Source organism: Streptomyces caniscabiei (assembly GCF_014930365.1).
In the GTDB taxonomy this organism is placed as follows: domain Bacteria; phylum Actinomycetota; class Actinomycetes; order Streptomycetales; family Streptomycetaceae; genus Streptomyces; species Streptomyces caniscabiei.
The window spans coordinates 1-45,935 of the sequence record NZ_JABXWI010000036.1 but is presented as its reverse complement, the minus strand read 5'-3'; the positions used below and the strand labels follow the sequence as shown (position 1 = coordinate 45,935).

Genomic DNA, 45,935 nt, shown 5'->3' with positions numbered 1-45,935 from the left:
GGCGCCCTGCTCACCGCCATCCCCACGCTGATCGTGTACTTCGCACTCCAGCGGCAGTTCGTCAGCGGCCTGACCCTCGGCGCCAACAAGGGCTGACCGCATGCCTCCCCGTCGTTCCCCACATCCCGGAGTCTCACCAGTGACCACCGAACGCAGTCTCCGCCTGCCCGGCATCGCCTACGGCGGCGACTACAACCCCGAACAGTGGCCCGAGGAGGTGTGGGCCGAGGACATGGCCCTGATGCGCGAGGCCGGGGTGAACATGGTCAGCGTCGGGATCTTCTCCTGGGCGCTGCTGGAGCCGTCCGAGGGTGTCCACGACTTCTCCCGCATGGACAAGATCCTCGATCTGCTCCACGAGAACGGCATCGCCGCCGACCTCGCCACCCCGACGGCCTGCCCGCCCGCCTGGTTCTTCCGGGCCCATCCCGAGGCTCTGCCGGTGGACAAGGACGGCCGCACGCTCTCGTACGGCAGCCGCCAGACCTTCTGCCCCTCCAGCCCCGCCTACCGCACCGCGGCGCTGCGCATCGCGGGCGCCCTGGCCGAGCGGTACGCCGACCACCCTGCCGTCGCCACGTGGCACGTCCACAACGAGTACGGCTGCCACAACGCCGCCTGCTACTGCGACACCAGCGCCGCGGCCTTCCGCACCTGGCTGAAGGCGAAGTACGGCAACGACCTGAACGCGCTCAACCACGCCTGGGGCACCACCTTCTGGAGCCAGTGGTACTACGACTGGGAGGAGGTCATCCCGCCCCGCGCCACAGGCGCCGACCCCAACCCCACCCACCAGCTCGACTGGCGCCGCTTCTGCTCCGACGAACTGCTGTCACTGTTCACCGCAGAACGCGACGTGCTCCGCACCGCCGCCCCGGACACCCCCGCCACCACCAACTTCATGGTGATGCACAACTTCGACAAACTGGACTACTGGCGCTGGGGCCCCGAGCTGGACATCGTCTCCAACGACCACTACCTCCTCTCCACCGACCCGGAGTCGGAGGTCGACATCGCGCTCTGCGGCGACCTGGTCCGCTCACTGGCCGGCGGGCGGCCCTGGCTGCTGATGGAACACTCCACCGGAGCCATCAACTGGCAGCCCGTCAACCGGGCCAAGGGGCCCGGCGAGATGCGCCGCAACGCGCTCGCCCACGTCGCCCACGGCGCCGACGGCATCGCCTACTTCCAGTGGCGCGCCGCGAAGGCGGGTGCCGAGCAGTGGCACTCCGCGATGCTCCCCCACGCGGGCACCGGCAGCCAGATCTGGCAGGACGTCGTCCGACTCGGCGCGGACCTCGCGGCGTTGGCCGAAGTCCGCGGCAGCACAAGCCCCGCACAGGTCGCCATCATCTGGGACTGGGACGCCCGCTGGGCCATGGAACTGCCGTGCCAGCCCAGCGGCGAACTGCGCTTCCAGGACCTGGTGAGGGACTGGTACACACCCCTGTGGAAGGCCGGGGTGGCGGTCGATTTCGTGCGTCCCGACAGCCCGGACCTCGACCGCTACCAGCTCGTCCTCGCGCCCAGCCTGTATCTGGTCGACGACGAGGGAGCGGCCAACCTGGCGGCGTTCGTCGAGCACGGCGGCACCCTGGCCGTGGGCTTCCACAGCGGCGCGGTGGACGAGAACTGCCATGTCCGGCTGGGCGGTTACCCCGGCGCCTTCCGGGAGATCCTCGGCGTGCACGGTGACGAGCTGTTTCCGCTGCTGCCCGGACAGACGGTCGGCCTGGCCGGCCGGATCCCGCAGGACGCGACCGCCGACCTGTGGACCGAACGCCTCCGGCTCGCCGGAGCGGAGGCCGTCGCCACATACGCGGACGGTCCGCTCGTCGGCGTGCCGGCCGTCACCCGCCACGCGCACGGCAGGGGCACCGCCTGGTACGTGGCCACCCACCCCGATTCCGCCACCCTGGCCGCCGTACTGGAGCGCATCCGCCAGGACGCGGGCGTGCGCCCGGAGTGTGAGGTCCCGACCGGTGTCGAGGTGGTGAGGCGACGAGGCGCCGACGCGGACTACCTCTTCCTGATCGACCACGCCGGACACGGCGCCGAGGTCCCCGCCGAGGGCGTCGAACTCCTCACCGGCAAACCGGTCACCGGATCGGTCACCGTCCCCGAGGGAGGCGTCGCGGTCGTCCGCGAGCCGAGGGCGGAGCTGCGGGAGCCGGTGACCGCGTAGCGATCAGCGTGCGGCCGGCCGGGCGAGGCCGGACATCAGTGAGATCCGGCCTCGCCCGGTCCGCGTGGCCCCGGGCATGTCCCCACACCGCACGTCGTGCCAACAGAACGTCCTGCTTCACCTCAACGGAAGTGAGTACTGAACATGACAGGTCTGCCCAGCCGCCGACAGGTGCTCGGCGGGGCGGCTGCGGGGGCGCTGGCCTCGCTGGCCGGGATCCCGCTGGCCGGTTCCGCGTCCGCCGCCGTGACGTACACGGCGCCGGATCCGCGTGTGTGGATCCAGCTCAACACCGGTTGGCGGTTCATCAGATCGGACGCGACAGGCGCGCAAGCACCCGGGTTCGATGACTCAAGCTGGACGTCCGTCACCACGCCCCACACCTGGAACGCCGTCGACGGTGCCGACGGCGGCAACAACTACTACCGCGGGGTGGGCTGGTACCGCCGCCACTACACCGTGCCGTCCACCCTGGCCGGCAAGAGGCTGTACCTGCAGTTCGCCGGGGTCAACCAGGTCGCCGACGTCTGGGTCAACGGCACATACCTCGGACAGCACAAGGGCGGGTACTCCCGCTTCAGGTTCGACGCCACCGGCGTGCTCGTACCGGGCGGGGACAACGTGATCGCGGTCAAGGTGACCAACGCCCGCGACACGAACATCGCCCCGGTGGGAGCGGACTACACCTTCCAGGGCGGCATCTACCGCAACGTGAGCCTGTGGGCCGTCGAGGACCTCCACGTCCGGATGACGGACTACGCGGGTCCCGGTGTCTATCTGCGGCAGAGCGATGTGACGGCGGCGTCGGCCACGGTGACCGTGACGACGAAGATGTGGAACGACGGCAACACCACCAGGTCGGTGGTCGTGCGCACCGTCATCGCCGACAAGAGCGGGACCGTCGTCGCGGAGACGAGCAGCACCGCGCAGACCGTCCCCGCGGCCACCGGCAGGGAGTTCCAGCAGACCCTCCGCATCGACAACCCGCACCTGTGGAACGGTGTGGCGGATCCCTACCTTCACAACGCCAGTGTCGAGATCCATGACGTCACCGGGGGCGGGGACAGGATCACGGACGTGGTGACCGAACGCCTGGGCCTGCGCTCCCTCGCCGTCGACGCCGACACCGGGTTCCGCCTCAACGGCAGCCACCTCCACCTGCACGGCGTCAACCTGCACCAGGACCGCGCGGTGAAGGGCTGGGCCATCTCCGACGCCGACCACACCCAGGACTTCGACCTCATCGGCGAGATCGGCGCCAACGCCGTCCGCATGGCGCACTACCAGCACGACCAGAAGGACTACAACCTCGCCGACGAACGCGGCATGGTCGTGTGGGCCGAGATCCCCCTGGTCGACATCGTCACCGACTCGACCGCCTTCACCACCAGCACCCAGAACCAACTGCGGGAACTGATCCGGCAGAACTACAACCACCCCTCGATCGCCTTCTGGGGCATCGGCAACGAACAACTCGACTACAACGGCACCGCCACCAACAGGCTGCTCGCGTCCCTGGCCGACATCGTCGAAGCCGAGGACCCCGACCGGCTCTCCACCTACGCCGTACGCGGCGAGGACCCCGACAACGCCCAGGCGGGGCTGCACACACAGACAACCGGCTTCAACAAGTACTACGGCTGGTACTACGGCTCCAAGGACAACGACCTCGGAGCGTGGGCCGACAACCTGCACGCGAACGCCCCCTCCCGCAGGATCGCCATGTCCGAGTACGGCGTCGGCGCCAGCACCACCCAGCACGCCCTCAACCCGCCCAAGCCGGCTCCGGGCGGATCCTGGCACCCCGAGGAGTACCAGTCGCTGTTCCACGAAGCGGCCTGGAAGCAACTCGCGAGCCGCCCGTACATCTGGGGCACGTTCGTCTGGGCCATGTTCGACTTCCCCTCCGACGGCCGCAACGAAGGAGGCCAGCCCGGCATCAACGACAAGGGCCTGGTCACCCGCGACCGGCAGACCCGCAAGGACGCCTTCCACTGGTACAAGGCAAACTGGGCCGACACTCCCACCCTTTACATCACCAGCCGCCGCTGGACCCAGCGCACCGACGCCGCCACCGAACTCAAGGTCTACTCCAACGCGAGCCAGGTCACCGCCACCCTCAACGGAACCTCCCTGGGAACCCTGACCAGCAACGACCACATCTTCAAGTGGCCCAACATCACCCTGAGGCCCGGCCAGAACACCGTGACGGTCACCGCGACCATCAACGGCACCACCTACACCGACACCGTCAGCTGGACCCTCGGCTGAGAACCCGGTCCCGCCGTAGGCGACGAAGCTCCGGTGGGCAGGGTGACCTGTCAGGTCGTTCTCCCCGACCGGAGCTTCGACGCGCCGCCAAGTCCGCCACCGTGTGCCACGCCTGGGTGGCCAACGCCGTCAGCAGCGTGCGACTGCCGAGATGACGGCAGTGCGAGCCGTGGCCCGTTCGACGGGAACACTCGGCTTCGTGCGGAGGTGCAATTCGTCCGGCCCCGGAACGGCGTCGCGCACGTCCCGCGTCACGATGAACGAGCACCGCCGGGCCCAGGGTCAGGCAGTGCCCGGTCCCGGGAGGTGTTCGGCGAGATGTATGGCACGCAGCCGCGCGAACTCGTCGTGCGTGCAGCGTCCGTAGGCGGGGTGGGGGGCGTGTTCTCCCACGGCGCCGGTGAACAGGGCCACCGCGTCGGCGAAGCCGGCCACGGCCTCGGCCGTCGGCAGGCGCGGGTCCAGCGACGGCGCTCGGTCGATCTCCGCACCGAGCGGATGCTTCATCGTTCCGCGGCGCAGGAACACCGACGCCATGAAGGAACAGGACGGGGCGCCCGTCGGCGGGTCCGGCTGCGATCGCGTCGAAGGTGCCTGAAGCCGTCCGGATCTCAAGGTGTTCTGTCACGTGCGTCCTTTTCGTGAAGATGGGCGCCCCGTCGGGGCGTTGGGCCCACGAACAGTCCGCTGCCGAGCGGCGGCGAAAGAGCGACCGGCGGGACGAGTCGACGGGTGGAGATCGGCGACGGCTGCGGCGACCCAGGGTGACGGCCCGTCGATCGCACGGTGCCCTCGTGCTGCGGGTGCCCACCTCCGGGGCCGGCTCATCGGTTCTGTCGCCGCCGGCACCTCATCGCTCGTCGGCGGGTGCGTCCGTGAGGCCGATGATCCAGGCGCACCACTGCATATCGGCGCGTCGTTCCGGCAGGTCCAGCACCGTGGAGACCGTCAGGACGAGACCGGTGGCCAGGAAGGAACGCACCTGCATCGGGTCGGCGCCCGTCAGACGGGTGATCGTCTGCTGGAGGTCGAGCTGCCGCACCCGTACCGACTCCTGGACCACCGGGTCGCCTGCCGCGGCGTACGCCTGCAACAGGACGAGGCCGACGCTCGGTCGGCTCTGCAGGAGGTGGCGGTAGGCATCGCCGAGCGCGCTCAGGGTCGGTTCGGCGCTCTCGAACGTGGCCTCGATCCTGTCGTAGGCCGCGTGCGTGACCTGAAGGAACAAATCACGCTTGGAGCCGAACATCTGCACGATGCGAGGGTGCGAGATCCCGACACGGGCGGCGATCGCCTCGATGCCCGCCCCGGACAGTCCCTTCAGGGCGAACTCCGCGTCGGCCGCTTCCATGATTTCGGCCCGCCGCACCGCCGCAGGCTTACGCGTGCGACCCGGCTCGGTCACTGCCTGGCTTCCGCGCGCTTGAGCTGGCTCAGCACGAAGCGGTGGTCGTACAGGCACCGGTAGGCGTGAATCAGTCCGTCATCTCCCAGCTCCAGACGGTCGTCACCGTGGAACTCGACGCGCTGGTCCGTGCCGGCCAAGGTCCCCGAGAAGCGCCACGCCACCAGCACGGCCCGCCGTGTCGCCTCCCCGTACAACCCCACGCGGGTGAACGAGTAGTCGGGAAAGGCGTGTGCCATCTGCGCCACGAAGTCGCGGATGCTGTCAGGGCCGTGCGCCGTCTCGCCGAGCGCCGGCTCGTCGTACACCAGGTCTGCGGCGCACAACGCGGCCGCGGCATCGCCGTCGTGCTCGTTCCAAGCCCTCTCCCACCGATCGCAGAACGCCTCAAGGGCCTTGATGTCTGATGCGGCCACTTCGGCCACGGTCGTAACCATGCTTCTAACTTACAGGTAAGTAAGAAGCAGGCCAAGGGCCGACCGGAAGTGCCGGCTCCCGAGGCATCTTCCGCGGAGACGAACGCGGCGAAGGGTCGGTGCCGTCCGGAGCCGTCGAGGGCGTCAGTGGCGCCGCTGGCGCGTTCAGAAGCTGCCGAGCAGCCCGCCGACCCCGTCGAGGGTGAGGTCCGGGGTCCGTTCCGGCAGTAGTGCGGTGGAGTGGTTCGCCGGGTGGATGCCGCCGAGCACCTCGGAGGTACGGAGTCACCGACCGGACCTCGAAGTGGTCCCGCATCAACAGCCCGGCTGACTTCCTGACGCTGCGCGAGGCGCTCGCCGCCGGTACTTCCCTGTCCCCGGAAGCCGCCGGCGACCTCGGGACACCGCTCAAGCGGCACTGCGCCGCCGCGGCCGCGAAGTGCCCCCGCCGGGTGAGCGCCGGAACCACATGCCGGAGCAAACCCCCGGATCAGGTGGAACCCGTACACCACTTCCCTGGACGCAACCCACCGGCCCCACGCCCTACAGCATGCCTACGCATCTCTGCCGATAGCCGCGGGGGAGTCCGTTAAGGTCGTGTCGGAGCGGTTGGGGCACACCAACGCTGCGATGACCCTGAACGTCTACAGCCATCTTTTCCCTGAGCCGCAGGACCGGACCGGGGTGGCGGTGGGGGGCGTTCGGTGTCGTGTCGGGGGAATGTGCCCCGGATGTGCCCTCTCAGCCAGAGGACTGAGGGAACGCGCAGGTCAGCGATGCCTTGGGGGCACAGTGCGATTGAGAGTGGAGTTCACGACCGAGCCCTTCGATCTCGACGAGGCCCCGGCGCACGCGCTCGTGGCGCGGGAGGTCGTCGAGGCGGCCGAGCTGGACGCGGTCGACGTCGGCCCGTTCGGCAACACGGCGGAAGGGGGAGCCGACGCCGTGCTCACGGCCGTGGACGCCCTGCTGCGCCGGACCCTGGAGTCCGGCGCCACTCGGATCTCGCTCCAGGTCAATGTGATCGGGGAGGGCGGCGAGTGACCGGCACCGACCCCGGCGACGGCGACGAGCGCTTCGTCGCGGCCGTCAAGCCGCTGGTCGACGCCATGGGGGGTCTCATGCTGCCGCCCGGCGAGGCCGGGCCCGACGATGTCGTCCTGTCCTGGGAGGGTGCCGACGTCGTCGCCGTGCGGCTGCCGCAGCTCGCCGAGTCGCTGGACCACATCCTGGCCGCGATGGAGCGCCAGAAGGGCAGGCCGCTCGCCGACCTGGACCGCCGGGCCAAGCAGGAGGTCGTACGGACCCTGGAGGCGCGCGGCGCCTTCTCCGTGCGTCACGGGGTGGAGACCGTCGCCACCGCCCTCGGCGTCAGCCGCTTCACCGTCTACAACTACCTCAACCGCGACAAAGAGGCCTGAGGGGCGGCTCCGTCCCGCCGGGTGGGCGTGGTCGCGGCGCTCCTCGCCGTAACCGCGATTTTTCAACAAACTGTTGACGCGATGTCGTCGCGGGGCGTTAGCTTGCCGTAGCCAGTCCAGCACCACGGCGACGGAGGCTCCCGTGACTTCGCGTTCTTCGACACCGGGCCTCGCCCGTTTCAACGCCCTGGAGGAGCACGCGGCCACCGCCGCGCTCCACGAGGCGTGCGCCTCGGCGGAATGGGGGCGCAGACTGCTCGCCGGCCGCCCCTACGCCGCCGTCGAGGACCTCTTCGCCGCCAGTGACGCCGCCATGGCCGAGCTGAGCGAGAAGGATCTGGCGGAGGCGATGGCCGGGCACCCCCCGATCGGCCGCCCCAAGCAGGGTGACCCCACCTCGGCCCGTGAGCAGCGCGGCATGGCCGGCGCCTCCGACGCGCTCAAGACCGAGATGCTCGAACTGAACCTGGCCTACCAGGCGAAGTTCGGTCATGTGTTCCTGATCTGCGCCACCGGCCGGACCGGCGAGCAGATGCGCGACGCGGTCCGGGACCGGATCGGCAACGCGCCGGAGCGGGAACGCGAGATCGTCCGCACCGAACTGGGCAAGATCAACCGCATCCGCCTGGCCCGGCTCGTCGACGTCGAAGAGGAAACCCGCTCATGAGCACCAGCACGACCGCCTCGGTGTCCACGCACATCCTGGACACCTCCGTCGGCCGCCCCGCCGCGGGCGTCGCCGTCCGCGTCGCCGCCCGCGGCGGCCGGGAGGCCGAGTGGCAGGCGCTCGGCGGCTCGGCGACCGACGCCGACGGCCGCTGCAAGGACCTCCCGGACCTGCCGGAGGGCACCACCCACGTACGCCTCGACTTCGAGGTCGAGCCGTACCTCGCACAGACCGCCGCACAGCCCGTGCGGAAGCAAGCCGATGCGCAGCAGGACGCCCCCGCGAACCGGGACAGCGGTGCCGTGTTCTTCCCCGAGGTCGTGATCACCTTCACGGTGACGCCCGGCGAGCACTACCACGTACCGCTGCTGCTCAACCCGTTCGGCTACTCCGTTTATCGAGGGAGCTAGCTATGCCCATCCTTGGACCGAACCAGTACGGCAAGGCCGAGAACCGCGTCGTACGCATCACGCGGGACGGCGCCACCCACCACATCAAGGACCTCAATGTCTCGGTGTCGCTGAGCGGCGACATGGACGAGGTCCACCTCTCGGGCTCGAACGCGAACGTCCTGCCGACGGACACCACCAAGAACACGGTGTACGCCTTCGCCAAGGAGCACGGCATCGACTCCGCCGAGCAGTTCGGCATCCACCTCGCCCGGCACTTCGTGACCTCCCAACCGGCCATCCACCGGGCCCGTATCCGCATCGAGCAGTACGCCTGGGAACGCATCGAGCACGGCGGCGAGGGCGCGCACTCCTTCGTCCGCCAGGGCCAGGAGACCCGGCTGGCGCAGATCACCTACGACGGCTCGTCCTGGGAGGTCGTCTCCGGTCTCAAGGACCTCACGGTCATGAACTCGACCGACTCCGAGTTCTGGGGCTACGTCAAGGACAAGTACACGACCCTGCCCGAGGCGCACGACCGCATCCTCGCCACCGAGGTCTCCGGCCGCTGGCGCTTCAACTGGACCGACGACGAGCAGCCGGCCCCCGACTGGGAGGCGTCCTACGCGCAGGTGAAGAAGCACCTGCTCCAGGCCTTCGCCGAGACGTACTCGCTCTCGCTCCAGCAGACCCTGTACCAGATGGGCGCGCGGATCATCGACCACCGCGACGAGATCGACGAGGTCCGCTTCTCCCTCCCGAACAAGCACCACTTCCTGGTGGATCTGGCCCCGTTCGGACTGAAGAACGACACCGCCGACGGAGCTGTGTACTTCGCCGCCGACCGGCCCTACGGCCTGATCGAGGCCACCGTCCTGCGGGACGGATGCGAGGCGAGGATCCCGGCGGACCTCACCAACCTCTGAGAGATCCCGAGCGACTTCCGAAGGACGAACGAACCATGGCAGCAACCCAGCGCCTCGTCATCGAGAACGCGGCGATCGCGACGGTGGACGCGCGGGACACCGAGTACGCGTCCGGCCATGTGGTCGTGGCGGACAACGTCATCGAATCGGTCGGCGAGGGCCGCGCCCCCGAGGGCCTGACGGACGTCGTACGCCGTATCGACGCCACCGGCCACCTGGTCACACCCGGTCTGGTCAACACCCACCACCACTTCTACCAGTGGATCACCCGGGGCCTGGCCACCGACCACAACCTCTTCGACTGGCTCGTCGCGCTCTACCCGACCTGGGCGCGCATCGACGAGCGCATGACGTACGCGGCGGCCCAGGGCTCGCTCGGCATGATGGCCCGCGGCGGCGTGACCACGGCCATGGACCACCACTACGTCTTCCCGAAGGGCTCCGGCGACTTGTCGGGCTCGATCATCCGGGCGGCACGCGAGACGGGCGTCCGCTTCACGCTCGCCCGTGGCTCCATGGACCGCAGCGAGAAGGACGGCGGCCTCCCGCCCGACTTCGCGGTCGAGACACTGGAGGGCGCGCTCGCCGCCACCGAGGAGACCGTGCGACTCCACCACGACGCCTCCTTCGGCGCGATGACCCAGGTCGCCGTCGCACCCTGCTCGCCGTTCTCGGTCTCCACCGAACTGCTGCGCGAGGGAGCCGAGTTGGCCCGCCGCCTCGGGGTGCGGCTGCACACCCACGGCTCGGAGACGGTGGAGGAGGAGAAGTTCTGCCACGAGCTGTTCGGCATGGGCCCGACCGACTACTTCGAGTCCACGGGCTGGCTCGGCGAGGACGTGTGGATGGCCCACTGCGTCCACATGAACGACTCCGACATCGACGCGTTCGCCCGTACGAGGACGGGGGTCGCCCACTGCCCCTCCTCCAACGCCCGGCTGGCGGCAGGCATCGCCCGTGTCCCGGACATGCTGGCGGCCGGCGTCCCCGTCGGCCTCGGTGTCGACGGCACCGCGTCCAACGAGTCCGGCGAACTGCACACCGAGCTCCGCAACGCGCTCCTCGTCAACCGCCTCGGCGCCCACCGCGAAGCCGCCCTCACCGCCCGCCAGGCGCTCCGGCTCGGCACGTTCGGCGGCGCCCAGGTCCTGGGCCGGGCGCGGGAGATCGGCTCCCTGGAGCCCGGGAAGCTCGCCGACCTCGTCCTGTGGAAGCTCGACACCCTCGCGCACGCGTCGATCGCCGACCCGGTGGCCGCGCTCGTGCTCGGTGCGGCGGCCCCGGTGACGGCGTCGTTCGTCAACGGCCGGCAGATCGTGGAGAACGGGCGCCTGCTCCATGTCGACGAGGACGAGATCGCCCGCTCGACGAGGGAGGAGGCGCGGCGGCTGGCGCGGATCGCCGCCGAGGCCTGACCCGCTGAACTCTGGTCGAGGGGGACGGCCCTCGGCCAGAGCCGTGGACCTCGGCGAGGTCCACGGCAGCCGTCTCCGGGGTGCGCACCCGTGCGCGCCCCGGAGACGGCCCAGGTCGGCGGGGCCCGTCAGGAGAGTGCCGCGAGCCGGTCCCGGACCCGCGTCGCCACCGTGTACGTGTCCCCGGTCGGCTCGGTCGCGAGCGTCCCCGGGTTCCGCGCCCAGCGGTCCTCCAGGGCGAACCAGTCGATCTTCACCGGAGCCCGGCCGGCGGCCAGCGCCGCCCTCAGCTCCTCGAAGTACGTCGACCAGCGCAGCCGGTACAGACCGCCGACCAGCCCCGCCCACTCCCGGTTGGCGTAGTCCCGCAGTCCCGCGTCCGCGCCCTCGCGCGTCCCCCACACGGTCAGCAGCGACAGGTTGTCGTACGCCAGCTGGTCGCGCTCGGCCGCGTCCGCGCCCCAGGAGCGGGCCTGGGCGACCCAACGGCCCAGCAGATGACGGGAGTCGGTGGCCACCAGCTCGTCCAGCAGATCCATCAGTGCCAGCCAGTCCCCGCTCGACCTCGTGAACGCCGCCGCGTCCTTGGCGTCGTACGCCGCCTTGATCTTCGGCAGCATCACCCGGCTGCGATTGGCGAGGGCTTGGCGCGCCACGTCGAGCAGATCACGACGGTACGCTGCCGATTCGCGCAACTCGAGCCGCACCGACAGTAGTTCGGTGAGGGCGGGCTCGAAGTCCGCCGCGCTGTAGCGGAGTTGCTTGGGCGACCAGCGGCCGGCCCGTACGACGTTCAGCGCCGGCCGGGCGCCGAACAGACCGTCGGCGCCCTCGCTCCAGGAGTCGGCGCGGGTGGTGCCGTACGCGGTGCGGCGCAGGATGTCCCAGGCGGCCGCCGCGTGCGGATCGCGGGCGCCGTACCGGGCGTGCGCCCACTCGGCGAACCAGGACTTCAGATCCAACTCGCCCTCGCGCCAGGCGAGTTCGGAGAACAGGGCGAAGGCGGCCGGGTTGTTGTCCGCCGCCTCCGGCATCAGCGCGATCCCCCGCAGCCTGCTGCCGTCCTTGGTGCGCCACTTCTCGTACAGCGCGGCCCAGTCGGGGGTGTTCGCGCCGAGCGCGGTGTGCCCGCCGAAGTTCCAGATCGAACCGAAGGCGTACGGGGTGTCGCCCCAGTCGGCCTCGCGGTCGGTGACCGTGGGGAAGCGGTCGGAGAGGCCGTCGACGACGAGCATCCGCTGCTTGTCGACGGCGTCGACGATCGCGCGCGGCGGATTGTGCTGCCAGCCGAGGATCACCCAGGTGGCCCCCGCGTGAGCCCGCTGGAGCGCTCGCTCGACGCCTTTCGCCGCGTCGGCCACGGGCACGTCCCCCGGGTCGCCGCCCTCGTGCAGCAGATCCATCTTGTACAGCGTCGACGGACCGAACATCTCGTCCTGGACCCGGTAGAAGGCCTCCGCCACCCGGGCGAACTCGTCCCCGCGCGGGTCCAGCCAGTCGGGACGCGCGAAGCCCATCCACTCGCCCTGCGGCACGGTCCGCGCCCCCGGCACCCGCTCCGCGAAGCCCGGCGGGACGGTCCCGAAGTAACCGGGGAGGACCGGCGTCATCCCCAGCTCCCGCGCCCGGTCGGCGATCCGGCGGCCCAGCACGGCCCGCGCGTCCAGGAGCTGCCGGGAGACGGGGGAGGGGAAGGCGGACAGGTTCTGCAGCAGCCACCACGGCTGGTGGGCCGGGCCCGGCACCCACGCCCGCAGCTCCTCCTCCCCGTACCCGAACTCCTGGAACACCCGGTGGTACAGCGCGTCGGCGCCCGCGTAGACGAGGACCTCGTTGTAGCCGTGCAGCGCCAGCACGTCCAGCTCGCGCTCCCAGTACGACCAGTCCAGGTAGGCGCCCGTGTAGCCGTCGTTGGTGTCGTTGAGGGCGAAGCGGTGCACGACGTTCGCCCGGCGGCTGACCGTCCCGTCGAGGCCGGGCAGCTCGCGCGGCAGGAGGTTCGTCTGCTCGCCCGCCCAGTTGATCTCGGCGTACGCGACATGCCTCAAGTACCAGTTCAGGCCGGTGAGTTGGGTGGCAGGTGTGTCGCCGACGACGGTGATGCGCCCGGTGCTCCCCGAGACCCGGAAGGTGTCCTTCTCCTGCCCCTCCGTGAAGACGATCTGCCGCCAGTGGTCCGGCAGCAGCCTTCTGCTCGCCACCGAGGCCGTGCGCAGTGCGTTGTCGGTGCGGGGCACGTCGTCCGAGGGGATCGCGCGGGCCGAGGTGCAGGCGGCCGCGGAACCGGCGGCGAACACGGTGAGCAGGGCACGGCGGGCGAGCGGCATGGTGTCTCCGGGATGCGGTGGGGGGTACGCCGTGGGAGGAATACCCGCCCGCCCCCCACTTGTGCGCAGACACGCGGCCACACGGGGGAGAACCCGGCGTGAACGGCTCCTTCCTACGTCAATATGAGTAGATTTCCCGGTTCGGGAACCGCTTCTCGCGCTCGACACGTTGTCGGGAAACAGGGATTTATCCGAATGATCGCTTCGCGTCCGGTGGGGGCCGGTACCGACGGGGAGAACCGGAAAGTCCGGTTGTGACCGTTCGCGGAGCCGGGGGACAGAACGGGGACACACATGGTGCATCGACACCATCGCGAGACCTACTACGTCGTCGACGAGGGCCGGATCCTGGAGTTCGAGAAGGGGGCGGCGGTCGCGCGCGTGCCGAGCGCGACCGAGCAGCAGATGGCCTTCCGCTTCTCCCGGTTCGGCGGGAAGGGAGTCCAGCTCGACGAGACACTCCTCGGCAAGCTCGCCGAGGCCATGACCACGGGCACCGGCGGCGCCGACCCCGACTCGGGGGAGCCCGGGGCATCGGTCCCGGCGGGGTTCACCTATCTCGGGCAGTTCGTCGACCACGACCTGACCCTCGACCGCACCCAGGTGGGGCTGGGCGAACCGGTCCCCGTCGAGGACCTGGTGCAGGGGCGCAGCCCCGCCCTCGACCTGGACTCGCTCTACGGCATGGGCCCGCACCACGCGGGCAGCGCCCGCTTCTACGAGTCCGACGGCCGCCTGCGGACCGGCACCACGCTCGGGGTGCCCTTCCCGCCCGAGTCCACGTCCAACGTCGACCGCGAGGGCTTCGACCTGCCGAGGGCGGGCGAGGCGGCTGGCGGCACCCGGGCCGACCAGCGCGCCCCGCTGATCCCGGACGCGCGCAACGACGAGAACCTCGCGGTCGGCCAGGTCCACCTGGCGTTCATCCGCTTCCACAACCGTGTCGTCGACCTCCTCGCCGAGCGCGGAGTGCCCGAGCGCCGGCTGTTCCAGGCCGCCCGGGACATCGTCGTGAAGCACTACCAGTGGGTGCTGCGCACCGACTTCCTCCCGCGCATCGTCGACCCGGACATCGTCGAGCGGGTCTTCACCCGCGGGCGCCGGCACTTCGAGCGGCCCGGATACGTCCGGCCCGGCGACCTCCCGACGATGCCCATCGAGTTCTCGGTCGCCGCCTACCGCCTCGGGCACAGCATGGTGCGCGGGGCCTACCAGTGGAACAGCGTGTTCCGCGCGGGCGGACCGGGACCGATCGCCTCGCTCGGCCTGCTGTTCCGGTTCAGCGGCACCGCGGGGAACCTCACGCCCGGTCCGGACGACCTGAGCGACCTCGACGACCCGAACGCCGGGGAGAACCTGCGGCTGCCGACCAACTGGATCGTCGACTTCCGCCGGCTCTTCGACTTCGGCGAGATCGGCCGTGACGACCTGGTCGTGCCCGAGCGCGAGTTCAACGTGGCCAAGCGGCTGGACACCCTGCTCGTCGACCCCCTGTCCACGCTGCCCACCGGCACCTTCGACGGTCGCGGCCGCCCGGCCCCGCCGCCGATCCAGCGCAACCTCGCGTTCCGCAACCTGGTGCGGGCCGCGATGGTCGAGCTGGCCACCGGGCCGCAACTGGCCGCGCAGATGGGCTTCAAGCCCCTGACGGAGGACCAGATCCTGCGCGGCAACGGGGGAGCCGTACTGGACGGGCTCACCGACGCCGAGCGCGCCCGGCTCGTGGAGCACACCCCGCTGTGGTTCTACGTGCTGCGCGAGGCCGAGGTGAACGAAGCGCGTCCCGGCAGCCTCACCGGCGTCGGCGGCACGCTCGTCGCGGAGGTCTTCCACCGGGCGATGGAGGGCAGCCGGAGGTCGATCGTGAAGCACCCGGGCTGGCGCCCGAGCCTCCCGTCCCACCGGAGGGGCAAGTTCACCATGGCGGACCTGCTGCTCTTCGCCTTCGAGAACGACCCGGAGCTGCTGAACCCGCTGGGCTGAACCCGCTGGGCCGAGCGGCCGCCGGTCCTGAGTCCCTGGGGTCGCGGGCCGTGGGTTCCCGCTCACGGTCCGCGGCGCCGGGGGCCGCCGGGGCCTCGGGAACCGGACCTCGGCGCGGGGCCCGGCGCTGCCCTCGCCGCCCGGGGCGCGGGGTCCGGCGCTGCCGTCACAGCCCGAACAGCGTGGGGTCCGACGCCAGGGCGCGGAAGTACTCACGGGGGTCGGCCACCAGCTTGCGGATCCTCAGGTCCATCAGCCCGCCGACACCGGTGATCTCGGCGGCCACCGTGCCGTCCGTCCGGCGCACGGTCTGCTCGATACGGAATGTCTTGCCCTCGCCCCACACGAACGCGCACGTCACCTCGACCTCGTCACCGGCCAGCAGCTCCCGGCGGTAACGGACCGTCGTCTCCAGCGCCACGGGCCCGACCCCCTTGGCCCTCAGGTCGGCCTGACGTATCCCGGCGGCCCGCAACAGCGACCACCGCGCGTGCTCGCCGTACTGGAGGTACACGCTCTGGTTCAGGTGCCCCTGCACATCGATCTCGTACCCGCGCACGGTCACCGGAACGGAAAACGGCTCGGTCATGACTCCCCCTACTGAGGCCGACGGAACGCGTCCAGCTTACTGAGCGCTTGCTCAGCCGCCAGGGCGACCTCGGTGCGCCGACGTACCGGCCGGCCCGCTACGCCCGCCTCGGCGAGGCCAGCAGATACCGCTCCCGCGTCCGTCGATCCGTGTGCTCGCCGACCTGCCAGCCCGCCTCCTCCAGCGTCGCCCCGCAGGCCCGCAGCGCCTCCGCGTCGGGCTCCCGTACGGCGACGGCCTCGGGCTGGGGCGTGGCCCGCACGCGGTAACCACCGCCCGCCGGGTCCGCTCCGGCGGGCCGGTGGCCCGCGGCCTCCAGCGCCAGTGCGGCGGCCTGCACGAGATGCGTGCGCTCCCAGCCGCAGGGGCGGTCCGTGACGCCGCCGGTGTTGGTCATCCGGCGCAGCTCCAGAAGCCCCTGCCAGGCGCTGTGGACCTCACGTGCCCGTGCCGGTCCGGTGGCGGCGGCCTCCTCGCCGCCGACCCGCGCGGCGAAGACGCCCGTACCGGCGGGAGCGGTGTCCGTCCGGGCCGGCTCGCGGGGGGCCGTCTCCGGGACCGGGGCCGGAGACGGGGCCGGTGCCGTCTCCCGTATGCGGTGGCCGGCCGGGGTGAGGAAGTGGTCGTGCGGCGGGCGCGGATGCCGGAAGGCCAGCCCCCGCTTCACCAGGGCCGCGAGCTGGTGCTCCGTGCCCGTCAGGCGCCCGGTCACGGGCTCGGCGGCGTCGATGATCCGCCGCTGGGCGGCGGTCGGCGGTCGTGTCACGGCACCCTCCCTCACGTCGATCGGCCGTGGCCCCCCACCGGAACCGGCAGTGGATCCTTCCCCCGGCCGTGGATCCCTCACCCGACCGGCTGTGGATCCCTCCCCGGACCGGTTGTGGGTCGACCCGTCCGAAGGCTACGAGGAGGGTCTGACATTCCACCCCGCGACGACCGGACGCCCGTGCTCCGTGCCGAGTCGGCAGACCGTGCCCGTGGCCAGCTGGAACAGCGCGCCGCCGGAGGCGGGCAACCCGAGATAGCGGGCGGTGAGAACCCGCAGGAAGTGGCCGTGTGCCACGAGCACCACGCTCCCCTCGTGGTTCGCCAGTGCCGCGTGCACCTTCGCCAGCATGCGGTCGGCCCGCGCGCCGACCTCCTCCGGGCTCTCCCCGGGGTGCTCCGGCGGTCCCGGCGCGACCCCGTCCGTGAACAGGAACCACTCCGGCCGGGTGCGATGGATCTCGACGGTCGTGACGCCCTCGTACCCGCCGTAGTCCCATTCGACGAGGTCCGCGTCGACGCGCGCCCCGGAGAGCCCGGCCAGGTCGGCCGTCTCGCGGGCCCGTTTGAGCGGGCTCACGAACACGGCCCCGACGCGGTGCGAGCCGAGCAGCGGCGCGAGGCCACGCGCCTGCTCGCGGCCGCGGTCCGTCAAGGAGATGTCGGTCCAGCTGGTGTGCTGTCCGGACATCGACCACTCGGTCTCGCCGTGCCGCACAAGAAGAAGATCACCCATGCCCCCAGGCTACGAGCCCGCGGCGGCGGGCGGTGTCCGCGCCTCACAGAGCGCGGGCCCACCGCTCCAGCTCCGTGAACTCCGCCTCCCGCAGCCCTCTGCGTGGATCGATCCGCAGCAGCAGCGCGGCGGTGTCGTGGTGCTCGGCCACATGCCGTACGTCGAGGTCGGTGATCATGTCGTCGACCCAGACGAACGGGCGTCCGGCCGCCCACGCCAGGACCTGACGGGTCTTCCAGTACAGCCCGTCCGGGTCCTCGGCGAAGAGGCCGTCGAACTCGATGACCGGCAGATCGCGGGGCAGCCCGATCACCGGGCCGATCATCTCGTTGGCCTCGTGCATCCACGTCGTCGCCCACGCCAACTCGTAGGGCAGCGCGAGGAGTCGCTCGCCGTGTGCCGGATTGAGGCGGATGCGCAGGCCCCGGCGCAGCCGCCGGGAGCCGGGTTTCTGCCGGGCGGACCAGTTGGCCGGACGCACCCGGCGGGTCACATAGCCGCGCGGGCGCAACCACCGGGCGCCGAAGGGGTTGAGGGGGCCGTCGACGTCGAGGAGGAGCAGTGGGCGATCGGTCATGGGGAAGGGCTACCCAGGCCGGGTGCACGCCGACGCCCCGAGACCGTGTACGCCGAAGCCGCCATCCGCGTACGCACGCCGTCCGGTCGCCGCAGGCGCCCGGCGTCGGCTACTGCCGGTAGCCGCTCAGGAAGCGGCCGATCCGGCTGATCGCCGCGTCCAGGTCGTCGGCGTGGGGGAGGGTGAGGATGCGGAAGTGGTCGGGGGTCGGCCAGTTGAATCCGGTGCCCTGGACGACCTGGATCTTCTCGCGGAGGAGGAGGTCCAGGACGAACTTCTCGTCGTCGTGGATCTTGTGGACCTTGGGGTCGAGCCGGGGGAAGGCATACAGGGCGCCCTTGGGCTTCACGCAGGAGACGCCGGGGATCTCGTTGAGCTTCTCGAAGACCACGTCGCGCTGCTCGTGGAGGCGGCCGCCCGGGCTGGTGAGGTCGGTGATCGACTGGCGGCCCCCGAGCGCGGCCTGGATGGCGTACTGGGCGGGCGCGTTGGCGCACAGCCGCATGGAGGCCAGCATCGTCAGGCCCTCCAGGTAGTTGCGGGCGTGCTGCTTGGGGCCGGTGACGACCAGCCAGCCGGAGCGGAAGCCCGCGACGCGGTAGGTCTTGGAGAGGCCGCAGAAGGTGAGGACGACCAGGTCGGGGGCGAGCGCGGCGGCCGAGTGGTGGACGGCGTCGTCGTACAGGATCTGGTCGTAGATCTCGTCGGCGAACACCATCAGGCCGTGGCGGCGGGCGAGGTCGAGGATGCCCTCGATGATCTCCTTGGGGTAGACCGCGCCGGTGGGGTTGTTGGGGTTGATGATGACGACGGCCCGGGTGCGGTCGGTGATCTTCGACGCCATGTCGTCGAGGTCCGGGAACCAGTCGGCCTGCTCGTCGCAGAGGTAGTGGACCGCCTTGCCGCCGGCGAGGGTGGTGACCGCCGTCCACAGGGGGAAGTCGGGGGCGGGGATGAGGATCTCGTCGCCGTCCTCGATCAGCGCCTGTACGGCCATGGAGACCAGCTCGGAGACGCCGTTGCCGAGGAAGACGTCGTCCACGTCGACGTCGAGGCCCCGGTCCTGGTAGCGCTGGGCGACCGCGCGGCGGGCGGAGAGGATGCCGCGCGAGTCCGTGTAGCCGTGGGCCTGGGGGAGCATCCGGATCATGTCCTGGATGATCTCCTCCGGCGCCTCGAAGCCGAAGAGCGCGGGGTTGCCGGTGTTGAGGCGCAGGACGCTGTGGCCCGCCTCCTCCAACGCGTTGGCGTGCTCGATCACGGGGCCGCGGATCTCGTAACAGACCTCGCTGAGCTTGCTCGACTGCCGGAACTCCATGCGCCCTCGCCCTCCGGTTCGTGATGTAGCTGGTTCGCTTGGTTTTACCAAGTGGGCGCTTGGAAAGTCCAACGACATGTCTAGACTGCGTCCCATGTCACCTCGCCGAAGCTACGACCAGTACTGTTCCGCCGCGCGGGCGCTCGACCTCGTCGGTGACCGCTGGACCCTGCTGATCGTGCGCGAACTGCTGGCCGGGCCGCGCCGCTACACGGATCTGCACGCGGATCTGCCGGGCGTCAGCACGGACGTGCTCGCCTCACGGCTGAAGGACATGGAACGGGACGGGTTGAGCACACGGCGCCGCCTGCCGCCGCCGGGGGCGGCCTATGTGTACGAACTCACCGACCGGGGGCGCCAGTTGCTGCCGGTACTGCAGGCGCTGGGGGCGTGGGGGGAGTCCGCGCTCGGGGAACACCGGGCCACGGACGCGGTACGGGCGCACTGGTTCGCGTTGCCGGTGCTGCGGGCGCTGGGCGGGCTCGGTGGGCCGGGCGGGGGGAGCGCCGGCCTGGTCGAAGTCCGGCTGGAGGAAGGGGCGTTCCATGTGTGGGCGGGCGCCGAGGAGGGGCCGGTGTACGGGGACGGGCCCGCGCCCGGGGAGGCGGACGTACGGCTGACCCTCGACGCGGACACCTGCGGTGCGCTCGGCCGGGGGGAGTTGGGGCTGCGGGAGGCGGTCCGGGCGGGGCGGGTGGAGGTGAGTGGGGAGGGGGCGCTGGCGAAGGAGTTGAGGGAGGGATAGGGGTGGGGTGGGGGCCGTTTGAGCGCCGTCGCCGGGTGCGGGTGCGTGGGGCTTCTCGCGCAGTTCCCCGCGCCCCTGAAAAGCAGGGGCTGCGCCCCGTGCTTTCCAGGCCCGCAGCCCCGTTGCGTTTCAGGCCCGCGGGGCTCTGGTCTTTCAGGCCCGCAGGGGCCTGATGCTTTTAGGGGCGCGGGGAACTGCGCGACCAGCCCCCACGCACCCGCACCCGACAGCGGCGCTCAAACGGCCGTGGCGTCAGCCGTCACGCACCCGGCGGCGGCGGCACGCGCCGCGGTCGGCCCGCGCCGCGCGTCAGCGTGTACCCGCCGATCCCCGCCAGCGCGGCCAGCACCGCCCCCAGCGCGGTCCACACCCAGCGGTCGCTCCACCAGCCGGAGGCCCACCCGTCGTCGGGTTCGAGCGAGGAGAGGACGGCTTCGGCCGAGGAGTCCTCCTCGTCCTCCTGCCCCGACGTGACGGCGATCCCCGGCACCAACGGCTGGGCCAGCGAACCGTCGACCGCCGCCGAGCCCCCGACCTCCTGCGACTCGACCTCGACCTCGGCGCCGACCGGCAGCCCCAGATCGGCCGTGGCCAGCCGGGTCGTGGTCAGCCGGAGGTAGTACGTGCCCGGCAGCGGGTCGTCCGCCCACTCCTCCGACCAGGCCCGGACCGTACGCAGCGTGCAGGACAGCTCGACCGAACCGGCCCCCGCCCCGGCGGTCCGGGTCTGCGCGCCGTACTGACACGCCTGACGGCGCCGCAGCCCGTCGTACACGTCGATCTGCCAGGTCGAGGAGGACGCCGCCCCCTCGGGCAGCTTGACGCTCGCCCGCACGGTCGGCCGCTGCCCCGCGTCGGCCGGGAACGACCAGTACAGGTAGTCACCGGTCGACGCGCTCGCCGTCGCGGTCTGCCCCTGTTCGAACTCCGCGGCCGTACGGAACGACGTGCCCGCCTCGGTGGGCGCGTCACCGCCGTCCGAGGGGCTCGCGGAGGGCGTGGAGTCCGCGACGGCCGGGGAGACGGCCAGGCCCAGCGCCAGCAGGGCCGCGCTCAACACACGTGTGATCCGCATCAGTTGGTCCTCCAGACCGCGACCCGCCAGCGCGAGAGCCAGCCCCACAGCACACCCGCCAGGAATCCGACGAGCACCAGCACACCGAGCAGCCACCAGCCCCGGCCGAGACCGAAGGAGGCGACGTCGGAGGCCTGGTCGGGCCCGTCCACGACGTCGACGGTGAGCTCCAGCGGCAGTCCGGGCGTCGTCTTCACGCCGCTCGCGGGCGAGTAGGAGTGGGTCACCTGGAGGCAGACCGTCTCGGCGACGTCCTCGTCCTCCTCGTCCTCGGCCTCCGGCTTCGGGTGGCGCAGACCGGTGGAGATGACGTCGGTGCGGCCCGTGCCGGCCGCCTCGCCGCGTACGATCTCGCGGTTCTTGGTGGTCACCGCGCGCAGCAGGACCCCGTAGTCCGGGTTCACGTCACGGTCCGCCGCGACGCTCACCGAGGCCCGCAGCTCCTGGCCCGGCTTCAGGTCCACGCGGTACCAGCGCTCCTGGCCGAACTCCTCGCGGTCCGTGTAGAGACCGGAGGTGAGCGTCTCTGCCTGAGCGCACGCCTCGGCGCCCTCCACGGCCTTCGGCACGACCACGGGGTCGGCCGCCCGGTCGACCAACTGGTTGACCCGGTCGGTGAGTTCGTCGCGGTGCTCGATGGAGGTGTACGAGCCGCCGGTCGCCTCGGCGATACAGCTCAGCTGCAACCGCATCTTGGCGTTCGGGACCAGGCCGAGCGTGTCGATGGTCAGGCCGATGCCCTTCGCCGCGATCTCCCGGGCCACCTCGCACGGGTCCAGCGGGGCGCAGGTGTCCTCGCCGTCGCTGATCAGCACGATCCGCTTGGTGCCCTCGCCGCCCTCCAGGTCGTCGGCGGCCTTCAGCAGCGCGGGGCCGATCGGGGTCCAGCCGGTCGGCGTGAGCGTCGCCACCGCCGTCTTCGCCTCGGTACGGTCCAGCGGTCCCACCGGGTAGAGCTGCGCGGTGTCCTTGCAGCCCGTCTTCCGGTCGTCGCCCGGGTAGTCGGCGCCGAGCGTGCGGATGCCGAGCTGGACCTCCTCGGGCGTGGCGTCCAGCACCTCGTTGAACGCCTGCTTCGCCGCGGCCATGCGGGACTGGCCGTCGATGTCCTTCGCCCGCATCGAACCGCTGACGTCCAGCAGGAGGTTGACCTTGGGCGCGGTGGCCGTGGTCTCGTCGGCGACGGCCGTGGACGGGACCGCGATCCCGACCGTCAGGGCGGCGAGCAGGGCGAACGCCCCTGCTGCCAACCGTTGTCTTGTGATCATCGGCGGATCCTATTGATCCGGAGGGGCGCGCTTCAAAACGAGACCCGCTGTTGCCGGGCCGTTCACCGGGCGGACCACGCGGCCCGGTCCCTTTGTCGACACCGCTCAACGCAGCGGACTCGGCACCTCCGCCCAGATGTCGCCGGGCCGCTCCGGCGAAAGTCGCATCAGCGTCAACGCCTTCGTCGGTACCGGCCCCTCCAGCAACGTGCCCAGATCCGCGGTGCGCGGCAGATCCCGTACGGCGGTGGCGAGCGCCTCGCGCAGGACGGGCGTCGAACCGGCCGTCGCGCCGAGCGTGCCCGTGATCAGGGCGCCGAACAGCTTGCGCCGCAGGGTGCGTTCGTCGTCGGTGATGATGCGGCCCGACATGGCCGGGGCCGCGATGCCGTGCCGGGCGAGGCGCGCCGGGCTGACCCGGATGTCCGCGAGGTCGCGGTAGACGAGGCGGCGGGGGGCACCCGACGGGGACAGGACCACCAGGAGGTTCTGACCGTGCGCCTCCAGGGCCACGCCCAGATCGAGCAGCCGGAGGGAGACCGTGAGTGCGAGACGGGTGAAGTCCGCCAGCCAGGACGGCGACCGGGGCAGCTCGGTCGTCGCCAGCGCGGCCACCGGCAGGACCCGTTCCCCGGCCGCCGTGTCCGCGTACGTGTCCGGCGATTCGCGCAGCACCGCCGCGAGATCCGGCGATCCGGCGGTGACCGCGCCGAGCGTGCGGGTCACGTGCAGCAGGCCGTCGGTGCGGGTCGCGACCTCGGCCATGAAGTCCGACACGACCGCCGAGGTCTCGATCGAGTAGACGGAGATGTCCCGCACGGAGGAGGTCAGCCGGGCGCTCAGCGCCGTCTTGACGTGCGGCCCGCCGTCCGCGAGGGCGAGGGTGCGCAGGGACATCAGCGGATGCGCCTCGATCACGTCTTCCAAGGGGCACTTGAGGACATGGGCCGCCTGCCACGGATGCACCGGGACCAGCACCCGCCCGCCGTCCCGCAGCGCCTTCGGCCACTCCCCGACGACCAGCGCGTCCTCGACGGGCGCCAGCCCCAGCCTCACCATCTGCCGGTGTTCCGGCCCGTAGGCCAGCTGGTCGCCTGCCGAGAAGCCGGGACGGGAACGGCAGTTGGGGTGGAAGGGGTGCCCGTCGACGATCGCCTGCTCCCACGCCCAGCCCGCCCTCGGCGACGCGTCCGTCAAGGGGGCACCGAATGAGGCCTGGTTGGCGCGTGAGAGGGCCAACGAGGCGACGCTGTGGTCGAGTTCGGCGGCGAAGGCGGCGCTGTGCGGGACGGCCAGGGCGGTCATCAGCCGCGCCGGGCGACGGTACGGCCGCCCGTCGAACCACACCTCCTCGACCTGCGCGGCGGTGCCGTACGGATCGACTGCCGGGCCGTGCAGCCGACGGCCGTCGGCGAGGTGCAGCGTGACGCCGTCCCCACCGGCCGTGTCCCGCCGCGCCACCCAGGGCAGCGGTTCGTGGACGAGGCCCCGCCACAGCCGGGACAGCACGGCCGCCCGGGCGCCGGGCAGCGCGTTCGTGTACGGCGCCGCCAGGTCGGGGCGTACGGTGCCCAACTCGGCGCCGAGCGCGGCCTCGGCGTCGGAGTCTGCTTCTGCGTCGGCGTCGGTCAGGGGGTGACGGGCCACTGAGGGGCTCCTCGGGTGCGGGGGCAGGTGCGGGTGCGGGGGTGGTGTCGGGCGGGTACGGGTGACGGCAGGGATGTCGGTGCGAACGTCGGCGTACGACCACTGCCCGTCCACCTCCGCCGCGACGCATGCCGGCATCGCCGCCGGACGCCTCATGGCTGCTTCGCGACGGGGCGTGACGGGCAGACATACTGATCACGAGCACCGTAAGGAACGAATGGACCCCGTGGACGCCAACCCGCCCCGCGACAGCGTCGATGCCGCCGCCGACGCCCTCGCCGCCGCACCGCTGCTCAACTGTCTGCTGCGGGAAGCGGCAGAGCCGGTCGAGCCGCCGGAGGCGCAGGAGGCCCCGGACGCGCAGAAGGCCCCGGACGCGCACGGGGACGACGGGGTGTACCGCCTCAAGGGCAGCGGGCGTCTCCTGCGGGTGCGCGGCACCCGCCGTCCCACCCGGCCCCAGGTGCGCGCGGCCGGGGCCTGGCACGCTCTCACCCACACCGACCTCGTCAAACTGGTCGCCGAGGAACTCCGCGCCCGCACCGGCCTGGTCAACTCCGAACTGCCCGCCGAGATGCTGGACAGCCGCGAGGCCGTGGCCGCCCTCCTCGCCGAGCGCGTCCACGCCCCGGCGCCCGAGGACCCGTACCGGCGCTCCGAGCAGTCCCTGATCACCGGCCATCCCCACCACCCCGCCCCCAAGGCCCGCGGCGGCGGCCCGGTCGCCGCCTGGCTGCCGTACGCGCCGGAGGCGTACGCCCACTTCCCGCTGGTCCTCCTCGGGGTCCGCGAGGACCTGGTCGTCGAGGAGGGCGACACCACCGCCCTCGACACACTGGGCTCGGCCCCGCCCGGCTACCGGCTCCTCCCGGCCCACCCCTGGCAACTCGACCTGGTGTCGGGAGAGTTGGCCGAAGCCCTCGCGGACGGCCGCCTCCTGCGACTGGGCCGTACGGTGGGCACGGTGTGGCCCACGGCGGCGATCCGCACGGTGTACGTCCCCGAGGGCGTACGCGGGACCCCGTCCGAGGGCGAGGCGTCATCCGGAGGCGGCCGCCGGGCTCGGCCCGCCCCCGACCTCTTCCTGAAGTTCAGCCTCGACGTGCGGATCACCAACGACATCCGCCGGCTGTGGCGGCACGACCTGCTCGAACTGCGCCGCACCGACCGGGCGGTCACCGAGGCCTTCGCCGACTCACCCGGTGGCTGGCTGAGCGACCGGGGCTACCGCACCGCCGCCTTCGCGTTCGAGGAGCTGGCGGTCCTGGTGCGGGACGGACTGGGCGGCCATGCACCCCCCGGCACGACCCCCTTCCTCGCCGCCGCCCTCACCGAGAGCGCCGAGGCGTTCCCGGGCAACCCGTGCGCCCACGCCACCGACCCCGACGCCTGGTGGGAGGCGTATCTGCGCGCGGTCGTCCCCCCGGCCCTCGCCGCGTTCCACGACCACGGGGTGGTGCTGGAGGCCCATCTGCAGAACACCGTCGTCGCCTGCGACGCCTCGGGCACCCCTGTGAAGGTGGTGTACCGCGACGCCGAGGGGGTCAAGCTCCTCCCGGACGTCACGCGCGAGGCGGGCTGGGAACGGCTGGTCTACTGCCTCTTCGTCAACAACCTCCTGGAGGTCGCGGCGGCCCTGACCGAACGCCACCCGACGGTCGACCCCTGGCCCGCCGTACGACGAGAGCTGGAACGCCACGCCGACGTACCGGAAGCCACCGCCCTGCTCGACGCACCCGCGCTGCCGGGCAAGACGAACCTGCTCCTCAGATGGACGGCCGCGGACGGCGCGGACGCGCGCTACCTCCCCCTCCCCAACCCGTTCCACGGCCCACCGGCCAGCCCGTGAACCGGACCAGGCCGTGCATCCGCCTGATCCACGGCCGAACGGCCGAGGGCCCGGCGGAAATCCCGCGCGACTGATTCCAGTCACACCCCTGTTGCGTGGCCGAAACCAGTGCCAAGCTGTGACCCGGTGATCTCCACACCCCCGTTGGAGATCCCCACCCCTGGCCCCGCCTGTGCCCTTCGGCCCGGGCGGGGCCGCCTCGTCCCTCCCGACCTCCCCACGGGAGGGCCGACGGCTGCGCGCACGCCGTACCGCCCTCGGGGAATGACCTGTGACGGGCATCACAGCCGCATCCTCAAGTGCCCGATTCGCCCACGTGTCGGTCTTTCACCCCCTCCCGCAGAACGGACAGAGCGGCCAATCCACGGGCAACCCGCGCCCCGCTTCGCTCGCGTGAATTTGAGGATTCCCTGAGGGTGACGGAAGAATTTCCGTGCGATGTGGTTGATCCGGCTGCCGCGCGTCATTAGTTTCCTCTCCAACGGCGCAGCCACTCGAGGGTCGGCGCCAGTCGGAGAAAACGGGGAAAAATGAATACGACCATGAAGCGTGCATTCGGCTCGACCGCCACGAGTGCCGCGCTCCTCCTCGGCAGTCTCGCCATGATTCCGGCGATGTCCACCCCTGCCGCCGCGGCCTGTCAGCCCTCCACCTACTACAAGGTGGTGAAGTACGGCTCGCCCACCTACAAGGCGACGGGCCCGACGAACAGCAAGTACAACAGCTCCTCCTCCAAGTCCACTCTCTCGATCTCGGTGACGAGGAGTACGACTCGCTCCTCGACCTGGAAGGCCGAGGCCGGCGGCAGCGTGAGCTGGGGTATCGGCAAGGTCGAGTTCCACACCAGCTACGACGTGACGAAGAGCGTGACCAAGGGCGTCAAGGTGACCAACAAGATGGTCGTCGACTCCAAGAAGCGCGGGTACACGCGTCCCATGGTCGAGTACCGCAAGTTCCTCATCGAGAAGTGGCGTGAGGGCGGCGACTGCAAGCAGTACTTCGTCGGGAACATGGGTACATTGACCGGTATCACTTCCTCGATGCACTGGGCGGAATGCCAGACCAAGAGCCAGAACGGCTGCACGCCGAAGCCTTGATTTTCCGCGTCGTCGAATTCTGATTCAATCCGGGTTTTCATCGTGCCCGGTGTGAATTTCAGCAAATCGAGAAGCGGCGCGGAAATATCGTGAACGGTCTGCCGAGTCTCTCGGTAGACCGTTTCGCGTGCCGTGACCGCCGTATGCGGCGCCACGTCGAAACGCTCCCTGTCGCGTCTCGTTACTATGTTCACTGCCGTGGAAGACGACGCGACCGAGTTGTGGGGCCCTGGACGATGCTGAGAGAGGTCACCGCAACCCGCTACGTCGCCCCCCTGCGGGCCGGCGGTTCCGTCCCCGGTGTCGTCGAGGCGGACGACCTGGGCACCTACGTCGTCAAGTTCACCGGCTCGGCGCAGGGGCGCAAGGCGCTGGTCGCCGAAGTCATTGTCGGGGAGCTGGCGCGGGCGCTCGGGCTGCGGTTCCCGGAGCTGGTCCTCGCGCACTTCGACCCGGCGATCGCCGAGAGCGAGCCGCACCAGGAGGTGCGGGAACTGCACGCCGCGAGCGCGGGCCTCAACCTCGGCATGGACTATCTGCCGGGCGCCGCGGACTTCACCCCGGAGATCGCGAAGGAGTTCCGCGTCGACCCGCTCGAAGCGGGGCGGATCATCTGGCTCGACGCCCTCACCGTCAACGTCGACCGCACCGTGCACAGCTCGAACCTCATGGTCTGGCCCACGCTCGGCATCGCGCCCCCGCGCCTCTGGCTGATCGACCACGGCGCGGCCCTCGTCTTCCACCACCGCTGGGATGCCTCGGACCCCACGAAGGCGTACGACTTCCGGCACCACGCCCTCGGCCACTACGCCCCCGACGTGCGCGCGGCCGACGCCGAACTCGCGCCGAAGGTCACCGAGGAGCTGCTGAGGCGGATCGTCGCGGAGGTCCCGAACGGCTGGCTGCCCGTCGAGGACGGCTTCGCCTCGCCCGACGAGGTCCGCGACGCCTATGTGCGCTACCTCCACGCGCGCGTGCGCTCCTCCGCCGCCTGGCTCCCCACCGACTTCCCCACCCGGGAGGAACTCGCCGCGGAGGAGGCCCTCCGCGCGGCGAAAACACAGCGCGGCCGACCGGACTGGCTGAAGCGGGTCCCCGACCTGCACGGCAAGCCGGCGGCGGAACAGGATTGGTCGGTGCACCTGGGATGACGGGGACACAGCGCGTCGAGATCGAGTACTGCACCCAGTGCCGCTGGCTGCCCCGCGCCGCCTGGCTGGCGCAGGAGCTGCTGACGACCTTCGAGACCGAACTGACCGAGCTGTCCCTCAAACCCGGCAAGGGCGGCGTCTTCGTCGTGCGGGTCAACGACGAGGTCGTGTGGGACCGCCGCGACCAGGGCTTCCCGGAGCCCACCGCCGTCAAGCAGGCCGTACGCGACCGAGTGGCCCCGGGACGGTCCCTGGGCCACTCGGACAGGATCGGCGGGTCGTAGCTCAGCCCTTGAGCTGCTCGTACGCCGGCAGGGTCAGGAAGTCGACGTAGTCCTCGTCGAGGGAGACCTCCAGCAGCAGGTCGTGGGCCTGCTGCCAGTGACCGGCGGCGAAGGCCTCGTCGCCCAACTCGGCGCGCAGGTTGGCGAGTTCCTCGGCGGCGACCTCGCGGGCCAGCTCCGGCGTGGCCTTCACGGTGTCGCCGTCGCGCTCGAACTCGACGCCCGCGTTGATCCACTGCCAGATCTGGGAGCGGGAGATCTCGGCGGTGGCCGCGTCCTCCATCAGGTTGAAGATGGCGACGGCGCCGAGGCCGCGCAGCCAGGCCTCGATGTAACGGATGCCGACCTGGACGGCGTTGACCAGTCCGGCGTACGTCGGCCGGGCGTCGAGGGAGTCGACGGCGATCAGATCGGCGGCCTTGACGTCGACGTCCTCGCGGAGGCGGTCCTTCTGGTTCGGCCTGTCGCCGAGGACGGCGTCGAAGGAGGCCATGGCGATCGGGACCAGGTCGGGGTGGGCCACCCAGGAGCCGTCGAAACCGTCGTTCGCCTCGCGGTCCTTGTCGGCCTTGACCTTCTCGAACGCGACCTTGTTGACCTCCTCGTCGCGCCGCGACGGGATGAACGCGGCCATGCCGCCGATCGCGTGCGCGCCGCGCTTGTGGCAGGTGCGGACGAGGAGTTCGGTGTACGCCCGCATGAACGGGGCCGTCATCGTCACCGCGTTGCGGTCCGGGAGGACGAACTTGGCGCCGCCGTCACGGAAGTTCTTCACGATGGAGAAGAGGTAGTCCCAGCGGCCGGCGTTCAACCCCGAGGCGTGGTCGCGGAGTTCGTAGAGGATCTCCTCCATCTCGTACGCGGCCGTGATCGTCTCGATGAGCACGGTGGCGCGGACGGTGCCCTGCGGGACGCCGACGTGGTCCTGCGCGAAGACGAACACCTCGTTCCAGAGGCGGGCCTCCAGGTGCGACTCCGTCTTCGGGAGGTAGAAGTACGGGCCCTTGCCGAGGTCCAGCAGCCGCTGGGCGTTGTGGAAGAAGTACAGGCCGAAGTCGACGAGCGCACCGGGCACCGCGTCGCCTTCGGCGTCCACGAGGTGGCGCTCGTCGAGGTGCCAGCCGCGCGGGCGCATGACGACCGTCGCCAGCTCCTCGTTCGGGCGCAGCGCGTAGGACTTGCCGGTGCGCTCGTCGGTGAAGTCGATGGTCCGCCGGTAGGCGTCGGCCATGTTCACCTGGCCGAGAATCACGTTCTCCCAGGTGGGCGCGGAGGCGTCCTCGAAGTCCGCGAGCCAGATCCGCGCGCCGGAGTTCAGCGCGTTGATCGTCATCTTGCGGTCGGTGGGGCCGGTGATCTCGACCCGGCGGTCCTCCAGGGCGGCGGGTGAGGGGGCCACCTTCCAGGAGTCGTCGGCGCGGATCGCGGCGGTCTCCGGGAGGAAGTCGAGCGTGGAGGTGCGGGCGATCTCGGCGCGCCGCTCCACACGGCGGGCCAGCAGCTCGTCACGCCGGGGGGTGAACCGGCGGTGCAGCTCGGCCACGAAGGCGAGGGCGGCGGGCGTGAGGACCTCGTCCTGGCGGGGCAGGGGCTCGGCGTCGACGATGGCCAGCGGGGACGGCGCTGGTGCGGACATGAGCTGTCACTTCCTTCAGCGGGCGTGGCACCGGGTGTCGGTCGACCCGGGTCGGGCTGTGGGCGCCCCTGGATGAGGAGGGCGCTTCTGAACAGTGGATAGTAGTTTCCTCATGGTGGAAGTTCAATGTTTTGTTGATGTCGAGATTCTTTGCGTCGAGGCAGCATGGCGCCGAGTGTCACGGCGTTCACTCAAGGTGGGCGAGATCGGCCTCGGTGTCGATGTCGTACGGCCGTGCCACGTCCCCGCACTCGACGAGCGTGAGCGTGTCGCCGTGCGCCCGCAGATAGGCGCGCGCGCCCTGGTCGCCGGTGGCGGTCGCGGCGATGCCGGACCAGTGGTCGGCGCCGAAGAGGACGGGATGGCCCCGCACGCCGTCGTACGAGGCGGCCGCGAGCGATCCGCCCGATCGGTGCGCGGCGAGGACGCGGGCCACCGCCTCCGGCCCGATGCCCGGCTGGTCCACCAGCGACACCAGCGCGGCCCGCGCCCCCGTCCCCGTCAGCGACTCCAGTCCGGCCCGCAGCGACGAGCCCATGCCCTCGGCCCAGTCCGGGTTGTCGACCAGGACGCAGCCCGTCAGCTCGGCGCGGGCGCGCACGGCCGCGGACCCGGCGCCGAGGACCACATGGATCCGGGTGCAGCCGCCCGCCCGCAGCACGCCGACCGCGTGTTCGACCAAGGGGCGGCCGCGGTGGGTGAGCAGGGCCTTGGGGCGGCCGCCGAGGCGCCGTCCGCCGCCGGCGGCCAGCAGCAGTCCGACGACCTCGCTCTCGGGGGTCGGGCGGGCCTCGTCGCGGGCCCTGGTCCGGGGCTGGTGGTGCGTCATGTCCCCCTGCATACCCGACCGGACGGATGCGTCCCATGAAGCCCCACGGACCGGCTGCCGTCTTTGCGATTCCCGGGGACTGAATTTCGGTCCCCGTGGTGGCGCTCGCCACGCCGATTGGCGTTTACTGGCCCGCGCCACCCCCGGCGCCCGACCGACGCCGAGGGGCGGACGGCCGTGCTCGGGTGCGCGGCCACGGCTCGTGCACGAGGGCGTGGGCGAGGGGGGAGAGGGCTGTGTTGCGGAGCTTGGGGCAGAGGCCAGTGACCGGCAGTGACGAGGATCCGAGAGTGGCGGAGCTGAACTCGGCCGTGTCCCGGCTGCGTCGTGAACTGGCCGCGCACCCCGCGGAGTTCCCCGACCGCGGCATCGCGGAGGACGAACTGGCGGCGCTGGCGGCGATGGCCGTCACCGGGATGCCGGAGGTGCCACGACTGAGGCGGTCGCTGTTGCTGATCGCGGGTTCGATCGGGTCGGTGAGCGCGCTGGCGAAGGGGCTGGCGGACGTCCGCACGGCGGTGGAGCTGTTCGGAGAGCCACCTCGTCGCTGACCGTCCGGTGGGGGCGGCCGCGAAAAAGCAGGGGCGCAGCCCGCTTTTTCAGGGGCGGGGAACTGCGCGAGAAGCCCCCACTCACCCGCACCCGAAAACGCGCCCCTCAGCAACGCACCCCTCAACCACCCGCCCCCGAGTTCGCCAGGGCCTCCGACAGTTCCGCGGCCACCTGCTGGAGCACCGGCACGATCCGCTCCGTCGCCGCCTCGGTGACGCGCCCGGCCGGACCGGAGATCGAAATGGCCGCCGCGGTGGGGGAGTCGGGGACGGAGACGGCGAGACAGCGGACGCCGATCTCCTGCTCGTTGTCGTCGACGGCGTAGCCGAGGTGACGGACGTCCTCGAGAGCGCTCAGGAAGCCCTCGGGCGTGGTGATCGTCTTGTCCGTGGCGGCGGGCATGCCCGTACGGGCCAGCAGCGCGCGCACCTCGTCGGCCGGGAAGCCCGCGAGCAGCGCCTTGCCGACCCCCGTGGAGTGGGGCAGCACGCGGCGGCCCACCTCGGTGAACATCCGCATCGAGTGCTTGGACGGCACCTGGGCGACGTAGACGATCTCGTCGCCGTCCAGCAGTGCCATGTTCGCCGTCTCGCCGGTCTCCTCGACGAGCCGCGCGAGGTAGGGGCGCGCCCAGGTGCCGAGCAGCCGGGACGCGGACTCGCCGAGGCGGATCAGGCGCGGGCCTAGGGCGTAGCGCCGGTTGGACTGCTGGCGTACGTAGCCGCAGACGACCAGCGTCCGCATCAGGCGGTGGATGGTCGGCAGGGGCAGCCCGCTGCTCGCGGACAGCTCGCTGAGACCCACCTCGCCGCCGGCGTCCGCCATCCGCTCCAGCAGATCGAAGGCGCGCTCGAGGGACTGGACGCCACCGGAGGACGACTTGGTGGAGTCGGTCGTGTGGGCGCTGGCGCTGGACGTCGGCACGGGCGCGGTCCTTTCGGGATGGCGGGCGAGGTCGCAGCCTACCGGGCAGTTCGTTGACTACTGGCTCGTACGTCACTACGTTCTGCTCAGTGGAATACTAATTCCGTCTTGTGAAAACATCCAGTGTGGGCGCGCTGGAGGCAGAGTGGAGGGGTGTGCCCTTGACGGGGCGGGAGGAGGCGTGAAAACTCCTTCAACAGAACGTTGAATTCCGTTACGTGGAAGTAAATCCCGTTGCGCGGAAGTCAAGAGCGGTACGGCGAGAGGGGTCCCGGTGTCCGAGGCTGAACTGGTGTTGCGCTCGACGCGCGTCATCACCCCCGACGGATCGCGACCCGCCGCGGTCGCCGTCGCCGACGGCAGGATCACGGCCGTACTCCCGTACGACGCCGAGGCTCCGTCCGGCGCGCACGTGGAGGACCTCGGCGACCACGTCCTGCTGCCCGGACTCGTCGACACCCACGTCCATGTGAACGACCCCGGGCGCACCCACTGGGAGGGCTTCTGGACCGCCACGCGCGCGGCGGCGGCCGGAGGCATCACCACCCTCGTCGACATGCCCCTCAACTCCCTCCCGCCGACCACCACGGTCGACCACCTCCGCGTCAAGCGCGAGGTCGCCGCCGACAAGGCCCATATCGACGTCGGCTTCTGGGGCGGCGCCCTGCCCGACAACGTCAAGGACCTGCGGCCGCTGCACGACAGCGGGGTCTTCGGCTTCAAGGCGTTCCTGTCGCCCTCCGGCGTGGAGGAGTTCCCGCACCTCGACCAGGACGGGCTCGCCCGCTCCCTGGCCGAGATCGCGGGCTTCGGCGGGCTGCTGATCGTGCACGCCGAGGACCCCCACCACCTCGACGCGGCACCCCAGCAGGGCGGCCCCCGCTACGCGGACTTCCTCGCCTCCCGCCCGCGGGACGCCGAGGACACCGCCATCGCGGCCCTCGTCGCCCAGGCCCGGCGGCTCGACGCGCGCGTCCACGTGCTCCACCTCTCCTCCAGCGACGCACTCCCGCTGATCGCCGAGGCCAAGCGGGAGGGCGTACGGATCACCGTGGAGACCTGCCCGCACTACCTCACCATCACCGCCGAGGAAGTCCCCGACGGGGCGAGCGAGTTCAAGTGCTGCCCGCCCATCCGGGAGTCCGCCAACCAGGACCTGCTGTGGCAGGCCCTCGCCGACGGCACGATCGACTGTGTGGTCACCGACCACTCCCCGTCGACCGCCGACCTCAAGACCGACGACTTCGCCACCGCCTGGGGCGGCATCTCCGGCCTGCAACTGAGCCTCGCGGCGGTCTGGACGGAGGCCCGCAGGCGCGGCCACGGCCTGGAGGACGTGGTCCGCTGGATGTCCACCCGCACGGCGGCCCTCGTCGGGCTGGACCGCAAGGGCGCCATCGAGCCCGGCCGCGACGCCGACTTCGCCGTCCTCGCCCCCGACGAGACCTTCACCGTCGACCCGGCCGCGCTCCAGCACCGCAACCGCGTCACCGCGTACGCCGGCAAGACCCTGTACGGGGTGGTCAAGTCGACCTGGCTGCGCGGCGAACGCATCGTCACGGACGGCGAGTTCACCGAACCGAAGGGACGACTCCTCACCCGCACCCCCTGATCACCGCGCACCCGAGGCGGCCGACCAACCGAAAGGCAGACCTGATCATCGTGACGGCGCAGCACCACACCCCGCACACGGGCTTCACCGGCGACGCGAACCCCTACGCCGGCGGCGACCCGTACGCGGACTACCGCACCGCCGACTTCCCCTTCACCCGGTACGCCGACCTCGCCGACCGCAGGCTCGGCGCCGGGGTGATCGCCGCCAACGACGAGTTCTTCGCCCACCGGGAGAACCTGCTGGTGCCCGAGCGCGCCGAGTTCGACCCCGAGCACTTCGGGCACAAGGGCAAGGTCATGGACGGCTGGGAGACGCGCCGCCGCCGGGGAGCCTCGGCCGGGCACCCCTGGCCGACGGCCGACGACCACGACTGGGCGTTGATCCGCCTCGGCGCGCCCGGGGTGATCCGGGGGATCGTCGTCGACACGGCCCACTTCCGCGGCAACTACCCGCAGGCGGTGTCCGTCGAGGCGGCCTGCGTGGCCGGTACCCCGTCGCCGGAGGAACTGCTCGCCGACGACGTGAAGTGGACGACGCTGGTCCCGCGCACCCCCGTCGGCGGCCACGCCGCCAACGGCTTCGCGGTCTCCGTCGAGCAGCGCTTCACCCACCTCCGCCTGAACCAGCACCCCGACGGCGGCATCGCCCGCCTGCGGGTGCACGGCGAGGTCGTGCCGGACCCGGCCTGGCTGGCCGCCCTCGGCACCTTCGACGTGGTCGCCCTGGAGAACGGCGGCCGGGCCGAGGACGCCTCCAACCTCTTCTACTCGCCCGCCACCAACACCATCCAGCCCGGCCGGGCCCGGGTGATGCACGAGTGCTGGGAGACGCGGCGCCGCCGCGACCAGGGCAACGACTGGATCCGCTACCGGCTCGCCGCCCAGTCCGAGATCCGTGCCCTGGAGATCGACACGGCCTACCTCAAGGGCAACGCGGCCGGCTGGGCCACGGTCTCGGTGCAGGACGGGGACGACGGCGCGTGGACGGAGGTCCTCCCGCGCACCCGTCTCCAGCCCGACACCAACCACCGCTTCGTCCTCCCGGCGCCGGTCCGGGCCACCCACGCCCGCGTCGACATCTACCCCGACGGCGGCATCTCCCGCCTGCGCCTCTTCGGCTCCCTGACCGAGCAGGGCAGCACCCAGTTGTCGACCCGCCACCAGGAACTGGGCGGCTGAGCCCGCTCCTTGGTCCCTGACCTGCGGCGGGCCTGCCCGCGGTCGACGATGTGAAGACCGCGGGCGGCCCCGCCGACTCCGGTTAACTCCCGGAAAACTTACCGGGCGTGCCCGGAAAATCATGGAACTTGTCATTGACATGTCACCGTCTACGCGCGTCATCATGAGGCCATGAGATTCCCCCCACGAGCATCACGCATCGGAGCGGCGGCCGCCCTCCTGTCCGCCCTCCTCGTCGGCGGCACCGTCACCGCCACACCGGCGGCCGCGGCGGTCGGCAGCATCTGCTACAGCGACCTGCCGTCGCAGGCGTACACCACGCTCAACCTGATCGCGCGAGGCGGCCCCTACCCGTACGCGCAGGACGGCAGCGTCTTCCAGAACCGGGAGCGCGTCCTGCCGTCGCGGTCCACCGGGTACTACCACGAGTACACGGTGAAGACCCCCGGCTCCTCCACCCGCGGCGCCCGCCGCATCGTCACCGGTCAGCAGAACGAGGAGGACTACTACACCGCCGACCACTACGCGTCCTTCGACCTGGTCGACTACGACTGCTGACAGGCCAGGTCGACCCCACCCGTCCCGGCCCCCGTTCTCCCCCCACCGGACGGACGGCCGGGCGGGTGCCGGTCACCTGGACGCCGTCGGGACACTCACCCGGACCTACGGCTCTCCGCCGCCGCGAACAGGGCGATCGCCAGGACGATCAGCGCGATGCTCACATAGATCTCGTAGCCGTCCAGGGTGCTCCACCGCTGTGTCACCCCCCACTTCAGCTTGCCGGTGAGTTCGTACACCAGACCGCCGGTGCCCTGCAGCAGGGCGAGGAACCCGAACAACTCCAACAGCTGCTTCATGTCCAGGATCCTCGCCCCGCGGTCCCCCCACCTTCATCGGCCGCGGGGCGAGGGTCCCGCGCCACGAGTACCGATCCGTGGCGCGGCGGGCAGCCGAAGGTCGACGACGCCACGACTTTGGTAGCGATCGCCTCCGGAGGGGAGGTGGCGGAGGCCGGCTGTGCATAGATTTGTCGACCGTGAGTGGTGACGAGCCGGTACCCGAGCCACCGACCTTCCCGGGGCGGAGCTGGCTGCTGCCGTCGGCCCTCCTCCACTCCGGTGACGCCCCCGACGACGGCCGCTCCGGACGGCCGCCCCGGCGCACCGCACGGGACTGGGCCGTCGACTTCACCTGCTTCCTGCTGGCCGTGTTCATCGGCCTCCTGTGCGTGGAGACCGTCCGGAACGAAGCCGGTCTGCCGCAGGCCTTCGTCGTGTTCGACCAGGTACTGGGCGCGCTCGCCTGTGCCGCCGTCTGGCTGCGCAGACGCTGGCCGGTCGGCCTCGCCGTCGCGATGGTCCCCGTCTGTTTCGTGTCGAACACCGCGGGCGGCGCCGGTCTGGTCGCCTTCTTCACCCTCACCGTGCACCGGCCCTTCCGGTACGTGGCCTGGGTCGGCGGCACGTCCCTCCTGCTGACCCCGCTGTTCTTCTGGCTGCGCCCCGACCCCGACGTCGCCTACCCCTGGGCGGTGTTCGCCGTCGTGCTCCTCACCGTCGCGATCGTCGGCTGGGGCATGTTCGTACGCTCCAAACGACAGCTCATGCTGAGCTTCCGGGACCGCGCCCGACGCGCCGAGACCGAGGCGGCACTCCGCGCCGAACAGGCCCAACGGCTCGCCCGGGAGGCCATCGCCCGCGAGATGCACGACGTCCTGGCGCACCGTCTGACGCTGCTGAGCGTGCACGCGGGCGCGCTGGAGTTCCGGCCCGACGCACCACGGGCCGAGATCGTCCGCGCGGCGGGCGTCATCCGGGAGAGCGCCCACGAGGCGTTGCAGGACCTGCGGGAGATCATCGGGGTGCTCCGCGCGGGCGAGCCCGAGGACCCGGGGCGCCCCCAGCCGACCCTGGCCGCGCTCGACGCCCTCGTCTGCGAGTGCCGAGAGGCCGGGACGAAGGTCGACCTCGACCAGCGCGTCACCGACCGCGCCGCCGTCCCCGCCTCCGTCGGCCGCACCGCCTACCGCATCGCCCAGGAGTGCCTGACCAACGCCCGCAAGCACGCCCCCGGCGCCGAGGTCACCGTCACGGTCACGGGCGCCCCGGGCGACGGACTCACCGTCTCCGTACGCAACCCCGCGCCCCCGGGAGAGGTCCCGCCGGTACCCGGCTCGGGCCAGGGCCTCATCGGCCTCACCGAACGCGCCGTGCTGGCCGGGGGCGGCCTGGAGCACGGTCCCGAGGAGGGCGGCGGCTTCGCGGTGCGGGCCTGGCTGCCCTGGGACTGACCCCGGGCACCGCGTCCGAGCAAGGACCCTTGTCGGCTACCCCCGGCACCGCGTCCGACCGGAACGGGCACCGCGTCCGACCGGAACCCCTTATCGGGGTGCGCCACGCCATCCCGTCCCCCATGATGGCCAGTTGAGGAACGCCCGGTGCGTGTGTGGAGGGGACGGCGGAGTGAGTCTCGGGGGACGCGATCCGTATCAGCCACCCTGGCCGCCACCGGACGGGGGACCGTACCCGCCGCCTCACCCGCACCTCCCGCCCTATCCTCCGCATGTTCCGCCGTATCCCCCCTACGGCCCGCCGCCCACCCTCGTGCGGCGGCTGCGGGAGGACGAGTGGCCGCCGCTCGGGGAGTTCCTCAAGGGGCTCCGGATACACGGCTGCCTCTGGGCGATGGCCGCGATGTGCGCGTGGCCGTTGGTGGTCGGTCTGCTGGTGGGCTACCCGCTGGCCCGCTCGGCCCGCCGCCCCGCCCGGCGGATCTTCCCCTCCCGCTCCCGACACCGCACCCCGGACGACGACGTGACGCGGGTGCAGCGCAGACGTGCCTGGACGGCCACCCTCATGTCGCTGCTGATCCTCGCCGTCTACGGCAAGCCCGAGGACGTCGACCAGGCGCAGCAGCAGTTCATGATGCGGCTGACCGTCTCCCCCTGGCTGCTGCTCCTGAGCGCGCCCGTGGTCGTCGCGGCCCTGTTCCGCTGGTCGTCGCCGAACGCGCGCCGGGCCATGCGCGCCCCGCTGCGCACCGCCGGGAAGTCCGCCCTGTGGTACGTCGGCGCCTTCACGGCGGTCCCGCTCCTCGGCGGGGCGATCTACTACACCCGCACCCGCCTGGAGCAGGACATGAACCTGTGGGCGCCCCTCGCCCTGCTCGTCCCCTTGCTCTGGGTGCTGCTCTTCATCGTCTTCGCCACCGGGCCCGCCGTGCGCAGCGCGTTCAACACCGTCGACGTGCATCCCGCGCTCCCCGCGCTGCTCACCGGCGCCCTGGTGTGGGAGTTCTCCGCCATCAACCTGGCCGTCGGCGGACTGCCGCCGGGCCCGCCCCTGGTCCAACTCGCCGCCCTCGTCGGCGGACCGGCCTCGGTGACGGCCGTCGCGTGGTGGGAGATACACCGGCTGCGCGTCCGCCACGGCGTACGCCTGCGCGCCTGACGGACGCCCCCGGCCCGGCTCAGGCCGTACGCGGCACCACGCGCTGCCCCACCGACCCGTACACCCACGCCGACGCCTCGTCGATGAAGTCCCCGGGGAAGCCCAGGCGGAAGTCGGTGGTCTCCTCCAGCCGGGCCAGGATCTCCTCCGGGAGGACCAGCCGGGCGGCGCCCAGGTTGTCCATCAGCTGTTCGACACGGCGGGCGCCCAGGACGGGGTGCACGGCGGGGGAGTGGGCCATGGTCCAGGCGATGGCCACCTGGGCCGGGGTGGCGCCGAGTTCGTCCGCGGCGCTCTGCACGGCCTGCGCCACCGCGCGCTCGCGCGCGCCGACCGCCTCGGCGGACAGCCGGGTCGCGGTGCCCGGCGCCACCCCGCCCGGGCGGGTGTACTTGCCGGACAGCACACCGTTCTGCAGCGGGCTCCACGCCGCGACCGACATGCCGAACGCCTCCGCCATCGGCAGCAGCTCCCGCTCGATGTCCCGGTTGAGCAGGCTGTACGGCACCTGAAGCGCCGACAGCGGCGACCAACCCCGCCACTCGGCCAGGGTGTTGGCGCGTGCCACCACCCATGCCGGGGCGTCCGAGATGCCGACGTACAGCACCTTTCCGGACCGTACGGCGTCGTCGAGGGCGCGCATCGTCTCCTCGGCCGGGGTGTTGCGGTCCCAGATGTGCACCCAGTAGAGGTCGATGTAGTCCGTCCCGAGACGCCGCAGACTCGTCTCCAGGGAGAGCGCGAGGTTCTTGCGGTGGTTGCCCGCGGCGTTGGGATCGGTGCCGTCCCGGGACACGGTGTACTTGGTGGACAGCACGAACCGGTCGCGCCGCCCCTTGAGCAGCTCTCCGACGATCCGCTCGCTCTCCCCGCCCCGGTAGTTGACCGCCGTGTCGATCACATTGCCGCCGGCCTCCGCGTACACGTCGAGGATCCGCGCGCACTCCTGCGGGGGCGCCCCCACCCCGCCCTGCTCCCCGAAGGTCATGGCGCCCAGGAACAGCTCGGAGACCCGCAGGCCCGTCCGGCCCAGGAGTCGGTAACGCACCCAGAACCTCCGTCAGTTGAATGCCGTACCGGCCGACACTAACGGGTCCGACCGCGCCGACGCGGCGCTCCGGGCGAAGCGCCCTACGGTAGTGCTCCATGACCGACATCCGAACGGTGGGCCGATGACCGCGATCCGACTGCTCCTCGTCGACGACGACCCCCTCGTGCGCACCGGCCTCTCCCTCATGCTGGGCGGCGCCGACGACATCGAGATCGTGGGCGAGGGAGCCGACGGCGACGAGGTGCAGGCCCTCGTCGACCGGACGCGCCCCGACGTCGTTCTCATGGACATCCGGATGCCGACCGTCGACGGCCTCGCCGCCACCGAGCGGCTCCGCGCCCGCCCGGACGCGCCCGAGGTCGTCGTCCTGACCACCTTCCACGCCGACGACCAGGTCCTGCGCGCCCTGCGGGCCGGCGCGGCCGGCTTCGTCCTGAAGGACACCTCGCCGGCCGAGATCGTCGAGGCGGTACGGCGGGTCGCGGCCGGCGAGCCCGTGCTGTCGCCCGCCGTCACCCGCCAGCTCATGGCGCACGCCGCGGGCAGCGCCCCCGACACCCGCCGCGGCACCGCCCGTTCCCGGGTCGCCGCCCTCAACGACCGGGAACGCGAGGTCGCCGTCGCCGTCGGCCGCGGCGCCTCCAACGCCGAGATCGCCGCCGCCCTCTTCATGAGCGTCGCCACCGTCAAGGCCCATGTCTCCCGCATCCTCGCCAAGCTCGACCTCAACAACCGTGTGCAGATCGCCCTGTTGACCTACGACGCCGGCCTGCTGGAGGACGACGGGCACTCCTGAGCGACCACGGGCGTTGGGCCGGTGAAGGGGGATTCATGGCGCACCGGCATGTGATCGATCTCGGGGAGTACGGACCGGGGTTCACCGAGAACCCCCATCCGGTCTACGCCGCACTGCGGGCGCGCGGCCCCGTCCACCGGGTCCGGCTGCCCGAGCACGACGCGCACCACGAGGTCTGGCTCGTCGTCGGGTACGAGGAGGCGCGGGCGGCGCTCGCCGACCCCCGGCTGTCGAAGGACGGCGCCAAGGTCGGGAGGACCTTCCTCGACGAGGAGCTGATCGGCAAGTACCTGCTGGTCGCCGACCCGCCCCAGCACACCCGGCTGCGCCGGCTGATCGCCCGCGAGTTCACCGCGCGCCGCGTCGAGCGGCTGCGGCCGAGGGTCCAGGAGATCACCGACTCGCTGCTGGACGCCATGCTGCCGCAGGGGCGCGCCGACCTGGTCGAGTCGTTCGCGCACCCGCTGCCCCTCACCGTCATCTGCGAACTGCTCGGCGTGCCCGAACTCGACCGGGCGGCCTTCCGCAAGCTGTCCACGGAGGCCGTGGCACCCACCAGCGGGGAGAGCGAGTACGCGGCCTTCGTCCAACTCGCCGCGTACCTGGAGCAGTTGGTCGAGGACAATCGCTGCGCACCGCCCGCCGACGACCTGCTGAGCGCGCTGATCCGGACGACCGACGAGGACGGCGACCGGCTGTCACCCGCCGAGCTGCGCGGTATGGCCTTCATCCTCCTGATCGCCGGCCACGAGACCACCGTCAACCTCATCACCGGCGCCGTCCACGCGCTCCTCACCCACCCCGGGCAACTCGCCGAGGTGCGGGCCGACATGAGCCTCGTGGAGGCGGTCGTGGAGGAGACCCTGCGCCATGAGGGACCAGTGGAGAACGCGACGTTCCGCTTCGCCGCCGAGCCGTTGGAGATCGGCGGCACGGTCGTCCCGGCGGGCGACGCGGTGATGATCGGGCTGGCCGCGGCCGATCGTGACGGCGCGCGGTATCCCGGGCCCGACCGCTTCGACATCCACCGGGACACCCGTGGGCACCTCGCCTTCGGGCAAGGCATCCACTTCTGCCTGGGTGCGCCTCTGGCGCGTATGGAGGCCGGTGTCGCGCTCCGGGCGCTGCTGCGGCGGTGCCCGGATCTCGCGTCGGACGGCTCGCCGGGGGAGTGGTTGCCGGGGATGTTGATACGGGGGGTGCGGAGTCTGCCGGTGCGCTGGTGAGCGGTTCCTCGCCCCCGCCGCCCCTACCCGTCCCATCCTCAAGGGGCTGCGCCCCTTCGACCCCCAGCGTCCGTCCGGTGGGGGCTGGTCGCGCAGTTCCCCGCGCCCCTGAAAAGCAGGGGCTGCGCCCCGTGCTTTTCAGGCCCGCAGGGGCCTGGTCTTTCAGGGGCGCGGGGAACTGCGCGAGAAGCCCCACCGGGCCGGCAGCCTTGACTGAACGCCTACTCCCGACCCCCCGGAATCTCGCCCAGGTTGACCGGACGATGGTCCCGTCGGGACAGCTCGCACGCCTCGGCCACCCGCAGCGCCTGCAGTGCCTCACGGCCGTCGCACGGGTTCGCCCGCTCCCCGCGCACCACCTCCACGAACGCGCCGATCTCAGCCTCGTACGCGGCGGCGAACCGCTCCAGGAAGCCGGTCCACGGCTTGTCCGCCGGCGGCGGCCCGCTCGGCTCCGTGGACGCCACCGGCGTACGGTCGTCCAGCCCGACCACCACCGTGTCCAGCTCCCCGGCCAGCTCCAGCCGCACGTCGTACCCGGCGCCGTTCACCCGCGCCGCCGTGGCCGTCACGAGCGTGCCGTCCTCCAGGGTGAGCAGCGCCGCCGCCGTGTCGAGATCGTGCGCCTCCCGGAACATCGGGTGCCCGGCGTCCGACCCGGTGGCGTACACGGAGGTGACCTCGCGCCCCGTCACCCACCGCACGATGTCGAAGTCGTGGATCAGGGTGTCCCGGTAGATGCCACCCGAGATCGGCAGATAGCCCGCCGGAGGCGGCGTCTGATCGGCCGTCAGCGCCCGTACGGTGTGCAGCCGTCCGAGCCGGCCCGCCCGCACCGCCTCGCGCGCCCTGACATAGCCCGAGTCGAAACGCCGCTGGAAGCCCATCTGCAGCACCGTCCCGGCGGCGTCGACCTCGGCCAGCGCGCTTAAGGTGCCCGGCAGATCCACGGCGACGGGTTTCTCGCAGAACACGGGGAGGCCCGAGCGTGCTGCCCGACCGATCAGTTCGCCGTGGGCCGATGTCGCGGCCGTTATCACCACGGCGTCCACGCCCCAGGTGAAGATCTCGTCCACGCCCGGCGCCACTGTCTCGCCGAGGCGATCCGCGAGGTCATGGGCCCGAGCCGGGTCTACGTCGGTGATGATCAGAGAGCCGACATCGCGGTGGCGGCTGAGGGTGGTCGCGTGGAACGTCCCGATGCGACCCGCCCCGATGAGTCCGATGCGCATGGGAAACAAAGTGGGGTCGTACCTGCCGCTGTGTCAATGGTTTGTCCGGACAACCGAACCACGCGGCTTCCCGTCATCAGACACCGGGGCTACGCTCGGCCCGTGCCGAAACCAGAAGTGGATCCGACCGTGTCGCTCCAGCTCAGCGTCGACCGCAGCAGCCCGGTCCCGCTCTACTTCCAGCTGTCCCAGCAGCTGGAGGCCGCGATCGAGCACGGCGAGCTGACCCCGGGCAGTCTGCTGGGCAACGAGATCGAGCTGGCCGCCCGTCTGGGCCTGTCCCGCCCGACCGTCCGCCAGGCGATCCAGTCCCTGGTCGACAAGGGACTGCTCGTACGCCGCCGCGGAGTGGGCACCCAGGTCGTTCACAGCCAGGTCAAACGCCCTCTGGAGCTGAGCAGCCTCTACGACGACCTGGAGGCCGCGGGCCAGCGCCCGGCCACCCGTGTCCTGGTCAACACCACCGTCACCGCCTCCGCCGAGGTCGCCGCCGCCCTCGCCGTCGCCGAGGGCAGCGAAGTCCACCGCATCGAGCGACTCCGTCTGGCCCATGGCGAGCCCATGGCGTACCTCTGCAACTACCTTCCCACCGACCTGCTCGACCTCGACTCCCCACAGCTCGAAGCGACCGGTCTCTACCGCCTCATGCGGACCGCCGGCATCACCCTCCACAGCGCCCGCCAGACCATCGGCGCCAGAACGGCGACCCCGGACGAGGCCGACCGCCTGGGAGAACCGGAGAACGCCCCCCTGCTCACCATGCAGCGCACCACCTTCGACGACACGGGCCGAGCCGTCGAATACGGCACCCACATCTACCGGGCGTCGCGTTACTCGTTCGACTTCCAACTTCTGGTGAGGACATAGGAGGCCGCCCCTGGGAAAGCAGGGGCGCAGCCCCGCTTTCCCAGGGGCGCGGGGCTGTGTCGATATGCGGCTCCGCCGCGTGGGCGCGAGAAGCCCCACCGGCCCGCACCCGAAAAACAACCCATGGCACCCCCGCCCCCACGCCGCACCAAGCGGAGCGCTAAGGCAGAATCGGCCCGATGAGCACTTACCGCGACTTCACCCACCGCGGCTCCGCGCGGGCCACCGTCCTGCGGACCGTGGGAACGCGCGAGCGCCGCTCCCATCTGACGGCCCCCCGCGTCCCCACCGTCGGTATCGACATCGGCGGCACGAAGGTGATGGCGGGCGTCGTGGACGCCGACGGCAACATCCTGGAGACGATCCGCACCGAGACGCCGGACAAGTCCAAGAGCCCCCAGGTCGTCGAGGACACCATCACGGAACTGGTCCTGGACCTCTCCGACCGGCACGACGTGCACGCCGTCGGCATCGGCGCCGCCGGCTGGGTGGACGCGGAGCGCAACCGCGTCCTGTTCGCCCCGCACCTGTCCTGGCGCAACGAGCCGCTGCGCGACCGCCTCGCCGGGCGGCTCGCGGTGCCCGTCCTCGTCGACAACGACGCCAACGCCGCCGCCTGGGCCGAGTGGCGCTTCGGCGCCGGCCGTGACGAGGACCACCTGGTCATGATCACGCTCGGTACCGGTATCGGCGGCGCGATCCTGGAGGACGGCCAGGTCAAGCGCGGCAAGTTCGGGGTCGCCGGCGAGTTCGGCCATATGCAGGTCGTGCCCGGCGGCCACCGCTGCCCGTGCGGCAACCGCGGCTGCTGGGAGCAGTACAGCTCGGGGAACGCCCTGGTCAGGGAGGCCCGCGAGCTCGCGGCGGCCGACTCCCCGGTGGCGTACGGGATCATCGAGCACGTCAAGGGGAACATCGGCGACATCACCGGGCCGATGATCACCGAGCTGGCCCGCGAGGGCGACGCGATGTGCATCGAGCTGCTCCAGGACATCGGCCAGTGGCTCGGTGTCGGCATCGCCAACCTGGCCGCCGCCCTCGACCCGTCCTGCTTCGTCATCGGCGGCGGCGTCTCGGCCGCCGACGACCTGCTGATCGGCCCCGCCCGGGACGCCTTCCGCCGCCACCTCACAGGCCGCGGCTACCGCCCCGAGGCCCGGATCGCCCGCGCCCAGCTGGGACCCGAGGCCGGCATGGTGGGAGCCGCCGACCTCGCCAGACTCGTCGCCCGCCGCTTCCGCCGCGCCAACCGGCGCCGGGTGGAGCGGTACGAGCGCTACGCGCGGTACGTGGAGGCCCGTCGCACCACCCAGGACTCCGCATGACCGCCGCGGTGCCCCACCAGGGCTCCTCCCCGGAGGAACCGGAGCGGCCCGCCGAGGACCGCCGCCACATGGTCCGCCGCCGGGCCCTCACCCTGGCGATCATCGTGCTGCTCATCGGCGTACCGGCCGGCTATCTGGTGATCTCCGCCAACCAGAGCCGCGACAGCGGCAAGGACAAGGAGAAGAAGTACTCGGCGACCGGCCTCACCGCTCACTGGCCCTCCCGGGTCCAGCAGCGCCTCTACCAGGTGCCGATCCCGCCGTACTCCAAGCACGTCGCGTACTACGAGACGAACAACTGGAAGACCAGCCGACTCTACGTGCAGTTCTACACGAGCAACGAGGGCCTGGAGAGCTTCCTCAACCAGATCGGCGCCGGCACCGGCGACCTGGTCGAGGACAAGACCGCGATCAACGCCCGCGACCGGGGGATCGTCGGCTGGGACTTCACCGGCCCCGGCCCCTGGTACGGCCTCGTCAACGACCAGAAGAACCCTGAGCCCACCCATGACATCGTCGTGAACCGGTCCAACCCGGAGCACCCGATGGTGTACCTGGTCTCCCGAACCGTGCCCTGACCTGCTCGGACATCGCCGCGGCCGGGCCGTCGCACGCTCGCCGCGGCCGATTGAAGCTCCTATTGCTGTCATGCGGTCTGGATCCAGTCGCGGTAGGCGTGAGCGAGGTCGTCGTCTCGGCTGAGGCCTCGTTCAAGTCGGGAGATGGTGGTGGGCCAGACCCCGAAGTGC

At 71.5% G+C, this 45,935-nt stretch carries 43 protein-coding genes and 1 pseudogene; 26 read left to right on the top strand and 18 right to left on the bottom strand.

What is annotated here, in order from left to right:
• The 3 genes and pseudogenes from HW837_RS49465 to HW837_RS46870 all read left to right on the top strand — a co-directional run.
• A pseudogene (locus HW837_RS49465) lies at window positions 1-96 on the top strand (carbohydrate ABC transporter permease); the annotation flags it as partial.
• Window positions 97-100: 4 nt separating this feature from the next.
• The gene (locus tag HW837_RS46875) at window positions 101-2,185 is read left to right on the top strand and encodes a beta-galactosidase (protein WP_193382117.1); all 2,085 of its coding nucleotides are present in this window, start codon (window positions 101-103) and stop codon (window positions 2,183-2,185) included.
• Between the two features lie 144 nt (window positions 2,186-2,329).
• Window positions 2,330-4,456 (top strand): glycoside hydrolase family 2 protein, encoded by a 2,127-nt coding sequence (locus HW837_RS46870; RefSeq protein WP_193382118.1) that lies wholly within the window; start codon window positions 2,330-2,332, stop codon window positions 4,454-4,456.
• Window positions 4,457-4,738: 282 nt separating this feature from the next.
• Here the strand turns inward: HW837_RS46870 and HW837_RS46865 are convergent, their stop codons facing one another.
• The 3 genes from HW837_RS46865 to HW837_RS46855 form a co-directional block, all read right to left on the bottom strand.
• A complete protein-coding gene (locus HW837_RS46865) occupies window positions 4,739-4,993 on the bottom strand; it encodes a DUF1569 domain-containing protein (protein ID WP_237270722.1) in 255 nt (84 codons plus the stop codon).
• A 313-nt stretch (window positions 4,994-5,306) separates the two neighbouring features.
• Window positions 5,307-5,825, bottom strand: a complete 519-nt coding sequence (locus HW837_RS46860) for a TetR/AcrR family transcriptional regulator (protein ID WP_234442471.1) — start codon at window positions 5,823-5,825, stop codon at window positions 5,307-5,309.
• Window positions 5,826-5,857: 32 nt separating this feature from the next.
• Window positions 5,858-6,298 carry a nuclear transport factor 2 family protein gene (locus HW837_RS46855; protein WP_045556455.1) on the bottom strand — a complete coding sequence of 147 codons (441 nt, stop codon included), beginning with the start codon at window positions 6,296-6,298 and terminating at the stop codon, window positions 5,858-5,860.
• A 771-nt stretch (window positions 6,299-7,069) separates the two neighbouring features.
• Between HW837_RS46855 and HW837_RS46850 the strand changes: the two genes are divergently transcribed.
• The 6 genes from HW837_RS46850 to HW837_RS46825 all read left to right on the top strand — a co-directional run bounded on the left by HW837_RS46850 (window position 7,070) and on the right by HW837_RS46825 (window position 11,095).
• Entirely contained in the window at window positions 7,070-7,321 is a 252-nt protein-coding gene (locus HW837_RS46850) for a YkoF family thiamine-binding protein (RefSeq protein WP_045556457.1), read from the top strand.
• A 65-nt stretch (window positions 7,322-7,386) separates the two neighbouring features.
• The gene (locus HW837_RS46845) at window positions 7,387-7,698 is read left to right on the top strand and encodes a helix-turn-helix domain-containing protein (protein WP_045556875.1); all 312 of its coding nucleotides are present in this window, start codon (window positions 7,387-7,389) and stop codon (window positions 7,696-7,698) included.
• Between the two features lie 142 nt (window positions 7,699-7,840).
• Window positions 7,841-8,365, top strand: a complete 525-nt coding sequence (uraD, locus tag HW837_RS46840; RefSeq protein WP_193382119.1) for a 2-oxo-4-hydroxy-4-carboxy-5-ureidoimidazoline decarboxylase — start codon at window positions 7,841-7,843, stop codon at window positions 8,363-8,365.
• Window positions 8,362-8,775 carry a hydroxyisourate hydrolase gene (uraH, locus tag HW837_RS46835; protein WP_045556459.1) on the top strand — a complete coding sequence of 138 codons (414 nt, stop codon included), beginning with the start codon at window positions 8,362-8,364 and terminating at the stop codon, window positions 8,773-8,775. Before uraD ends, uraH begins: the two co-directional genes overlap by 4 nt.
• 2 nt (window positions 8,776-8,777) lie before the next feature.
• Entirely contained in the window at window positions 8,778-9,680 is a 903-nt protein-coding gene (gene pucL / locus HW837_RS46830; RefSeq protein WP_045556460.1) for a factor-independent urate hydroxylase, read from the top strand.
• Window positions 9,681-9,715: 35 nt separating this feature from the next.
• A complete protein-coding gene (locus HW837_RS46825; protein ID WP_045556461.1) occupies window positions 9,716-11,095 on the top strand; it encodes an 8-oxoguanine deaminase in 1,380 nt (459 codons plus the stop codon).
• A 128-nt stretch (window positions 11,096-11,223) separates the two neighbouring features.
• Here HW837_RS46825 and HW837_RS46820 read toward each other — a convergent pair whose 3' ends face one another.
• The gene (locus HW837_RS46820; RefSeq protein ID WP_193382120.1) at window positions 11,224-13,422 is read right to left on the bottom strand and encodes an alpha-N-acetylglucosaminidase; all 2,199 of its coding nucleotides are present in this window, start codon (window positions 13,420-13,422) and stop codon (window positions 11,224-11,226) included.
• Window positions 13,423-13,716: 294 nt separating this feature from the next.
• On the opposite strand from HW837_RS46820, the gene HW837_RS46815 reads away from it, so the two are divergent.
• Window positions 13,717-15,405 carry a peroxidase family protein gene (locus HW837_RS46815; RefSeq protein ID WP_193382121.1) on the top strand — a complete coding sequence of 563 codons (1,689 nt, stop codon included), beginning with the start codon at window positions 13,717-13,719 and terminating at the stop codon, window positions 15,403-15,405.
• Window positions 15,406-15,571: 166 nt separating this feature from the next.
• On the opposite strand, the gene HW837_RS46810 is transcribed toward HW837_RS46815, so the two are convergent.
• The 5 genes from HW837_RS46810 to HW837_RS46790 form a co-directional block, all read right to left on the bottom strand.
• A complete protein-coding gene (locus HW837_RS46810) occupies window positions 15,572-15,994 on the bottom strand; it encodes an acyl-CoA thioesterase (protein WP_045556464.1) in 423 nt (140 codons plus the stop codon).
• A gap of 97 nt (window positions 15,995-16,091) precedes the next feature.
• The gene (locus tag HW837_RS46805; RefSeq protein ID WP_045556465.1) at window positions 16,092-16,760 is read right to left on the bottom strand and encodes a hypothetical protein; all 669 of its coding nucleotides are present in this window, start codon (window positions 16,758-16,760) and stop codon (window positions 16,092-16,094) included.
• Window positions 16,761-16,895: 135 nt separating this feature from the next.
• The gene (locus tag HW837_RS46800; protein ID WP_045556466.1) at window positions 16,896-17,495 is read right to left on the bottom strand and encodes a histidine phosphatase family protein; all 600 of its coding nucleotides are present in this window, start codon (window positions 17,493-17,495) and stop codon (window positions 16,896-16,898) included.
• 43 nt (window positions 17,496-17,538) lie between these two features.
• Entirely contained in the window at window positions 17,539-18,072 is a 534-nt protein-coding gene (locus tag HW837_RS46795; protein ID WP_045556467.1) for an HAD domain-containing protein, read from the bottom strand.
• A 109-nt stretch (window positions 18,073-18,181) separates the two neighbouring features.
• Entirely contained in the window at window positions 18,182-19,390 is a 1,209-nt protein-coding gene (locus HW837_RS46790) for a pyridoxal phosphate-dependent aminotransferase (protein ID WP_093790155.1), read from the bottom strand.
• Window positions 19,391-19,484: 94 nt separating this feature from the next.
• Here HW837_RS46790 and HW837_RS46785 point away from each other — a divergent pair, with 94 nt between their 5' ends.
• Window positions 19,485-20,135 carry a winged helix-turn-helix transcriptional regulator gene (locus HW837_RS46785; protein WP_060882833.1) on the top strand — a complete coding sequence of 217 codons (651 nt, stop codon included), beginning with the start codon at window positions 19,485-19,487 and terminating at the stop codon, window positions 20,133-20,135.
• A gap of 259 nt (window positions 20,136-20,394) precedes the next feature.
• Here HW837_RS46785 and HW837_RS46780 read toward each other — a convergent pair whose 3' ends face one another.
• From HW837_RS46780 to HW837_RS46770, 3 genes are all read right to left on the bottom strand, one after another.
• Entirely contained in the window at window positions 20,395-21,210 is an 816-nt protein-coding gene (locus HW837_RS46780) for a hypothetical protein (RefSeq protein ID WP_086783697.1), read from the bottom strand.
• The gene (locus tag HW837_RS46775) at window positions 21,210-22,478 is read right to left on the bottom strand and encodes a VWA domain-containing protein (protein ID WP_045556470.1); all 1,269 of its coding nucleotides are present in this window, start codon (window positions 22,476-22,478) and stop codon (window positions 21,210-21,212) included. Before HW837_RS46775 ends, HW837_RS46780 begins: the two co-directional genes overlap by 1 nt.
• A gap of 105 nt (window positions 22,479-22,583) precedes the next feature.
• The gene (locus HW837_RS46770; protein WP_313895676.1) at window positions 22,584-24,125 is read right to left on the bottom strand and encodes an IucA/IucC family protein; all 1,542 of its coding nucleotides are present in this window, start codon (window positions 24,123-24,125) and stop codon (window positions 22,584-22,586) included.
• Window positions 24,126-24,342: 217 nt separating this feature from the next.
• Between HW837_RS46770 and HW837_RS46765 the strand changes: the two genes are divergently transcribed.
• The 4 genes from HW837_RS46765 to HW837_RS46750 all read left to right on the top strand — a co-directional run bounded on the left by HW837_RS46765 (window position 24,343) and on the right by HW837_RS46750 (window position 28,506).
• Entirely contained in the window at window positions 24,343-25,974 is a 1,632-nt protein-coding gene (locus tag HW837_RS46765) for an IucA/IucC family protein (RefSeq protein WP_193382122.1), read from the top strand.
• 542 nt (window positions 25,975-26,516) lie between these two features.
• The gene (locus tag HW837_RS46760) at window positions 26,517-27,071 is read left to right on the top strand and encodes a hypothetical protein (protein ID WP_234442473.1); all 555 of its coding nucleotides are present in this window, start codon (window positions 26,517-26,519) and stop codon (window positions 27,069-27,071) included.
• A gap of 236 nt (window positions 27,072-27,307) precedes the next feature.
• Entirely contained in the window at window positions 27,308-28,222 is a 915-nt protein-coding gene (locus HW837_RS46755; RefSeq protein ID WP_045556473.1) for a HipA family kinase, read from the top strand.
• Window positions 28,219-28,506 (top strand): Rdx family protein, encoded by a 288-nt coding sequence (locus HW837_RS46750; protein WP_045556474.1) that lies wholly within the window; start codon window positions 28,219-28,221, stop codon window positions 28,504-28,506. Before HW837_RS46755 ends, HW837_RS46750 begins: the two co-directional genes overlap by 4 nt.
• Window position 28,507: 1 nt before the next feature.
• Here the strand turns inward: HW837_RS46750 and aceB are convergent, their stop codons facing one another.
• Complete coding sequence (gene aceB, locus HW837_RS46745) at window positions 28,508-30,142, bottom strand: malate synthase A (RefSeq protein ID WP_045556475.1); 1,635 nt, start codon at window positions 30,140-30,142, stop codon at window positions 28,508-28,510.
• Between the two features lie 187 nt (window positions 30,143-30,329).
• Window positions 30,330-30,971, bottom strand: coding sequence for a nucleotidyltransferase family protein (locus tag HW837_RS46740; RefSeq protein ID WP_045556878.1), 642 nt, complete (start codon window positions 30,969-30,971; stop codon window positions 30,330-30,332).
• Between the two features lie 236 nt (window positions 30,972-31,207).
• Between HW837_RS46740 and HW837_RS46735 the strand changes: the two genes are divergently transcribed.
• On the top strand, window positions 31,208-31,522 hold the full coding sequence (locus HW837_RS46735) for a DUF5955 family protein (RefSeq protein ID WP_193382123.1): 315 nt from the start codon (window positions 31,208-31,210) through the stop codon (window positions 31,520-31,522).
• 121 nt (window positions 31,523-31,643) lie between these two features.
• Here the strand turns inward: HW837_RS46735 and HW837_RS46730 are convergent, their stop codons facing one another.
• A complete protein-coding gene (locus tag HW837_RS46730) occupies window positions 31,644-32,447 on the bottom strand; it encodes an IclR family transcriptional regulator (RefSeq protein WP_045556477.1) in 804 nt (267 codons plus the stop codon).
• A gap of 274 nt (window positions 32,448-32,721) precedes the next feature.
• On the opposite strand from HW837_RS46730, the gene allB reads away from it, so the two are divergent.
• The 3 genes from allB to HW837_RS46715 all read left to right on the top strand — a co-directional run bounded on the left by allB (window position 32,722) and on the right by HW837_RS46715 (window position 35,798).
• Window positions 32,722-34,059, top strand: a complete 1,338-nt coding sequence (allB, locus tag HW837_RS46725) for an allantoinase AllB (RefSeq protein WP_045556478.1) — start codon at window positions 32,722-32,724, stop codon at window positions 34,057-34,059.
• Window positions 34,060-34,109: 50 nt separating this feature from the next.
• A complete protein-coding gene (alc, locus tag HW837_RS46720) occupies window positions 34,110-35,240 on the top strand; it encodes an allantoicase (RefSeq protein WP_045556479.1) in 1,131 nt (376 codons plus the stop codon).
• Window positions 35,241-35,411: 171 nt separating this feature from the next.
• Complete coding sequence (locus tag HW837_RS46715; protein ID WP_193382124.1) at window positions 35,412-35,798, top strand: guanyl-specific ribonuclease; 387 nt, start codon at window positions 35,412-35,414, stop codon at window positions 35,796-35,798.
• Window positions 35,799-35,893: 95 nt separating this feature from the next.
• On the opposite strand, the gene HW837_RS46710 is transcribed toward HW837_RS46715, so the two are convergent.
• A complete protein-coding gene (locus tag HW837_RS46710; protein WP_045556481.1) occupies window positions 35,894-36,097 on the bottom strand; it encodes a hypothetical protein in 204 nt (67 codons plus the stop codon).
• Between the two features lie 179 nt (window positions 36,098-36,276).
• On the opposite strand from HW837_RS46710, the gene HW837_RS46705 reads away from it, so the two are divergent.
• Both HW837_RS46705 and HW837_RS46700 read left to right on the top strand, forming a co-directional pair.
• Window positions 36,277-37,530, top strand: a complete 1,254-nt coding sequence (locus tag HW837_RS46705) for a sensor histidine kinase (protein ID WP_045556879.1) — start codon at window positions 36,277-36,279, stop codon at window positions 37,528-37,530.
• A 313-nt stretch (window positions 37,531-37,843) separates the two neighbouring features.
• The gene (locus HW837_RS46700) at window positions 37,844-38,689 is read left to right on the top strand and encodes a hypothetical protein (RefSeq protein WP_045556482.1); all 846 of its coding nucleotides are present in this window, start codon (window positions 37,844-37,846) and stop codon (window positions 38,687-38,689) included.
• A gap of 19 nt (window positions 38,690-38,708) precedes the next feature.
• On the opposite strand, the gene HW837_RS46695 is transcribed toward HW837_RS46700, so the two are convergent.
• A complete protein-coding gene (locus HW837_RS46695; protein WP_093790151.1) occupies window positions 38,709-39,737 on the bottom strand; it encodes an aldo/keto reductase in 1,029 nt (342 codons plus the stop codon).
• 124 nt (window positions 39,738-39,861) lie between these two features.
• Here HW837_RS46695 and HW837_RS46690 point away from each other — a divergent pair, with 124 nt between their 5' ends.
• Window positions 39,862-40,536, top strand: coding sequence for a response regulator (locus HW837_RS46690; RefSeq protein WP_177261888.1), 675 nt, complete (start codon window positions 39,862-39,864; stop codon window positions 40,534-40,536).
• Between the two features lie 35 nt (window positions 40,537-40,571).
• On the top strand, window positions 40,572-41,762 hold the full coding sequence (locus tag HW837_RS46685; RefSeq protein ID WP_093790149.1) for a cytochrome P450 family protein: 1,191 nt from the start codon (window positions 40,572-40,574) through the stop codon (window positions 41,760-41,762).
• A gap of 221 nt (window positions 41,763-41,983) precedes the next feature.
• On the opposite strand, the gene HW837_RS46680 is transcribed toward HW837_RS46685, so the two are convergent.
• Window positions 41,984-42,994, bottom strand: coding sequence for a Gfo/Idh/MocA family protein (locus HW837_RS46680; protein WP_045556486.1), 1,011 nt, complete (start codon window positions 42,992-42,994; stop codon window positions 41,984-41,986).
• A 129-nt stretch (window positions 42,995-43,123) separates the two neighbouring features.
• Here HW837_RS46680 and HW837_RS46675 point away from each other — a divergent pair, with 129 nt between their 5' ends.
• The 3 genes from HW837_RS46675 (at window position 43,124) to HW837_RS46665 (ending at window position 45,764) form a co-directional block, all read left to right on the top strand.
• On the top strand, window positions 43,124-43,861 hold the full coding sequence (locus HW837_RS46675) for a GntR family transcriptional regulator (protein WP_177261897.1): 738 nt from the start codon (window positions 43,124-43,126) through the stop codon (window positions 43,859-43,861).
• 179 nt (window positions 43,862-44,040) lie between these two features.
• Window positions 44,041-45,186: an ROK family glucokinase gene (locus HW837_RS46670; protein WP_045556488.1), complete on the top strand. Its 1,146-nt coding sequence runs from the start codon at window positions 44,041-44,043 to the stop codon at window positions 45,184-45,186.
• Window positions 45,183-45,764, top strand: a complete 582-nt coding sequence (locus HW837_RS46665; protein WP_045556489.1) for a hypothetical protein — start codon at window positions 45,183-45,185, stop codon at window positions 45,762-45,764. The genes HW837_RS46670 and HW837_RS46665 overlap by 4 nt, the downstream gene beginning before the upstream one ends.
• Window positions 45,765-45,935 lie beyond the last annotated feature (171 nt).

Excerpts from the sequence above, each read along its gene's own strand:
- HW837_RS46875 (WP_193382117.1), top strand. The coding sequence starts at position 101 with ATGCCTCCCCGTCGTTCCCCACATCCCGGAGTCTCACCAGTGACCACC.
- HW837_RS46870 (WP_193382118.1), top strand. The coding sequence starts at position 2,330 with ATGACAGGTCTGCCCAGCCGCCGACAGGTGCTCGGCGGGGCGGCTGCG.
- HW837_RS46865 (WP_237270722.1), bottom strand. The coding sequence starts at position 4,993 with ATGGCGTCGGTGTTCCTGCGCCGCGGAACGATGAAGCATCCGCTCGGT.
- HW837_RS46855 (WP_045556455.1), bottom strand. The coding sequence starts at position 6,298 with ATGGTTACGACCGTGGCCGAAGTGGCCGCATCAGACATCAAGGCCCTT.
- HW837_RS46845 (WP_045556875.1), top strand. The coding sequence starts at position 7,387 with ATGGGGGGTCTCATGCTGCCGCCCGGCGAGGCCGGGCCCGACGATGTC.
- uraH (WP_045556459.1), top strand. The coding sequence starts at position 8,362 with ATGAGCACCAGCACGACCGCCTCGGTGTCCACGCACATCCTGGACACC.
- pucL (WP_045556460.1), top strand. The coding sequence starts at position 8,778 with ATGCCCATCCTTGGACCGAACCAGTACGGCAAGGCCGAGAACCGCGTC.
- HW837_RS46825 (WP_045556461.1), top strand. The coding sequence starts at position 9,716 with ATGGCAGCAACCCAGCGCCTCGTCATCGAGAACGCGGCGATCGCGACG.
- HW837_RS46820 (WP_193382120.1), bottom strand. The coding sequence starts at position 13,422 with ATGCCGCTCGCCCGCCGTGCCCTGCTCACCGTGTTCGCCGCCGGTTCC.
- HW837_RS46815 (WP_193382121.1), top strand. The coding sequence starts at position 13,717 with ATGGTGCATCGACACCATCGCGAGACCTACTACGTCGTCGACGAGGGC.
- HW837_RS46810 (WP_045556464.1), bottom strand. The coding sequence starts at position 15,994 with ATGACCGAGCCGTTTTCCGTTCCGGTGACCGTGCGCGGGTACGAGATC.
- HW837_RS46800 (WP_045556466.1), bottom strand. The coding sequence starts at position 17,495 with ATGGGTGATCTTCTTCTTGTGCGGCACGGCGAGACCGAGTGGTCGATG.
- HW837_RS46795 (WP_045556467.1), bottom strand. The coding sequence starts at position 18,072 with ATGACCGATCGCCCACTGCTCCTCCTCGACGTCGACGGCCCCCTCAAC.
- HW837_RS46790 (WP_093790155.1), bottom strand. The coding sequence starts at position 19,390 with ATGGAGTTCCGGCAGTCGAGCAAGCTCAGCGAGGTCTGTTACGAGATC.
- HW837_RS46785 (WP_060882833.1), top strand. The coding sequence starts at position 19,485 with ATGTCACCTCGCCGAAGCTACGACCAGTACTGTTCCGCCGCGCGGGCG.
- HW837_RS46780 (WP_086783697.1), bottom strand. The coding sequence starts at position 21,210 with ATGCGGATCACACGTGTGTTGAGCGCGGCCCTGCTGGCGCTGGGCCTG.
- HW837_RS46775 (WP_045556470.1), bottom strand. The coding sequence starts at position 22,478 with ATGATCACAAGACAACGGTTGGCAGCAGGGGCGTTCGCCCTGCTCGCC.
- HW837_RS46765 (WP_193382122.1), top strand. The coding sequence starts at position 24,343 with ATGGACCCCGTGGACGCCAACCCGCCCCGCGACAGCGTCGATGCCGCC.
- HW837_RS46760 (WP_234442473.1), top strand. The coding sequence starts at position 26,517 with ATGAAGCGTGCATTCGGCTCGACCGCCACGAGTGCCGCGCTCCTCCTC.
- HW837_RS46755 (WP_045556473.1), top strand. The coding sequence starts at position 27,308 with ATGCTGAGAGAGGTCACCGCAACCCGCTACGTCGCCCCCCTGCGGGCC.
- HW837_RS46750 (WP_045556474.1), top strand. The coding sequence starts at position 28,219 with ATGACGGGGACACAGCGCGTCGAGATCGAGTACTGCACCCAGTGCCGC.
- aceB (WP_045556475.1), bottom strand. The coding sequence starts at position 30,142 with ATGTCCGCACCAGCGCCGTCCCCGCTGGCCATCGTCGACGCCGAGCCC.
- HW837_RS46740 (WP_045556878.1), bottom strand. The coding sequence starts at position 30,971 with ATGACGCACCACCAGCCCCGGACCAGGGCCCGCGACGAGGCCCGCCCG.
- HW837_RS46715 (WP_193382124.1), top strand. The coding sequence starts at position 35,412 with ATGAGATTCCCCCCACGAGCATCACGCATCGGAGCGGCGGCCGCCCTC.
- HW837_RS46710 (WP_045556481.1), bottom strand. The coding sequence starts at position 36,097 with ATGAAGCAGCTGTTGGAGTTGTTCGGGTTCCTCGCCCTGCTGCAGGGC.
- HW837_RS46690 (WP_177261888.1), top strand. The coding sequence starts at position 39,862 with ATGACCGCGATCCGACTGCTCCTCGTCGACGACGACCCCCTCGTGCGC.
- HW837_RS46685 (WP_093790149.1), top strand. The coding sequence starts at position 40,572 with ATGGCGCACCGGCATGTGATCGATCTCGGGGAGTACGGACCGGGGTTC.
- HW837_RS46680 (WP_045556486.1), bottom strand. The coding sequence starts at position 42,994 with ATGCGCATCGGACTCATCGGGGCGGGTCGCATCGGGACGTTCCACGCG.
- HW837_RS46670 (WP_045556488.1), top strand. The coding sequence starts at position 44,041 with ATGAGCACTTACCGCGACTTCACCCACCGCGGCTCCGCGCGGGCCACC.
- HW837_RS46665 (WP_045556489.1), top strand. The coding sequence starts at position 45,183 with ATGACCGCCGCGGTGCCCCACCAGGGCTCCTCCCCGGAGGAACCGGAG.